We start from the raw sequence: 56,401 nt of genomic DNA, 5'->3' as shown, positions 1-56,401 counted from the left end.
GGAGCGGTGACGGCCGGGCCCGATGCTCCGACCCCGGGGCGCCGAGGGTGCGTCCCCGGCGGGGAACGCCACGGAGCGGACGCCGGGGACCGACCCCCCGGCGCCGCGGTGGCCCTCACGGCAGGGGACGGGAGCGGCAGATGTCCACCACGGGATCCGGGACCCGGCTGCCCGCGCACGCCCTCGCCGGGTGGTTCGTCGAGACCTGTGACTGCGAGACCCTCTGTCCCTGCTGGGTGGACGAGGATCCCGACGACGACCACTGCACGGGTCTGTTCGCCTGGGTGGTCGAGGACGGCCGCCTGCCCGGGGACGGGGGCCCCGTCGACGTCGCGGGCGCCCGCGTCGTCAGCATCTCCACCCACGACGGCCGGCGACGCGGCCCCGACGGCGGTCGCTACTCCGTGCTCTTCGTCGACGTCGACGACGTCCCGGCCCACGGAGCGGAGGCGTACGACGCCCTCGCACGGGCCTTCGGCGCGCCCGAGGGACCCCTGGCGGACCTGGCCGAGGTGATGGGAGCGGTGCTGTCCGTGTCGCCGGCGGCGATCCGGGTCGAGAGCGGCGAGGGCCGGGACGAGGCCGGTGGCTGGCGCATCCGCGTGCACGAGAAGCAGCAGGTCGACGGCGCCCGGCACCCCACCGAGGCCACGACGAGCGACATCCCGGCCTTCGAGGCGGACGGGGCGGACCTCGCGTTCGACCGACCGGACGGCGCGGGCGACGGGGTGGCCGCCGCGGCCGGCGGCGAGCCGCTCACCCTGAACCGCACGGCCCTGCACCGGGAGCTGGCCGCGGTCGGCTCCGTGACCGCGATGACCGCGACCCGCTTCCGCCTGAACCTCCCGGTGCTGCCCGGCGGCTACGCGGACGCCACCCGCCGCTCCGCGATGCGCGGCCGGTTCGCCTACCCCACCGCGTCCGTCCCCTCGGACGGGTGACCGTGGCAGCGACCCGCCTCGCGCCCGGCCGCCGGGGATGGCCGCCGGGGGTGGCGCGACCGGTGCTGCCGACCGTCGTGCTGGTGGTCGCCGGCGCCGCCTGGCTGGTGCTGTACCTGCTCGGCCAGGGGACCGGAGCCGGGGACCACGGCGGGCACCTGCACGCGGGCCGCGCCGCCGCGGGGACCGGGGCAGCGGCCCTGACGGGGTGGGCGCTCATGGTCGTGGCCATGATGCTGCCCCCGGCACTGCCCCTCCTGCGGGTCCTGCAGCGCCTGGTGGCCCGGCACCGCACCCGGCACCTGCTGGTCGCGTCCGCGGCCGGCGCCTTCCTCGCCGTGTGGGTGGTCGTCGGTGCGCTGCTGGTGGCCGGCGAGCTCGTGGTCCTGGCCGTGACTGGAGGAGCGTGGCGGCCCGCTCCCCAGGTGCTCGTCGGCGGTGTCCTGGTCCTCGCCGGCGCCTTCCAGCTCTCCCCGCTCAAGCGCCGGTGCCTCACCGCCTGCCGCAGCCCGCGCACCTTCGCCGTCGCCCACTGGCACGGCGAGCGCCGGCCGGCGGTCGAGGCCGCCACCATCGGCGTCGCCTACGGCGCGTCCTGCGTGGGGTGCTGCTGGGCGCTGATGGCCGTGTGCCTCGCGGGTGGGACGGCCCACCTCGCGACCATGGTCCCGTTGGCCGTCGTCATGGCCGCCGAGCGCACCACCCGCACGGGCCTCCGGCTCGTCCGCCCGATCGGCGTGGCCGCCGTCCTCCTCGGACTGGTGCTCCTCCTCGGCACCCCGTCCTGACCGTCCCGACCCCTGCCCCGATCGAGGTGCTGGTCATGGCTTCCCGCTCGTACGACGTCGTCGCCGTGTCGATGCCGATCGTCTACAACGTCGACGGCGACCACGACCCGAACGGGCTGCTGTACGCCCTCCAGGCCCACCGGCCGCTGCTGGACTGGGCCCGGGCGCGCTGGGAGGACGAGGACGAGTACCTCCCTCGCCTGCACCTGCGCACGCAGCGCACCCAGGTGCTCGTCGACGACCTGGGGCGCTACGAGGAGACCGTCCTCGGGCACCGGCACGACGACCGGCGGGTGGCCCGGACGCTCGACGAGGCGTACGACGAGACGCCCGGGGACGCGCTGGTCGACCGGGAGGTGCTGCAGGAGCTCCGGGTCTACCGGGGCCGGTCGCGCGCCGTCCACGACGGCGACGAGGGCCCGCGCCGGGGCGCCTCGCGGCGGGTGCAGAGCATCGAGCGGCACGTGCGGGAGCTCGTCGACCGCATCGTCACGCTGCTGGACCTGCTCACCGACGGGCAGGTCCGTGCCCTGCCGGTCGACCCGCAGACCGGCCGGCCCGACGTCGCCGACCTGCACAAGCGCTGGCGGGTCGCGCTCGAGAACGGCCGGCGGGGGATCGACGCGTGGTTCGAGCGGGTCGAGGCCGACCCGCTCCGCCGCTTCGACGCCGACCGCCTGTCGGCCGCCAGCGGCGTGCCGGCGGAGCGGGTCCGGCGACTGCTGCTCAACGACCACGCCGACGACGACTGGCAGCGGGCCCGCGCCGCCGCCGCGGACCGCGAGCTCCTCGACGAGCAGGCCCGGGTGCGGCGCTACACCCGGTTCAACCCGATGAGGCCGGTGCCGCTGGTCCGGCCGCTGGTCCTCCGCGCCCACGAGGGCGAGACCGTGCGGGTCCGGCTGCAGAACTCCGTCCGGGGGCGCCGGGTGGGCCTGCACCTGCAGGGGGACGGCATCTCCACCGGCCCCGCCCGAGGTGTCCGGCACGACGACGGCGCCGCGGTGGGGCTCAACGAGCCCAGCACGGTGCCCCCCGGCGGGCGCCGGACCTTCCTCTGGAACGCCGGGCGGGAGGGGGTCTGGTACTTCAACGACCTGGCCGACCTGCGCGGGACCCAGGCCGGCACCAACGCGCACGGCCTCTTCGGGGCCCTCGTGGTGGAGCCGCCGGGTGTCCGCTGGCACGACCCCGAGACGGGTGAGGACCTGACCCGGTCGTCGTACGGGGACGGGCTCGACGTGGACATCCGCGTCCCCGGGGAGCAGGCACTCGCGGCGGACGGGGAGTTCGTCGACCTGCGGACGACCCTGGTCAGCCACCGCGAGTTCACGATCTTCTTCCACGACGAGCCCGAGGTGCACAGCGCCTTCCACGTGGGCGACGTCGACCACACCGTGATGCCGATCTCCTACCGGGCCGAGCCGATGCCCAACCGGCTGCCCCACCGGATGCGCCGGCTGGCCGAGCAGCCGACCCCGGGCCGCCTCAGCGCCACGGGGGTCGACCTGCAGGCCGTCGGCGTCGAGTACGACGCGGAGCTCGGCGAGGTCTTCCGCACCGCCCGGCGCGACGGGGACTGGCTGGAGTTCGTCGCCGGGGAGGAGCAGCACCACAGCTCCTGGCTGTCCGGTGACCCGGCGATCCCGGTCGTCCGCGCCTACGCCGGCGACCCGGCGCGGGTGCGCCTCGTGCACGGCGGCGTCAAGGAGACCCACGTCTTCCACCTGCACGTGCACCAGTGGCGCGCCGTGGCCGCCGACACCGCCCGCCCCGGTGAGGCGGCCGGCTCGCAGCTGCTCGACGCCATCACCATCGGCCCGCAGACGGCCCTCACCATCGACCCGCTCTACGGGTCCGGCAGCCGGCAGCGCGCCGTCGGCGACATCATCTGGCACTGCCACCTGTACCCCCACTTCCACCACGGCATGTGGGGGCTGTGGCGCAGCTTCGACCAGCTCGTGGACGGCCGCCGGCTGCTGCCCGACGGCGCTCCGTGCGCCGGGCTGCAGCCGCTGCCCGGCCGCCTCCCCGGCGCCGAGCGGCTGGGCTTCCCCTGGTTCGTCGACGCCACCTACCCGCAGAAGGCGCCACCCCCGCCGGCGTGGGAGGACGAGCACGTGGTCGGCCGCCGGCGCCTGCTCTACGGCGTCCGGGCCAGCGCCGCGGAGTTCGCCGCCGGTGACCCCGGGTGCGCCGGCAAGCCGGGGTCCTTCTTCATCGACCTCGACACGCTGGCCGCGACGTGGAACCAGCGGGCCGGGCTGCCGGGGACGCGGCTGGTGCGCCACGACGTCGAGGTGCGGGAGGCGCCGGTGCGGTACAACCCGTACGGCTGGCACGACCCGCACGGGCACCACTACGTCCTCACCGGGGCGACCGTCGACGGCGTGCCGCAGGCGGTCCCCGCGCCGCCCGCCGACCCGGACGCCATCGAGCCCCTCTACACCCGCGCCAACCAGGGCGACGTCCTCGAGTCGCGGTTCACCAACCGGCTCAGGGGCCTGCCGGCGGACGCCTTCGACCACGCCCAGCTCCCCGTCGAGTGCGCGATGCACGTGCACCTGACCAAGTTCGACGTCCTGGCCGCCGACGGTTCCTCGACCGGCTGGAACTACCTCTCCGGGACCAGCTGCGAGGACCCCGTCCTCGGCCTGCCCGAGGCGGGACCCGTGCAGCTCCCGCCCAACGTGGGGTTCCACCGGTGGGTGGTCGACGAGGAGTTCGGCCCCTGCTTCTTCCACGACCACCTGCTGGCCAACTACCGGCAGAAGCACGGCCTGTTCGCCGCCCTCGTCGTCGAACCGCACGGGTCGCGCTGGCTCACCCCGCGCACCTGGGACCCGGCCGTGGCCGCTCCCACCGATGCCTGGACCGGGAGCCAGGCGGTCGTCGCGCCCGGCCCGGGTGGCCGCGAGTTCCCGGCCTTCCGGGAGGCCTGCCTGGCCGTGGCCGACTTCGTGCCGCTCTTCGACGGGCGCGGCCGTCCGCTCAACCCGCCCGGGGAACTGGGCGGGGACGACGACCCCGGTGCCATGGCGGTCAACTACCGCTGCGAGCCGCTCACCGAGCGCGGCGAGGACCCCTCCCGGTGGTTCAGCAGCCGCGGGCGGGGGGACGGAGCGGCCCGGCGCGGGGAGTGGGGGCGCGAGGACGGCGACCCCGCCACCCCGGTCATCGGCACCTACCCCGGGGAGCGGCTGCGACTGCGGCTCGTCCAGGGGTCGCACGAGGAGCAGCACAGCTTCGTGCTGCACGGCCTGCGCTGGCGCAGGGACTGGCTGGTGCCGGAGTCCACCCTCGTCGACCAGCAGACCATCGGGATCTCCGAGGCCTTCACCGTCGAGGTGCCGGCCCTCGGGGACCAGCGGTCCTACGGCCCGGGTGACCACCTGTGGCGCTTCGCCGCCATCGACGACACCTGGCTGGGCTGCTGGGGCCTGATCCGGGCCCTGCCCCCGACGGTGGGCCGGCTCGCCGACGTGCGGTCGCTGCACGGGGACCGCCAGGCACTCCTCCGGCAGCGAGCGGTGCCGCCCCGGCCGCACCGCCGGCCCGACGGGACGTACACCGGCCCGGTCCGCGACTACGTCGTCGTCGCCCGGCGGCGCGAGATCCGCTACGACGGCACGGCCCTCACCGACCCCTGGGGCCTCGTGTACCAGCGGGCCGACGGCTGGAGGGCGGTCGCCGACGGGCCGGGCGCCGCGCGCGGTGACCGGCGCGCGGTCGGGGTGCACGAGACGGGGGAGCCGCTGGTCCTGCGGGCCCACCCCGGCGAGTGGATCAGGGTGACCCTGGTCAACGAGGTCCTCCTCCCCGAGGACGAGGTGGACCCCTTCCTGCCCCGGTTCGGGCCCGAGCCCTGCCCGCCGCGGGTACCGCTCGACGAGCGGGTGCGGACCGTGAGCCCCCGCGTCTCCCTGCACCCCTGCCTGCTCGGCCACGACGTCGTCTCCGACGACGGGTCCCACGTCGGGTTCAACCGGGACAGCACGGTCGCGCCCCTGGCGGTCCGGGACGACCACGGGCACGAGATGGCGGCCGCTCCGGAGGAGGGGATCGTCGTCGACCGGGCCGACCACCGCCACGGTGCCGCGGGGCCCAACTGGCGCGAGTACTGGTGGTACGCCGACGACGGGCTGGCGCCGGCGGGGTCCATGGGACAGGTCTGCTACCTGCACGACACGGCCGACGTCCGCAACCACCCGCACCACGGGCTCGTCGGCGCGGTCGTCGTCGAGCCCCGCGGCCTCGTGCCCGTGCACCCGAGGACGGGGGCGGAACGGTGGTCCGGCACCCACGTGCTGCTGCGCAGGGGCGGGGAGACGGTCGCCAACGAGCAGGTCCTCTTCGTCCGGGACGGCATGCGGCACTTCGTCGCCGGCAACCCGCTGGTGCCCGTCCCCGACGTGGAGGTCGACGTCGAGGCGGAGGACTCGGGGCAGAAGGGGGTCGGCTACGGCAGCGCGGTCGTCCACCACCCGACCGGCATGGCCCGCCGCCGGCCGCCGACGCCGGTCTGGGTCGCCCGCGTGGGCGACACGCTCTGGCTCCGGCTGGTCGGCGCCGCCGACAAGCCGCGCAACCACACCTTCACCCTGCACGGGCTGGCCTGGCCGGCGGCGCCCTGGGTGCGCGACGGCCGCCCGGTCGACTGGCTCGGGTCCCTGTCCGGGCTGACCGCCGCCACCGTCCACGACATCGAGCTCACCGCGACCCGCCGCGGGGACCACGCCTACCGCACCGGGGTCCTGAAGTGGGCCCTCGAACAGGGCATCTGGGGCGTCCTGCGGGTCGAGCGGCCGGCGGTCCGGGGGTGGGCCGAGGCCGTCGGCACGGTCCGGGACCAGCTGGGCAGGCTCCTCGGGAGCGAGCCGGGGAGACGGCGCCCGTGAGCGACGGCGGGGGCGGCCCGGCCGAGGAGGTCGTCCCCGGCCTCCTCGTCCACCTCCTCGTCCCCGGTCCCGCCGTCGGACGTGCTCCGTACGCCGCTCCGCACGGTCCGAGGACCCTGGACGCAGCCCGTCCGAGCTGGTCGGATCGCGCACACGACCGGCGGTGTCCGTGAGGAGGCCGGAGATGCCGAGGTTCGTCGTGTTCTTCTCCTACACCGCGGAGACGTGGTCGCGGCTGATCGACCAGCCGGGGGACCGCACCGCGGCCGTGCGGGCCGCGGCGGAGGCCGCCGGCGGCCGGCTGGAGGCGCTGTACTGGATGCTCGGCGGGCACGACGGTCTCGTCGTCATCGAGGCGCCGGACGCCGAGACGGCCGCGGCGGTCGGCGTCACCTCGTTCAGCAGCGGCGCCCTGGCACACCTGGAGACCCACCAGCTGCTCGACCAGGACCAGCTGCTGACGGTCCTCGGCAGGGCGAGGGAGGTCCGCACGGCGTTCCGGCCGCCGGGTGCCTGACCGTCCCGCCGAGGGGTCGACGTGGCGGAGCTGCTGGTCTGCGGCGCGACCGGTCACCTGGGTGGCCGGATCGCCGCCCGGCTGGCCGCGCGAGGGGTGCCGTTCCGTGCGCTCGTCCGGGCCTCGAGCGACACCGCCGACCTGGTGGCGCACGGCGCCGACCTGGTGCGCGGGGACCTCACCGACCCCGCCGGCCTGCCGCCGGCGCTGGCCGGCGTGCGGACGGTCGTCACGACGGCCAACGCGGTGGGCCGCTGGCGCCCGGGCGCGAGGGACGTGTCCATCGCCCGGGTCGACCGCGACGGGCACGCCGCCCTCGTCCGGGCCGCCGAGGCCGCCGGGGTCGAGCGCTTCGTCTTCGTGTCGGCGCTGACCGGCGACGACGCCGCCGCGGACCTGGTGCCGCTGTTCGCGGCCAAGCGGGCGACCGAGGAACTGCTCCGGCGCTCGGCGCTGCGGCCGGTCGTCGTCCGCCCGGCCGCCTTCCAGGAGGTGTGGTTGTCCCCGGCCACCGGCATCCGCCCGGACAGGCGCCGGGCCGTCGTCCTGGGCCGCGGCCGCAACCCGGTGCCCTACGTCGCCCAGGACGACGTCGCCGAGGCGTGCGTGCGCCTGGCCACGATGGCCGACCCGCCGGGGTCGGTCGACCTCGGCGGTCCCGAGCCCCTGACCCGGCACGAGGTCGTCGACGCCTTCGAGCGGGCCGTCGGCGCCCGCTTCCGCCGGGTGGTCGTGCCCCGGCCGGTCCTCGCGGCCGGCGCCCGGGCGCTGCGGCGGCGCCTGCCGGAGCTCGCCACCGGCCTGGGCATCGCGGTGTCGATGGACGTGTCCTCCTTCCCGGGCCCGGAGGCGCTGCACGCGCTCGGCATCCGGCCGCGGCCCGCGTCGGAGCACATCACCGTCACCGCGTCCCGTGCCGCGGGCGGGTGACCGGACCGGGGTCGACCGGCGCGGGTGTCCCGGGTGGCCACCTCGCGACCTCGACACGGGCCTGCCCGGGTCATCGACGGCGGGGGAAGAGCAGGCCCAGTCCGGGCGGCGGGCGGAACGGTGCCCACGCGCCCTCGGCCATCCCCAGCCGGTCGGCCAGCAACCACAGGACCGCCGGGTTGCAGGCGAGGCCCAGGTGGCTGCCGCGCACCTCCACGTTCTCCCGCCGGGCGCGGACCTCGTACCGGCACGACGACCAGTGCACGATCCCGTCGGCCCGCGTGTAGACCGAGGTCGCGGGCACGCGCAGGGAGCCGCGCTGGGCCCAGGGCCGGGGCAGCGCTGCCGCCCCGGGGAGGAGGTGGGCGCCGGCGTCGGCGATCGCCGACGCCGTGCGGACCCAGGGCGCCGGTCGCGCGACCGGCGTACCGAGGGTGACCAGTCCGCGGACGCTGCCCGGCGCGGCTCTGGCCAGTTCCTGCGCGTAGAGCCCACCCAGACTCCAGCCGACCAGGCTGACCCGCCGTCCCGAGGTCCGGTGCAGCCGCTCGAGTCGTGCGCGCAGCGTGTCGACGACGCGGCCCGTCGGGCCCCGGTTGGTGCCCAGGCTCCAGCCGGAGACGTCGTGACCGAGGGCCCTCAGGGCGGTCCGCAGCACCGCGGTGGCGGGGTCGCCGGTCATCAGCCCCGGCAGCACCAACACCGGGTGGCCGTCCCCGCGGCGGGCAGCCGCGAGCAGCGGCCAGGCAGCAGCCAGGGCGGCGACGTCCAGACCCGCTCGAGGCGGCTCGGTGAGCAGGGCCGCCGGCGAGGGACGGCGCGGGACAGCGGGCACCGGGACAGCATCCACGGCGCGGCACGTGCGGGGTGGGACACCCTGCAGACGTGAGCGGCACGCACCTCGGGCTGTACCGCGGGGTCGTGGAGGAGGGCGCCGACCCGGCGGCGCGCGGCCGGGTCCTGGTGTCCGTGCCGGCCGTGCTCGGTGGAGCGCTCCGGCGGGCGGAGCGGAGCGTGGATCGTCCTGGCGCAGTCGAGCCTCTCGCCGCCGGGACGGCGGTGTGGGTCCAGTTCGAGGACGGGGACGCCGACCGCCCCGTGGTCGTCGGCTGCGTCCCCGGGCCGCCGGAGCCCTGACGCTGCGCCGTCCAGCCGCTCCGCCACCGGTGCGGCCCCGGCGGGCGGCTCAGCCGAGGCGGGCCGCCACCGCCGCGAGGCCGCCTCCGTACAGCGTGCCCGCCAGCAGGTCGTCCACGGCCCTCTCGTCCTCGGGCTCGCAGTCGTACGTGCTCCACCACTCGACGAAGCTCGCGCCGCCCTGGGTGACGGGGCTGACGCGGATGGTCGAGTAGTACCGGGTGAAGGGGAAGGGCCCCTCCAGCAGGTGGTACGTGTAGCTGCGGTCGAGATCGCTCAGGGCGACCAGCCGCTCCCGCACCAGCGAGCCGTCGGTGAGCGTCAGCTTCCGCTCGCAGCCGACCTGGTCGGCGGGCTTCCCGTCCAGGATCTCGCTCCTGGCGACGGCGTCGACGTAGTCCGGCGTGCGGTCGAAGTCGCGGAGGAAGCCCCAGACGGTGTCGGGGTCGGCACCGATGACGGAGCTGGTGTACGAGCGCGGCATCGTCTCCTCCTGGGGGTCGCGGCGCGGGAGCGGCAGGGCGGGGACCTCGTGCAGTCTGCTGCGCCGGCCGGCAGGACGTCGACCGTCCCGGCGGCGTCGAGCAGGCGTCGAGGCCGGCGGAGGCACCCTCGACCGGCACTCCGACGGCCCGGGAGGGGCGATGGCGGCGACACCGTGCGGCTCCCCGGCCGGCATCGTCTTCCGGCGGCTCGACGCGGACCCGGACCGCCGGCAGGCCGCACGGCTGCTGCCGCACTGCCGTCTCGACGACCACGACGCGACCTGCGTCTGGTTCGGCCTGTGCGACCTGACCGCGACGGAGGGCAGCGGCCTCGCCGGGGTGGCGGTGGTCCGCTCCCTCGGACGCACGACGGCCCGGGTGTGCGGGCTGGCCCTGTCGGCGGCCCACCGGGACCGCTCCCTCGGACCCCCGGCTGGTGTGCGAGGTCGCCGATGCCCTGCGGGCGGCGGGCGTCGAGGAGCTCACCTCAGCGCCGCCTCGCGACCGGCGGGTCGCCGCGCTGCTGACCCGGGCCGGTCTCGTCCCGGGGGAGCGGGGTCAGGGCTGCGCACCGGGGTGGTCGCAGCTGCCGCTGTGACGCCCGTCGATCGCTCGGCACGTCTCGGCGGCGCGTCGCAGCAGCAGGGCCGACCCCTGCTCCCGCGCCACGTCGGCCGCCCGCCGGAGCGCGGCGTGGGCCTCCTCGGGGCGCGGTGGTGTCAGCGCCACCAGGCACAGCGCCCGCAGGCGGTGCAGCTCGGACTCGTAGGAGCGCTCACCCGTGCGCGCGACCCGGGCCAGCGCGTCGTCGAGGAGGCGCAGGCCCTCGAGCGGCTCGCCGGCGCACAGGTGCGCCTCCGCCAGCAGGCCGAGGCCCCACCCGACCAGGTGCTGGGTGCCGCCGGCCTCGGTCCGCGCGAGGTGCTCCCGGAGGGCGGGGATCGCGGCCGCGGGGTCGTCCTCGACCGCGTGCACCCAGCTCAGCACCACGGCCGCGTACCCGGCCGGCCAGGGCAGGTGCCAGCGCTCCACGAGCTCCAACGTCTCGGTGGCCCACCTGCGCGCCGCCAGGGGATCGCGGCGCATGGCGGAGACGAGGGCGGCTCCGGTGAGGGTGAGGGCCTGCACGAAGGGGGACCCACCGCGCGAGTCCCGAACCGCCGTCGACAGCAGCCCGATCCCCGCGTCCGGCTCGTCGAGGGACGTGAGCACCGCGGCCAGCTGCAGCTGCAGGACGATCCTCGGCGGCAGGAACTCGCGGCCGTCCACCGGACCCGCCACGCGCAGGCCCTGCTCGAGGTGGTCCCTGGCGGCGGCCAGCCGGCCCTGGGACCACAGGGTCCGGCCCAGCGCCAGGTGGCTCACCACGAGGGCCGCCGGGTCGCCGTCGCTCCTGGCGATGTCCAGCATCACCTCGGCCAGGGCGGCGGCGGCCGAGTGGTCGGCGCGGGCGAAGGCCACCTCGTAGAGGCTGCGGCAGGCGGCGAGCAGGGCCGGCCTGTCCCCGAGCCCGTCGGCCAGCTCGCGTGCCCGGCTGAAGTGGGCCCGCGCGTGCTCGCAGCCGCTGCCGTGCAGTTGCACGAGCAGCCTGCCGAGACGCAGCCGGCCGGCCAGCTCGGAGGCGTCGCGGTCGCGGGTGGGCGCCGCGGCGGCCAGGAGGTCCAGGCTGCGGCGCAGCTGCCGCTCGGCCTCCTCGTGGGCGAAGGTGTCGAGGCTCAGCTCGGCCGCGGCGATGACGTGCGGGACCGCCCGCTCGGCGCCCACCACCGGTGCGGCCAGCCACCAGTGCTGGGCCAGCTGGAGGACGGAGTCCGCGTCGTCGCCGCGTCGGTCCAGCAGGGCCTGTCCCACACGGGCGTGCAGCCGGGCCCGGCGGGCGCGGCTGATCTCGCCGTAGACGGCCTCGCGGATGAGCGCGTGCGCGAAGCGGAAGCGGCCCACCGTCGCCGGGTCCTCGACGACGAGGCCGGCGGAGACGGTCAGCTCGACCGCGGCGAGCGCGTCGTCGTCGTCCAGCCCGGTCACGGCACGGACGACGTCGAGGTCGAACTGCTGGCCGACCACCGCCGCCACGAGCAGCACGGTGCGGATCTGGTCGGGCAGGCGGCCGAGCCGTCGGCGGAGGACGTCGCGCACGCCCGCGGGGACCTCCTGGGCGACCAGCGACGCCGCCTCGCCCGCCGTCCGCTCCGGCCGGCCGCTGCCGAGCAGGCGGAGGACCTCGAGGACGAAGAACGGGTTGCCGCCGGTGCGGTCGCGGACCAGCCGGACCAGCCCGTCGTCGGGGTCGGTGCCGAGGTGCGAGGCCATCACCCGGGCCACGTCGGCGACCGCCAGGCCGGTCAGCTCCAGCCGGTCCACCGGAGCCGTGCGGGCCAGCTCGCCGAGGGTGTCGGCGAGCGGTTCGCCGCCGTCGAGGGTCCGGTCCCGGTAGGTCACCAGCACGACGACGGGGGCCTCGGCCAGGGTCGTGGCGAGGTGCCCCAGCAGCCGCAGCGAGGCGACGTCGGCCCACTGCAGGTCGTCGAGGACCACCAGCAGCCGTCGCCCCCGGGCCAGCCGCAGGAGGGTCGCGGTGGCCGCCTGGCACAGGCGGAAGCGGGACGCCTCCGGGTCCACCACCGGTGCGGCGGCCCGCGCTTCCCCGTCCGCCGGTCTCGGCAGGATGCGGGCGAGCTCTGCGGTGTCGACGCCGGGCCCGCCCGCGGGTGGCCCCCCCGCCGCGTCGCCGAGCAGGGCGCGGAGCACCTGGGTCCAGGGCCAGAACGGCGGAGCCCCGGCGTCCGGGTCGCTCCGGCCCCAGGCCACCGTGACCCCGGATCCGCGGGCGCGCCGGGTCGCCTCCTCGGCCAGTCGCGTCTTGCCGATCCCGGGCTCGCCCGCCACCAGGACGACCCGCCCGCGTCCGGTCGCCGTCCCGGCCAGGGCACGGTCGACCACCTGCAGGTGCGCGTCGCGCCCCACCAGGCCCCCGGGGGCCGCGGAGCCCGCGACGGCGGCGGGAGGAGCGGGGGAGCGGGGCGGGACCGGCGCCGCGGAGGGAGCGGGTCCGGGTGCGACCGCCCGGTCGGCGGACGCCCCGGCCCAGTCCAGCGCCGTGGCCTGGCGGAGGACGTCCCGCTCCAGGTCCCGGAGTGCCTGGCCGGGGTCCAGGCCGAGCTCCTCGCGCAGCTGCGCGCGGAACTGCTGGTAGCTCTGCAGCGCCTCGGCCTGCCGTCCGCAGCGGTAGAGGGCGGTCATGCGCAGGCCCTGGAGGCGCTCCCGGAACGGGTGCTCGCCGGTCAGCCGCTCGAGCTCGGCGACGACGCGGGCGTGCCGGCCGAGGCGGAGGTCGGCACCGAGCCGGTCCTCCAGCGCGGTCAGCCGGAGGTCGTCCAACCGGGCCCGCTCGGCCTGCACGAACGGCGCGTCGGCGAGGTCGGCCAGGACCGGTCCGCGCCACAGCGCGAGGGCCTCCGCCAGCGTCTCCGCGGCGCGCGGCGCCTCGCCCTGCTGCAGGAGGTCGTGCCCCGTCCGCGCGAGGGCCTCGAAGCGGGCGGCGTCGAGGTCGTCGGGGTCCACCACGATGCGGTAGCCCGGCGCCTGGTTCACGACCACCGTCGCTGGGGCCCCGGGCGCCCGCTGCGGTTCGAGCAGCCGGCGCAGGTGGGAGACGTAGGCCTGCACCGACGCGAGGGCCTGCGGCGGCGACTGCGGGCCCCACAGCTCCTCGACCAGCCGGTCGAGCGAGACCACCGAGCCCGCCGAGAGCAGCAGGATCGCCAGGACGGCGCGCTGCTTCGGCCGCCCGAGAGCCAGCGGCCGGCCCGCGTCGCGGACCTGCAGCGGTCCGAGGATGTCGAACTGCACCGCCCACCCGCCTCTCCGGCCCCCGCCCGGCTCGCCGCCGGACCATCCTGCCCCGCGACGGTCGCACCTCCGGGCTTCGGCGACGCCGTTGCCCGGTGCTCCGTCAAGCGGATGCCCACGATCCGTCAAGGGCGTGGCCCGACGGTTCCCCCGGGACGCCGGGAACCGCACCGGCTCCCCGGATCCCGTCGCCACGGAGGCCCGCATGCGTCTCGCCGTCAAGGTCCTGCTGGGGTGGTTCGCCCTGTTCGGACTCGGGATCGGTCTCTGGCAGGCCGCCTTCCCGGCGTCCTTCCACGCCGACTTCCCCGGCTGGGGACACTCCTGGGTCAGCCCCGACGGTCCCTACAACGAGCACCTGGTCCGCGACGTCGGCCTGGGCAACCTCGCCGTCGGCACCGTCGCGCTCGTGGCCCTGCTCACCGGGGTGGTGTGGGTCGCCCGCGCCGTCGGCCTGGCCGTGGTCGTGCTGGACCTGCCGCACCAGCTCTACCACCAGGTGCACGTGTCGGTGCTCCCGACCACGACCGACCAGGTCCTCCAGTCGGCATCGCTGACCGCGACCAGCCTGGCCGCCGTCGCACTGCTGGTGCTGACCCTCCGCCTGCCTGCCGCGGTTCCACCGGCCGCACCGCGGGCCGACTCCCGCACACCCGTGCCGACCCGTTCCTAGGAGAGCGTCGTGGACGTCCCGCAGCTCCTCGCCGACGTCGGCGACTGGGCGTTCGACCGGCACGCCGACGTGCTCAGCTGGTACGTCCGGCCCCTGTTCCTCGTCCCGCTGGCCTGGTTCGCCCACCGGCGCAGTGGCTGGGGCATCGCGGGCACCCTCGTCGCCCTGGCCAGCAGCACCTCCTGGTTCCCGGCGCCCGCGCAGCCCGATCCGCGGGTCCTGGAGTTCCTCGACTTCGAGCGGGAGTGGCTCACCGGGCCCTGGGACCTGCGGGAGGTCGGCCAGTCGCTGCTCGCACCGCTCACCCTGGGCGCCTACTGCCTGGCCTTCTGGCGTCGGTCGGTGGGCTGGGGTCTGGTGCTGCTCGACCTCATGGCCGGCGGGAAGCTGCTGTGGGGCGTCGTCGTGGGGAACGGCACGGGATGGGCGATGACCGTGCCGGCGCTGGTCGGGCTGCTGGTCTGCGACGCCGCCGTCCTCTGGGGGGTGCGGCGGGCGCGGGCACGCCGGGCGCACCCCGCGGTGGAGCCCCCGGTCCCGCCCGTCCGGTCGTCGAGCTCCTCGGAACCGGCCGGGACGACGCCGTGACCCCCGTGAGGGCGCCCGCCCGGGAGCACCGGCTGGTCGGCGTCGTCCGCCAGCACCCGGTCGCGAGCTTCCTGGCCTGGTCCTTCCCCGTCGGGCAGGTGATCGCCTTCCAGCCCGTCGTCGCGCGCGCGTGGTACGACGTCGACCTGCCCACGGCTCCGTTCGTCGTCCTGGCCAACCTGGTCGGACTGCTGCTGCCCGCGGTCGTGGTCACCCGCGTCGTCGACGGGCGGGCGGGGGTGCGTGCCCTGTGGTGTCGCGCGGCCCGTGTGCGGGTGCCGCCGCGCTGGTACGGGCTGGCCCTGGTCGTGGTCCCGGTGGCGTCCGCGGCGACGGCCGTGGCCCTGCTCGGGCCGCCGGACTCCGGGCGGGTGCTCGCCGCGGCCGTGGTCGCCGGGCTGGTGCTCCAGCTGCTCCTGGGGTTCCTCACCACCAACTGGGCGGAGGAGGTCGCCTGGACCGGCTTCCTCCAGACCCGCCTGCAGCACCGGCACGGACCGGTGCGGGCCGCACTGGCGACCGGGCCGCTGTTCGCGCTGCAGCACGCCTCGCTGGCGGTGGGCAACGGCTGGCTCGGTGGGATCACCGTCCTGCTGTTCGTCACCGCGACCGCGGTCCCGTTCCGCTTCCTGCAGGGCTGGGTGGCCAACCGGACGGGCAGCCTGCTCGTCGTCGGTCTGGTCCACGCGGCGGGGAACGCGACGACCGACGGCAGCGGGTTCGGCGGTCCCGGCCTGCTGCCGCGGCTGTACGCCGGCGAGGCGGTGGGCCCGGTGCACCTGCTGGCCAGCGCGGCCCTGGGCCTGGTCGTCGTGGCCGCCACCCGTGGCCGGCTGGGTGACGTCCGCCCGCCCGCGCCCCCCACCCCCGGCTCCGCGACCGGTCGGGCCGTGGCCGCCCGGGCCGCGTCCCCCCGTGAGCGCCCGGAGCGCGACCGGACGTCGCGGTCCGCCGGCGGTGACCGGCTGCCCCCTGCACCGACCCCCACCCCACCGGAGGAGAAGAGCATGTCCAAGGAGCTGTCCGCCGAGGTCGACATCCGGGCGACGCCGGAACGGGTGTGGGAGGTGCTCACCGACCTCGCCGCCTACCCGGCGTGGAACCCGTTCATCGTGGCGGCGGAGGGGGTCGTCGCTCCGGGGCGCCGGCTCACCCTGAGGATGCAGCCGGTCGGAGGCCGGGCGATGACACTGCGGCCGCGGCTCGTCGAGGTCGCCGCCGGCCGCGCGCTGCGCTGGCGCGGCAGGCTGGTGGTGCCCGGGCTGGTGGACGCCGAGCACGGCTTCGTGCTGCGGCCGCAGGCCGGCGGCACCCGGCTGGTGCAGGAGGAGACCTTCCGGGGCGTCCTGGTGCCGCTCGTCGCCGCATCCCTGGACCGGGGTACCCGGCCCGCCTTCGTGGCGATGAACGAGGCGCTCAAGAGGCGGGCGGAGGAGCCCGCGCGCACGCGGGCCGGTACCGGGCAGGGCACGCCGTGAGGCGGCGTTCGGTCCTCCGGGCGGGCGCGTGCACGGCCGCGGCGGCCGTCGCGGGGAACGCCTTCGTCGGGCGGCCGGCGATGGCCTGGTTCCGGGGCCTCGCCACCCCGCGCTGGCAGTTGCCGTTGCCCGCGTTCCTCGGCGTGGGCGCGCTGTACTACGGGGTCGTCGGCTACGTGCTCGCGCGGAGCATCGACCGTCGTGACGCCCGGAGCACCGCGTGGAGCCTGGCGGTCCTCGTCGGCAACGAGGCCTGGAACGGGGTCTTCTTCGGTCGACGGAGCACTCGTGCCGGCTTCGTCGGGCTGTGCGGGTTCCTCGTCCCTCTCCTGGCGCTCCGGCGCTCGGTGGCCGACGACGTGCCCGCGCGCCGCGCCCTGGCCCCGTACACCGCCTACGTCCTGCTCTACGACCTGCCCTGGACCCACCGGCTGTGGCGGCTGAACCCGGCACCCGTGCGGAGGCGGACTGCCTCCACCGGGGACTGACGAGCCGGCGCCCTGGTCGCCGTGCCCGCGCTGGAGCGCCGACGGGACCCCCGGGTCGACCGACCGGATCGCACCGGCCGGTGGTGGCGGAGGCCGGGACGGGGACGCTCGACGTCGGGTGCCGGACGCCAGGACCGCCGGAGGTGGCCCCGGGTGCGTCGAGCGCTCAGCCGAGCGCCGGGACCGCGGTGGCCGGGTCGCCGTCGGCGGCGGCGGCCAGGGCCGGCACGACCTCGTCGAGCAGGTAGGGCAGCGACAGCGGGCTGCCGAAGCCGAGCGCGGCGGACACGTCGCCGGAGTAGCCGCCGAGCAGCACGGTGCGGTCCTGGGTCACCACGTCGAGGGCGGAGAACAGCGAGTCCGCGTCGGCGTCGGCCCGGTCGTACCCGTTCACCGCCAGCACGTCGGCCTCCAGCAGGTCCAGCCGCTCCAGGCTGACGTCGGTGCTGGCGTCGGGGACGGTGAAGCCGAGGTCGGTGAAGAACTGGGTGCGCAGGTCGTCCGCGCCGAGCAGGTAGTGGCCCGAGCCGACGCCCGTCAGGTCCACGGCGAGCGAGCGGCCGGCGAAGTCGGGGTTGCCCTCGACCGCCTGCGCGAACCGGCCCTCGACGTCGTCGACGAGCCGCTGCGCCTCCTCCTCGCGGCCGAGCGCCCGGCCGATGAGCAGGGTCTGCTCCTGCCACGGGGTGGCGCCGTCGGCGTACTCGTCGGTCTGCGCGAGCGTCGGCGCGATGCCCGACAGCTGGTCGTAGACCGCCTGGTCCATGAAGGAGTACACGCCCACGATCAGGTCGGGCTCCAGGGCGGCGACGGCCTCGACGTCGATCTCCGCACCCCCGACGGTGGGGATCTCCTCCGCCGGGAGCAGCTCCTGCGCCCAGGGGCGGGTGGGAGCGTCGTAGTCGCCCAGGAGCTCGCGCTCGCCGACCGGGGTCACGCCGAGGCCCAGCACGAAGTCCTGGTCGTTGAACCCGACGGTGACCACGCGCTGCGGTTCCGCGGGGATCTCGGTGGTGCCGAACCGGTTCTCGATGGACACCGGGAAGCCCTGCGCGGGGGACGTCTCGGCGGCCGCCGCGGACCCGTCGTCCGCCGAGCCGCCGCAGGCGGTCAGCACCGCGGTCAGGACCAGGACGGCGAGGGGGACGGCGGGACGGGGCGGGCGCGGCAGGGACGACCTCTTCGACATGCGGTGAGGTTAGCCTCACCTCACTCGCAGGAAGCCGGGGCCCGGCCGGGGATGCGGGGGTCCCCGGCCGGGCCTCGGTGCTCAGTCCGGCTGCGCCTGCAGACCGGCCGCCTCGATGCCGGCGACGGCGGCGGCCTCGTCGTTGTCGGAGGTGTCCCCGGAGACCCCGACGGCGCCGAGCAGCGTCCCGGACCCGTCCCGGACGAGCACCCCGCCCGGGACCGGGACCAGCGAGCCCCCGACCGCCGCGGTGGCGGCGGCGATAAAGTACGGCTGCTGCTCGGCCCGGGCCATGAGGGCCCGGGAGCCCAGGCCGAGCGCGATCGCGCCGTGGGCCTTGCCGAACGCGATCTCGAACCGCTTGGTGGACGAGCCGTCCTCGCGCTCAGCGGCGACGACGTGGCCGCCGGCGTCGAGGACGACGACGGTCAGCGGCTTGAGGTCCTTCTCGCGGGCGGCGGCCCGCGCTCCCTCGATGACGGTGCGGGCGGTCTGCAGGTCGATGGCCATGGCGGCTCCTCCGGGTCGGGGACGGGTGGCGGGTGTCGGGGGACGGACCGTGCTCAGGACGCCGGGCTCGGCGCGCCGTCCGCGACGACGGCGTCGCGGGTCTCGGCCTCCTCGCCGCCCCCGGTCGCCTTGGCCCGCTGCCGCCAGGTGGTCAGCGCCCGCTCGGTGTAGCCGTTCGGCTCCCGCCGCCCGGAGAAGACCAGGTCGAGAGCCGCCTGGAACGACGGGCTCCCGTCGAGGTCGGCGCACATCGGCTGGTAGCCCGGCTCGCCGGCGTTCTGCTCGTCGACCACCGCCGCCATCCGGGCGAAGGTCTCGCGCACCTGGCCCTCCTCGACGAGCCCGTGGTGCAGCCAGTTCGCGATCTGCTGGCTGGAGATCCGCAGCGTCGCGCGGTCCTCCATCAGGCCGACGCCCTCGAGGGTCGGGACGGTCGAGCAGCCGATGCCCAGCCCGACCCAGCGCACGACGTAGCCCAGGATCGACTGCGCGTTGGTCTCCAGCTCGTGGCGCTTGTCCTCCTCGGGCAGGCCGGCGCCGCCGTCCGGGAGCACGGGCGGCACGAGCAGGCCGCGCCGGTCGGCCAGCGGGCGTTTCGCCAGCTCCCGCTGCACGGCGAGCACGTCGGTCTCCAGGTAGTGCAGCGCGTGCAGCGTCGCCGCGGTCGGCGAGGGCACCCACGCGGTGTTCGCCCCGGCCCTCGGGTGCCCGCCCTTGGTGTCGAGCATCTCGCGCATGGCGGCGGGCTTGGCCCACATGCCCTTGCCGATCTGCGCCTGCCCGGCGAACCCGGCCCGCAGCGCCACGTCGACGTTGCGGTCCTCGTAGGTCGTGAGCCAGGTCTGCGAGCGCTGGGCGTCCTTGCGGACCACCGGGCCGGCCTCGAAGTCGGTGTGGATCTCGTCGCCGGTGCGGTCGAGGAAGCCGGTGTTGACGAAGATGACCCGGTCGGCCGCGCGGGCGATGCAGGCCTCCAGGTTGACCGACGTCCGCTTCTCCTCGTCCATGATGCCGATCTTGAGGGTGGTCGGCTCGAGGCCGAGCGCCTGCTCCACGGCGGCGAGCAGCTCCACCGACAGGGACACCTCGTCCGGCCCGTGCATCTTCGGCTTGACGATGTAGACGCTGCCGGTCCGGGTGTTGGTGAACCGGCCCTGGCCGCGCAGGTCGTACAGCGCGGCGGTCGCCGAGACGAGGGCGTCGAGGACCTCCTCGAGGAGCGGCTCGCCGTCGGCGGTGCGGACGGCGTCCAGGCGCATGTGGTGCCCGACGTTGCGCACCAGCAGCAGCGAGCGGCCGGGCAGGGTGAGCTCCCCGCCGTCGGCCCCGACGTAGGTGCGGTCGCCGTGGACCTCGCGGGTCACCGTCTTCCCGCCCTTGCCGAACGTCGCCGTCAGCTCGCCGGTGCGCAGCCCCAGCCAGGTGCGGTAGGCGCCGACCTTGTCCGGCCCGTCCACCGTGGCGACCGAGTCCTCCAGGTCGACGATGGTGCTCACCGCCGACTCCAGCACGGCGTCGGACACCCCGGCGTGGTGCTGGGTCCCCACCTGCGTCGACGGGTCGATCCGGAGCTCCAGGTGCAGGCCGTTGCGGCGCAGCAGCACCGCGGCCGGGCGGTCGCCGTCCCCGGGCCGGTGCCCGGCGAACTGCGCCGGGTCGGCCAGGCCGGTGCTCCCCGCGGACGTGTCGACGGCGAGCTCACCGGGAGAGGGCACCCGGTAGGCGACGACGTCGGCGTGGCTGCCCTCGGCGAGCGGGAAGAAGCGGTCGAGCAGGCGGTCGGCCTCGGCGATGACCTGCGCGCCGCGCCGCTCGTCGTAGCCCCGGGCCGGCTCGTGCTCGGTCGGGAGGGCGTCGGTGCCGTAGAGGGCGTCGAAGAGCGAGCCCCAGCGGGCGTTCGCGGCGTTCAGGGCGTACCGCGGCACCGTCGCCGGCACCACGAGCTGGGGGCCGGGCACCTCGGCGATCTCCCGGTCCACCCGCGTGACCGAGACCGTGGGCTCCTCCAGCGGCAGCAGGTAGCCGATCTCGGTGAGGAACGCCTCCAGCGCCGCGACGTCGCCGGCCCCGTGCTCGCGGTGCCAGCCGTCGATCTGCTGCTGCAGCTCGTCGCGGCGGGCCAGCAGCTGCCCGACCCGCCCCGCGAAGCGCTCGTCCAGCTCGGCGAGGGTCGACCAGAACCACGCCGGCTCCAGGTCCAGCCCGGCCAGCAGCTCGTCGGCCACGAAGTCGCGCAGTGCGGGGTCGACCTGCAGTCCACCGGTAGCGCTTGCGTCACTCACGATCTCCACCCTCGTCCCTGTCGTCTGCCGGGACACCCCGTCCCGCTGTCGGAGTCTCCTTCCCGGCACGGGACGCCGTTGCACCTCCCCCTGGACGCGGACTCCGGGGATGCGGCGTCCCCGGTCCGGTCGTGCGGCTCGGACACCGTCGGACGGTGCACCGCCGGCTCGACGAGGTCCGGCAGGATCGGCACGCCATCGACCTCGGGACCGGCCGACACCGGCGCGTCCTGCGCCAGACGGGAGCAGCCCACGTGAGCCGGGACGACGACTTCACCCTCCGGCCCCTCCACCACGTCCAGCTGGCGATCCCGCCCGGTGGGGAGGACGCCTGCCGCGCCTTCTGGGGCGGGGTGCTCGGCATGCGGGAGCTCGCCAAGCCGCCGGTGCTGGCGGCGCGCGGCGGGTGCTGGTTCCGCGGCGGTGCGCTGGAGGTGCACCTCGGTGTCGAGGAGCCGTTCGCGCCGGCGCGCAAGGCGCACCCCGGGCTGCTCGTCGACGGCCTGGTCGCGCTGGCCCGCCGGCTGGAGGACGCCGGGCACCCGGTCACCTGGGACGACGACTTCCCCGGCCACGACCGCTGCTACGCCGCCGACCCGTTCGGCAACCGCCTGGAGTTCCTCGAGCCCCGGGCGACGTAGCCGGCGAGCGGATCCGGCCCGTCCGAGGGGCCCACGACCTCGATCTCGGCGACGGCGGTGTCCCCGCCATCGGACACGACGCGCAGCACGGACAGGCCCCTGACCAGCTCCGGCGGACGGCTCACCCGGCCGATCCTCACAGGGCGGGCCGGCGTGCGATCGACGTCCACCGGTGGGACCGATGACTCCGGGACCCGGCCGGAGTCGACGTCGGGGAGCCCGTTCCCCAGCACCGGAGGTCCCCGTGGCGGATGCCACCCCCGCTCGCGGCGCTCTCTGGGCGGCCGCCCACGCCGAGCGCGCCGCCCTCGCCGACGACCTCGCCGGTCTCGACGACGCCCAGTGGGCGCGGCCCTCGCTGTGCGGCCGCTGGACGGTCGAGGAGGTCGTCGCCCACCTCACCGCGGCGGGGAGCACCGGCCCGGTGCGCTGGACCGCCAGCGTGCTGGGCGCACGGTTCGACTTCGACCTGCACAACGAGCGGCGCCTGGCCGAGCACCGCGGCGCGACGCCGGCCGAGACGCTCGAGCGGTTCCGCCGCGTCCTCACCAGCACCACCTCGGCGCCCGGGCCCACCGCCGCGTGGCTCGGCGAGGTCGTCGTGCACGCCCAGGACGTCCGCCGTCCCCTCGGGCTCCTCCGCACCCCGCCCGTGGACACGGTCACCGCGGTGGCCCGCTCGTACGCCCGCCGGGACTTCACCGTGACCAGCCGCAGCACGATCGCGGGCCTGCGACTGGAGGCCACCGACGGTCCCTTCACCACCGGCGCCGGCCCGCTCGTCAGCGGCACGACCGTCGCGCTGACCATGGCCATGGCGGGCCGCATCGCTTACTGCGACGACCTGACCGGCCCCGGCGTCCCCGTCCTGCGCGCCCGCTGCGCGCCCACCCCACCGTGACACCCCCGCCCGATCCGCCCCGGCGGCAGCCGTGCCTGCGCCCGCCACCGCGCGATGGGGCAGGCTGTCCCCACGGACCCGAACCCCGGGAGGGGACATGAGCATCGGACGTCTGGGAGCGCGGCTCCTGATCGGCGGGCTCCTCGCCGGCCACGGCACGCAGAAGCTCCTCGGCTGGTTCGGCGGGCCGGGCCGCGCCGGCACCGAGGGCATGATGGAGGCGCTCGAGATGCGGCCGGCGAAGGTGCACGCCACGCTCGCCGGGGCCACCGAGACCGCCGCCGGCGCCCTGCTGGCCGCCGGCCTGGCCACGCCGCTGGCGGCGTCCGCGGTCACCGGGGTGATGACCACCGCCATCCGCAAGGTGCACCTGCCCAACGGCCCGTGGAACGCCAACGGCGGGTGGGAGTACAACGCCGTCCTCATCGCCGCGGTGACGGCGCTGGCCGAGACCGGCCCCGGTGAGCTCTCCCTGGACCGCGCGCTGGGCATCGAGCGGCGCGGGCCGGCCTGGGCGCTCGCTGCGCTCGCCACCGGGCTGGCCACGTCTCTCCTCACCGTCGAGCTCGGGCGCCGCGGCCGCCCCGGCGTCACCGCAGCCCCGGCCGCCCCGCCGGAGGACACCGCCGGGGACCCCACCACCGCCGGCGCCTGACCGCGCGGCCGGTTGCCGACTCAGCCGCGGAGGACGGCGAGGAGCGCGTGCAGGTCGTCGACCTCCACCGTCGGGGCGGGACCGTCCTGGTCCACGTGGTGGCCGGGGCGGCGGAGGCGGACGACCGGGATCCCGGCCTCCAGCGCTCCGCGCACGTCCCGGGCCGAGCTCGCCACGTGCACGATCTCGCCCGCGGAGGCCCGGGCGCGGTGGTAGATCTCGGGGGCGGGCTTGTAGGCGCGCAGCCGCTCTGAGGTGAGCACCTCGGCCTCCCGGGCGAGCGCGGCGACGCGGGTGCGGGCGAAGACGTCGTCGTCGACGTTGGACAGGATGCCGGTGCGCCGGTGCCGGGCGACGGCCGGCAGCCCCGTGGCGACGTCGGGCCACAGCGGCCAGTCGCCCACGCTGCCCAGGAGGAGCCCGACGTCCTCGCCCGGGTCGCCCGCGAGCCCCAGTTCGGCGTAGGCGCCGGCGAGCGCGCGCCGGGAGTGTTCGGCGAAGGGGACCCACGTCGCCAGGTCGCGCTGGGAGGCCTTGTTGCGCCGGTCCCACACGTCGTGGACCCGGTCGCCCGTGACCGGCCAGCCGCGCCGTCGGGCGAGGCCGGCGAAGACCGCCGACCCGCCTGCGCGGGAGTCCACCAGCGCGCTGAACAGGTCGAAGGTGACGAGCGCGCTCCGGGGCAGGTGCAGGTCCACGGAGGCCTCCTCGACGGTGCCGGGCAGAGGTGCAGGCAGGCAGGGCAGGGGCAGCAGGGTCGGTGCCGGGTCACGGCCGGATGGCGGGAGCCCGTGTGCCCACCGCTCCGGCCGCGGGCGGGCTCCTCCTCCGTCTCAGCGCCGGGCGAGTGCGGCGAGCGCCGCCTCGATCCGCAACCGGGTGTCGTCGGACGCCCACCCGTCGACGACGGCCGCGTCGTCCCCGGCGCGCGCCTCGATCGCCGCGTCCGCCGGGCGGTGGAGAGCGACCTTGGCCAGCCGGTAGGCCTCCGGTGACCGCGCGGCCAGCTCGGCGGCCAGCGCGACCGCCCGCGGCAGGAGCTCGCCGGGCCCGGTCAGCTCGTCGACCACCCCCAGGGCCAGCGCCCGCTCGCGGTCGACGGAGTCCGCCCCGAGCAGCAGGCGGCCGGCCCGGGGGCCGAGCGCGTGCCGGACGATCTCCAGGGCGGCCGTCGGGAAGGGGACGCCCACCGCCAGCTCGGGCAAGCCGATCCGCCCGCCCGACATGAGCCGCAGGTCGCAGGCGAGGGCCAGGACGCAGCCGCCGGCCATCGCGTGCCCGTTGACCGCCGCGACCGTGGGCCGCGGGTGGTCGAACACGGCGCGGAACGTACGGGAGAGCGCCGCCAGGAGCTGCTCGGTGTAGGGCCGGCCGCCGTCCAGGACCCGGCGCAGGTCGACCCCGGCGGAGAACGACGAGCCGCTGCCGGTGACGACCAGCGCCCGGTCGGACGCGGTGACCGCCCCGGTGAGGGCGTCCAGCAGCTCCACGTCGAGGGCGCCGACCCGGCCGTGCTCGATGCGCAGGACGGCGACGTCGCCCCGGTCCTCGGTGACCAGCACCTGGCCATCATGCCCGCCCCTGGCCGTGGCCACCCCGGACCCGGACCACGCACCGTGGAACCCGGTCCGTGGTGCGGCTCGTTCCCCGGGTGTCACCGCCGGCCGGCAGGGGCCGCCCGCACCGGCCGCCCGACGCAAGCCCACGGAACGGAGCCCCGTGCCTGTCCAGCAGCACGCCGCCGGGACCCTCGACGTCCGCGACGGGCACAGCGCCCTCGTCCGCGAGGCCGCCCTGGTGCACGCGCGGGCCCGCGCCGCCGAGCACCTGGTCCGGGAGGACCCGGTGGCCGCCGCGCGGGCGCTGCGCGGCCTGACCCGGTCCAGCGGCGCGGTCTTCGACGCGCTGCGCGCGACCGGGTCCCCGCGGGTCGCCGGGGGCACCGGCTCCGTCGCGCCGGCCGACCTGCTGGGTGGCTTCCGCGCCTCCGGGGGCTCGGTCCGCTTCGCCGCCTCCGGCCCGGAGCAGCAGCTCGCACCGGAGGGCGCGGCGGCGGTCCGCTGCGTGCTGGGGGAGGTGGTGGCGGCCGCGCGGGGGTCCGGGACGCTGTCGGTGTCGCTCACCTGGTCGCCGACCCACCTCGACCTGCTCGTGGGGCTGACACCGCCGCCCGCCGTGCCGGGTGGCCGGCGGGCACCCGTCACCGCGGACGACCTGGTGCGCTCGCCCGAGGCGGTGCGGCACGCCGGCGGGACCGTGCGGCTGGAGCTGCCGGCCGCCGGCGGGTCCGTCGTCGTGGTGTCGCTGCCGGTACCCGTCGAGGAGGGCCCGGACACGGGGGACTGACCCGCAGCCGGGCCGAGGCAGGGCCGGCAGCACCGCCCGCAGCACCGCCCGCAGGTCCTGCCCGTCACCCCGCTGAGGGCGGTCGCAGGACGATGTGGCAGGTGACACCCGCTCCCGGTGGACGGACCGGCAGGGGTGAGCTGGGACACGGCGCGCCTAGGCTCCCTCGACGGCGGTCCTCGGGCGGGACCGGCGGATCCCACGGGAGGGAGTCATGGACGACGTCGACCTCGAGGTGTCGCGGGAACTGGAGCGGCGGCTGGCCGTCATCGACGACGAGCAGCGCCGGGACCCGCACCCGCCGTTCCCCCGGAGCGACCTGCTCGTCCTGGTCGCGATCGTCGTCGTGTCGGTGGTCGTCGGCCTCATCGCGGGACTGGGCTGATGGCCGCGCACGAGGACGTGAGCCGCGAGGCGACCTTCGGGTCGCTGCCGGTCACGCGCGACGAGCGGGTCTGGAACTTCGCCGACTTCACCTGGGTCAACGTCGGCCTGGCCATCGCCACCTGGGCCTTCCTGGTGGGCGGGGCCACGGCCTCCCTGGTCGGCTTCGCCGACGGCCTGCTGGCCATGGTGATCGGCAACGCGATCGGTGTGGTGATCATGCTGCTGGCCAGCGTCGTGGCCAGCCAGCGCTACGGCGTCGAGCAGTACACCGTGCTGCGCAGCGTCTTCGGCTTCGGCGGGGTGGCGCTGATCGTCTTCACCGTCATCCTGTTCACCGAGATGGGCTGGTCGTCCCTGCTCAGCGTGATGTTCGGGCGGGCGGTCAGCCAGGTCTCCAACGAGGCCCTCGGCACCTCGATCGACCCGAGCGGCCTGGCGGTCACCGCCTTCGCCCTCGTCGCCATCGTGGCCGCCTGGGTCATCCTGGCCAAGGGCCCGCTGACGATCCGGTTCTTCAACCGGATCGTGGCCCCCGGACTGGCGGTCCTCACCGTCGGCATGCTGGTGCTGGTCTTCACCGAGACCAGCTGGAGCCAGCTCGTGGACGCCGCCCCGCTGGCGCCGTTCGAGGACGAGGGCCTGAACTTCGCCCTCGCCGTGGAGTTCAACCTCGGCGTCGGCTTCTCCTGGTGGCCGGTGATGGGCAGCCTCGCCCGGCTGACGACGACGCCCCGCGCGGCGATGTGGCCGGCCTTCATCGGGCTGTTCGGCGCGACGATCCTGGCCCAGGCGGTCGGCATGGCCGCCGCGCTGACCCTGGGTGACTCCGACCCGACGGTCTGGATGGTGCCCCTGGGTGGCGCGTGGCTCGGCGCGCTGGCGCTGGTCTTCGTGGCCTTCGCCAACCTGACCAGCCTGGCCTCGATCGTGTACTCCACCTGCCTGGCCCTGCGGCAGGCCGGCGGCCACCTCCTCACCCGCGTGCCGTGGCCGTGGCTGTGCGCCGGCTTCTTCGTGCTGCCGGGGGTCCTCGCCTTCTTCCCGGGGCTGCTCTACGACCAGTTCCTGCTCTTCGTGACCTGGACCGGGGCGTTCCTCGCGGCGATCTGCGGCACGGTCATCGCCGACTACTTCGTGCTGCGGCGGCAGCGCATCGACCTGCGGGGGCTCTACGGCCACGCGGCGGCGAGCCCGTACCACTTCACCGGCGGCTTCAACGTCGCGGCGCTGCTGTCCACGGGTCTCGGGGCGCTCACCTACGTGCTGCTCTACAACCCCCAGACGCTCGAGACGCGGCCGGCGTTCGACCTGCTCACCGCCTCGGTGCCGGCCGTCGTCGTGGCCGCCGTCGCGCACCTGCTGCTGACGGCGCTGCTGGTCCGCCGCGCCGGCCGGGGCGGTTACGACGCGCCGCCGGCCCCCGTGGCCGAGCGGTCCGGCGAGCGGAACGGCTGATGCCACGCACCGCACGCGCCGCCGTCCACGCCGGGACCGGTGACCGGCTGGAGATCCGCCCGGTCACCGTCGCCGACCCCGGCCCCGGCGAGGTGCTGGTCCGGCTGGGCGCCTCCGGCGTCTGCGGCTCGGACCGCCACGTCCTGGACGGCGAGTGGCACCTGCCCTCGCCGACGGTGATGGGGCACGAGGGTGCCGGCGTCGTGGAGGCGGTCGGACCGGGGGTGCAGGACGTCGCGGTCGGCGACCACGTCGTCCTGTCCTGGTACTACCCCTGCCGGCGCTGCCGGGCCTGTGCGCAGGGCAAGGCGTGGGCGTGCACCGGCACCCGGTCCGGCGAGTGCCTGCTGCCCGACGGCAGCACGCGGCTGACCGGCGAGGACGGCGGCACCGTCTACCCCTACCTCGCGCTGGGCACCATGGCCGAGTACGCGGTGGTGGCCGAGTCCGCCGCCGTGCGCATCCCGGCGGAGGTGCCCTTCGACGTCGCCAGCCTCATCGGGTGCTCGATCACCACGGGCGTCGGCGCGGTGGTCAACAACGCGCGGGTGCCGGCCGGCGCGTCGGCCGTGGTGCTGGGCTGCGGCGGCGTCGGCCTGGCGGTGGTCATGGGCCTGGCCCTCGTCGGGGCCGACCCGGTCGTCGCGGTCGACACCAGCGAGGAGAAGCTGGCGGCGGCCCGCTCCTTCGGCGCCACCTCCACCGTCCGGGCCGGCGCCGAGGACGTGCCGGCCCGCGTGCGGGAGCTGACCGACGGCGGCGCCGACTTCGCCTTCGAGGTCATCGGTCGCACCGAGACGATCGAGCAGGTGCCCGGGCTGCTGGCCACCGCCGGCACCGGGGTCCTCGTCGGGCTCCCTGCCGAGGGCCAGAAGGTGGCCATCGACGTCCTCGAGCTCGCCGAGTCGGGCAAGACCCTCGTCGGCTCCAACTACGGCGGCGCGGTCCCGAGCATCGACTTCCCCCGCCTGGCCCGGCTCTACCTCGACGGCAGGCTCCCGCTCGACGGCCTGGTCTCCCACCGGGTCCGGCTCGACGAGGTCAACGAGGCCTTCGACGCCATGCGGGCCGGGGAGCGCACCCGCAGCGTCGTCGTGTTCGACTGAGCGCATGACCCGTCAGGTCACGGTCGCCGCCCTCCAGCTGGTCGCCCGCCGCGGCGACAAGCGGGCCAACCTCGGGGCGATCGAGGAGCTCGGCGCCGAGGCGGCCGCCCGGGGTGCCGCCGTCGTCGTCGCGCCGGAGATGGCGGTCACCGGCTACTGCTGGCCGGACGAGGACGAGGTCCGCGACCTCGCCGAGCCGCTGGACGGCCCGTCGGTCCAGCGGCTCACCGCCCTGGCCCGGGCGACCGGCGCCTGGTTCGTCGTCGGCCTGCCCGAGGTGGACCGGGACCTCGGCACCCTGCACAACAGCTGCGTGCTGGTCGGGCCGGACGGGCTGTCGGGCGCCTACCGCAAGATCCACCCCTTCCTGGCCGATCCGTTCTGGGCGGTCGACGGCAACGAGGTGCCACCGGTGTGGACGACGCCGGCCGGCCGCGTCAGCCCGATGATCTGCGCCGACCTGGACTACCCCGAGGTGGCGCGGTACGCCGCGCTCGCGGGGGCCGACTGGGCCGCGGTGCCGACCGCGTGGGTGGACGAGCCGGGGCCCAGTGCCAGCTGGCGGCTGCGCGCCTGGGAGAACGCGCTGCCCGTGGTGGCGGCGGACATGGCCGGTGCCGAGCTGGGCGTGCAGTTCAGCGGCGGCAGTGCGGTGCTCGACCAGACCGGGCAGGTGCTGGCCTCCCGGGACGCCGGTGCGGGCGTCGTGCTGGCCACCCTGGACCTCGACGCCACCGCCCGCGCCCGCGCCACCGTGCTGGCCGGCCGCCGTCCGCAGGAGTACCGCCCGCTGGCGCTGAGCAAGCGCTGGCCGCGCCGGTCGGTGGACGGGCTGTTCGGGGAGCCCCCGGCGGAGGACCGCGTCGGCGTCGCCGTCCTGTCCGCGGCGGAGGGCGACCCGCCGCTGCCACCGGCCGGCGTGGGGCTGGCCGTGCTGCCGGCCTTCCTCCTGTGCGGGGGGCCGCCCGCGGACCCGTCGGCCGCCGCCGGCGCCGCGCGCGCCTGGCCCGCGGCACTCGACCGGCTGCGCGGCCTCGCGGGGCAGGCCCGGTGCGAGGTCGTGACCTCCCTCGTCGAGCCCGGGGCGGGGGAGGCCCTGCACCACACCGTGGTCGCGGTCTCCGCCGACGGCGGCGTCGCCGCGCACCGCGCCACCCACCTCGGGCGGCACGCCGCCTGGGCCACGCCCGGACCCGGCCCCACCCGGCCGCTGCGCCGGTCGTGGGGACGCCTCGGGCTGCTGGCCGGCGAGGAGCTCGAGCCCCCCGAGCCCTCGCGCGCCCTGGCGCTGCAGGAGGCCGACGTGCTCGCCGTGCCGGCGGCGGTCCGGTGGCCGTGGCCGGTGGACTTCCCGGGGTCCGACGTGCCCCTCGGCGCGGCCCTGCAGGCCCCGGACCCGTGCTTCGCGCACCCCGCACGGCTGCGGGCCGGCGACTCGCACGTCTGGATCGCGATGGCGGACGCGCCGGGTGCCACGCCCGGCGGGGTGTTCGCCCCCGATCACGTGCGCGTGCCGCGTGTCGAGGTGCTGGCCGACCGGCCCGGCTGGGCCGCGCTCACCTGCACCACCCGCGGCCCCGACGAGCTGGGCCGGGTCTGCGAGGAGAAGCCGCAGCTGGTGCGCCGCCGGGCCGACCTCCTGGCAGGTCGCCTGCTGGCGCCCACCTGAGGACGGGTGGTCCGCACGAGGGCGGGACCGGGTGTCCGCAGGAGGACGTCCGCAGGACACGAGGAGTGAGGGAGACGATGGAACAGCAGTACGAGGTGCTCGACCCGCGCACGGGCGAGACCGTCCGCAGCGTCCCGACGGCGACCGACGAGGAGGTCGCGCAGGCGGTCGAGGCGGCGGCCACCGCGCACCGGGACTGGTCGCGCCGCCCGCCGGCCGAGCGGGCGGCGGTGGTGCGCCGGGTGGGTGAGCTGCACCGCGAGCGCGCCGACGAGCTGGCGGCGGTCATCGAGCGGGAGATGGGCAAGCCGCACGCCGACGGCGTCGGCGAGGTGGAGTTCTCTGCCGACATCTACGCCTACTACGCCGACCACGCCGAGGAGTTCCTGGCCGACGAGCCGATCGAGGTGACCTCGGGGGAGGGGACGGCGCTGATCCGGCGGGCCTCGGTGGGCACGGTGCTGGGGATCATGCCGTGGAACTACCCCTACTACCAGGTCGCCCGCTTCGCCGCGCCGAACCTGGTCACCGGCAACACGGTGCTGCTCAAGCACGCCCCGCAGTGCCCGGAGTCCGCCGCCGCGATCGCGGAGATCTTCCGCGAGGCCGGCGCGCCGGAGGGGGTGTACGTCAACGTCTACGCCAGCAACGAGCAGGTGGAGACGATCATCGCCGCGCCCACCGTCCGCGGGGTGTCGCTGACCGGGTCGGAGCGGGCCGGTGCCGCGGTGGCCGCCACCGCCGGGCGGCACCTGAAGAAGGTGGTGCTGGAGCTCGGCGGCTCCGACCCGTTCATCGTGCTGAGCACCGACGACGTGGCCGCCACGGCCGAGGCCGCCGTCGCCGCCCGGATGGAGAACACCGGCCAGGCGTGCAACGCGGGCAAGCGGGTCATCGTCGTCGACGAGCTCTACGACGACTTCCTCGCCGCCTTCCGGGAGAGGCTGCTCGCGGCGGGGCCCGAGGCGCCGCTGTCCTCACCGCGCGCGGCGGCGAACCTCGCCGACCAGGTCGACCGGGCGGTCGCCCAGGGCGCGCGGCTGGAGACCGCCGGCGAGCGGTCCGGCGCCTTCTTCCCGGCCGGGGTGCTCACCGAGGTGCGCCCGGACAACGACGTGTACCGGGAGGAGCTGTTCGGCCCGGTCGCGCAGGTCCACCGGGCGCGCGACGAGCAGCACGCGGTCGAACTGGCCAACGACACCCCCTACGGGCTGGGGTCCTACGTGTTCACCACCGACCCCGAGCAGGCGATGCGGGTCGCCGACGCCCTCGACACCGGCATGGTGTTCGTCAACGGCGTGGGCGCCGAGGGTCCCGAGCTGCCCTTCGGCGGCACCAAGCGCTCCGGGTTCGGCCGCGAGCTGGGCCGCCTGGGCATGGACGAGTTCGTCAACAGGAAGCTCATCCGCACCGTCGCCTGACACCCGGCCCGGCGCGCCGTCCGCACCGGCGGCGCGCCGGGCCCGGCGTCCGACGCCCTCGGGCTGCTGGCTGGCTGGGCGGTCGCCGCCGATGCGGACGCGGCGGTGACCGGCCGGGCCTGAGGGCGCCGGGCCGCGTGACACGATGCGGCCATGGCGTCGCTCCCGGGTCCGGCCGGGACCGGTGGCACGGCGTTCGTCCTCGGCGGCGGGGGAGTGCTCGGCGCGGCCGAGGTCGGCATGCTGCAGGCCCTCCTCGAGCGCGGCGTCCGCCCCGACCTGGTGGTGGGCACGTCGGTGGGCGCAATCAACGGTGCCGTCGTCGCCGCCGACCCGGGGCCGGCCGCGGTCGACCGGCTGCGCGGCGTGTGGGAGGAGCTGGCCAGCCAGCGCGTGTTCGCCGGCTCGGTGCTCGCCCGGGTGGGCACCCTCGTGCGCACCCGCACGCACCTGCACCCGCGCGAGCCGCTGCGCGAGCTGCTCGAGACCCAGCTGCCGGTGCGGACCTTCGCCGAGCTGCGGGTCCCCTTCCAGTGCGTCGCGGCCAGCATCGAGCGGGCCGCCGAGCACTGGTTCACCGAGGGCCCGCTCGTCGACGCGGTGCTCGCCTCCTGCGCGGTGCCCGGCCTGCTGCCGCCGGTGCGGCTCGGCGGCGAGCACTACCTCGACGGGGGGCTGGTGCACAGCATCCCGGTGGGCCGGGCGGTCGCCCTCGGCGCGCGCACCGTCTACGTGCTGCACGTCGGGCGCATCGACCGCCCGCTGCGGCCGCCGGCCCGGCCGTGGGAGGTCGCCACCGTCGCCTTCGAGATCGCCCGGCGGCACCGGTACGCCGCCGACCTGGCCACGCTGCCGGAGGGGGTCACGGTGCACGTGCTGCCCGCGGGCGACCCGGCACCCCCGGGCGCCGGCAACCTGCGCTACCGCGACTTCTCCGGGGTGCCGGGCCGCATCGAGCGTGCGCGCGCCGCCGCGGGGGAGCTGCTCGACCGGCTCCCGGACGGGGGGACCTGAGGTGCTGCCACCCCGCCGCGTCCGGAGGATCGCCGGCCCGCTGCTGATCGGCGCGCTGGTGCTCGCCGTCGCCCTGCTGCCCGTGCTCGTCGTCGTCGCGCTGGTCGCCTCGCTGTTCCTCCCCGGCAGGCTGCGCGCCCTGCGGCTGCTCGGCTTCGGCCTGGTGTACCTGGCCCTGGAGGTGGCCGGGCTCGCGGCCGCGGCGGTGCTCTGGCTGGCCAGCGGCCTCGGCCGGCGGCTGGGGACCCCGGCGTTCCGAGCGGCCCACTACACGGTGCTGCGGCTGCTGCTCGACGTCCTGATGCGGGCCGCGCAGCGGCTGTTCGCGCTGCGGCTGGTCACCGACGGCGAGTCGTGGTCGCCGCTGGACGACGGCGTGCCCGGCTCGACCAACGCCATGGTGGTGCTGTCCCGCCACGCGGGGCCGGGCGACTCGTTCCTGCTGGTGCAGACGCTGATGAACCGCGACCACCTGCGCCAGCCGCGGATCGTGCTCAAGGACCTGCTGCAGGCCGACCCCCTGATCGACGTCTACCTCAACCGGCTGCCGAGCACCTTCGTCTCCTCCGGGCCGGGCGCCGGCGAGCGCGCGGAGGCCGCGATCGCCGAGCTGGCCCGCGACCTCGGCGAGGAGGACGCGCTGCTGATCTTCCCGGAGGGCGCGAACGTGACCCCGGGGCGCCGCGTCAGGGCCCTGCAGCGGCTGCGCGACCGGGGGCTGCTGGCGGCGGCGCGCCGGGCCGAGGCGATGCGCCACCTGCTGCCCCCGCGCCCGGGCGGGGTGGCCGCGGCGCTGCGGGCGGCTCCGCACGCCGACGTCGTCCTCGTCGCGCACACCGGCCTCGAGCACCTGAGCACGGTCCGCGACGTCTGGCGAGGCCTGCCCGTGGACAAGACGCTGCACCTGCGCTGGTGGTTCGTCCCGGCGGCGGAGGTGCCGCGGGAGGAGGCCGAGCTGACCGACTGGCTCTACCGCTGGTGGGCCACCATCGACGACTGGATCACCACGACGTCGGACGACACGCGGTCGTAACCTATTGACCATCGATAATTAGTCATCGAGGATCGATGCCGTGATGACGGCACGCCGGGCAGTGCTCCCGCTCCGGGTCCTCCTCGTCCTGCTCTTCGGGCTGCTGGTCGTGCTCGAGACCGTGTCGCTGCCCGGCCAGTTCGCGCACCTGGCCGAGCAGCGTCCCGACCTCGCCCACCTGCGGTGGCCGCTGACCGCGGTGACGGTGTTCTGGGTGGTCTGCGCGCAGGTGGTGGTCGTGGCCACCGGGAAGCTGCTGACGCTGTTTGAGCAGGACCGCGTCTTCAGCGACGGTGCCTCGCGCTGGGTGGACCTGGTGCTGTGGGCGATCGGTGCCGCCTGGGCCGTGCTGGTGGTCGTCGCCGCCGCCGTGGTGCCCACCGCCGACGACCCGGCCCTGCCGCTGCTGCTCCTGCTGGCGGTCGCCGGGGTCGGTGCGCTCGGGCTGCTGGTCGTGGTGGTGCGGGCGCTGCTGCGGCAGGCCACGACGCTGCGGACCGACCTGGACGCGGTCATCTGATGCCCATCGTGGTGCGCATCGACGTGGAGCTGGCCCGCCGCAAGATGAGCGTGGGCGAGTTCGCCGAGCGGGTCGGCCTGACGGCGGCCAACGTGGCCGTGCTCAAGAACGGCCGCGCCAAGGCCGTCCGGTTCAGCACGCTGGAGGCCATGTGCCGGGTGCTCGGCTGCCAGCCCGGCGACCTGCTCGAGTGGGTCCCCGACGAGCAGGAGGTCCCGCACGCCGCGCAGGAGGCGGCCCGGTGAGCCAGGGCACGGTCCGCGAGGAGGTCGACGTCCTGGTCGTCGGCGCCGGGCTGGCCGGGCTGCACACCGCCACCCGGCTGGCCGACGCCGGCCACGCCGTGCTGCTGGCCGAGCGCCGGCCCGCGCTGACCGGCGCCGTGCGCACCACCGGCATCCTCGTCCGCAAGACCCTCGACGACTTCGCCCTGCCGCCGGGGTGCCTCGGGCCGCCGATCCGGCGGGTCGTGCTCTACCCGCCGGGCCTGCGCCGCCCGGTGACCCTGGTCAGCGACCGCGACGAGTACCGGGTCGGCGACATGGGCCCGCTCTACGCCGCCGCGGCGCGCACCGCGCAGGCCGCGGGTGTGCGGCTGGCGCTGGGCACCCGCTACGCCGGCCGGGCGGACGGGGTGTCCCTGCTGGTGGGGCCGGGTGGGCCGGCCCGGGTGCGGGCCCGCTCCGTCGTCGGCGCCGACGGTGCCCGCTCGCGCGTGGCCCGCGACCTGGGCCTCGACCGCAACCGGCACCTGCTCGTCGGCGCCGAGGAGGTCTTCGCCGTCCCCGACCGCGGGCTCCCGCCGGCCTTCCACTGCGTGCTCGACCCCTCGCTGGCCCCCGGCTACCTGGCCTGGGTGGTCGACGACGGCCGGCACGCGCACGTCGGCGTGGCCGGCTACGCCGAGCGCTTCCCCGGCGGGCTGCGCCGCACGCTGGCGCGCTTCGCCGCCACCGCCCCCGGGCTGGCCGGCGTCCCGCGCCCCGCGGAGGTGGAGCGGCGCGGTGGTCCCATCCCGGTCGGCGGCCTGCTGCGCCGGATCGGCTGCGCCGACGGGCTGCTCGTCGGCGACGCGGCCGGCGCGGTCTCCCCGCTGACCGCCGGCGGCCTCGACCCGTGCCTGCGGCTGTCCGACCTGGCCGCCGAGGTCCTCGACGAGGCGCTGCGGACCGGCCGGCCCGGGGCGCTCGCCGCCTACGACGGCGCCGCGCTGCGCGCCGCCTTCCGCGGGCGGCTGGCGCTGCGCCGCGGCCTGGCCCAGGTGCGCACGCCCGCCGTCGCCGCGGCGGCGTTCGCGCTGCTGCGCACGCCGCCCGGGCGGGCCGCGGCCCGCCGCGTGCTCTTCGGCGACCGGTCCTTCCCCGGCGCCCGGCCCGCACCCGCCGCGGCCCGCCCCGCGCCGGCGGGCGCCCGGCTCAGCTGAGCGCGTCGCGCAGCAGGCCGGCCGACTCCAGGTACCACTGGTGGGTGTCGGCGGCCCGCCGGCTGGCGCCCCCGGCCCACCAGTAGCGGGCGAAGGCGGCGTGGCCGTTGGCGGCGGCGGTGGTGACGACGTCGTAGCACCACTCGTGGTTGGCCCGCACCGCGGCCGCCAGCCGGTCCCGGTCGCCGTCCTCGAGCCCGTAGGCGTCGGCGAACAGCCGCAGCCGGCGCAGCGCCCGCCCGCGCCGCGCGTCGTCGATGTGGCGGTCGGGGCGCAGCGGCGCCCACAGCCGGACGGCGCAGGCGACGTCCCACACCCGGCTGCCCGGGCTGGCGAGGTCGAAGTCGATGAGCGCGACCGCCCGCCCGCCGCGGAAGACGACGTTGTCGAGGTTGACGTCGTTGTGGCTGACCAGTTCCCCGGCGAAGTCCGGGGGCGGGGACGCCGGCCAGGGGTGCGGCCTGGGGTCGAGGCCGGCAACCGCGCGGTGGTAGTCGCGCAGCAGGTGCGCCACGCTCACCAGCGCCTCGTCGGTGAGCGCCCAGGACGGGTGGGGGGGCGTGACAGCGGTGCCGGGGACGTAGGAGAGGACCTCGCGCCCGTGGTCGTCGATCCCGAGGAACCGCGGCGCCCCGGGGAACCCGACCCGCTCGAGGTGCTCGAGCAGCGCGTGGGTGGCCGGGCTGGAGGGCCGCAGCGGCCGGCGGACGGTGTCGCCGACCCGCACCACCCGCCCGTGGTTGGTGGTGCCCCCCTGGAGCTGGACCTCGCGCTCGTCGTCGCCGCGCATCGGCCCCCTCCCCGACCCCGTCCGGTCCCTCACCCCTCGAGGACGGCGTGTGCCAGCGCCGTGTGGGTCACGATGCCACCGACCAGGCCGCTGCGGAGGGCGGCGCGGACGGCGGGCGCCTTGGCCGTGCCGTAGGGGACGACGAGCACCTCCGGGATCTGCCGCAGCTGCTCGGCGCCGATGCCGATCATGCGCGCGGACAGCCCGGTCGGGACCGGCTCGCCGTCGGCGGACAGGAAGACGCCGGAGACGTCGGCGACCACCCCGAGCCGGTGCAGGGCCGCGCGGTCGTCCTCGGACACGGCGTCGTACAGCGTCGACTGCCCGGGCGCCCACAGGCCGACGCCGGCGACCGCCCGGGTCACGTGCGGGAGCTGGGCGAAGGCGCGGGCGACCTCCGGCTGCCGGCGCAGCGCGGCCGCGGTCGCGGCGTCGGGGACGGTGAAGGGCGCGTAGAACACGTACGCCGTGCCGCCGGAGGCCCGGGCCACCCCGCGGACGACGTCGACCGAGGTGTCCGGGCCGCCGGGCACCGACAGCACCCCGGTCAGCTGCACCACCGGCGTACCGGGCAGCGGCGGCAGCGCCTCGGCCATCGCGCTCACCGCCCGCGCCCAGGCCAGCCCGAGCACGTCGTCGGGGGTGACCACCTCGGCCAGCAGCCCGGCGGCGGCCCGGCCCAGGTGACCGCGCAGCGACGCGTCGTCGTCGTCCGGGGTGTCGACGACGACGGCGTGCTGGAGGCCGTAGCGGTCGCGCAGCCGGACGGAGAGGTCGACGTCGATGCCGCCCTCGTGGCGGATCTCGATGCGGACCAGGCCGCTGCGGCGCGCGGCGTCGAGCAGCCGGGCCACCTTGAACCGGCTCAGGCCGAACTCGTCGGCGATCTCGACCTTGGAGCGGCCGTCGAGGTAGTAGCGGCGCGCGATCGAGGCGCTCAGCACGATCCCGGCCGGTCCCACCCGTTCCTCGGCCATCGGCCCTCCTGCCCCCGCCCCTGCTGTTGCTCATCTGAGCGTGGCGCGGCTCACTCTGGCACAACGCCTTGACGCACGGTCGGGTGCCGGAGAGACTCACGCCACACACATCTGAGTGGCATCCCGCTCAAACGAGCGACGGCGTGTCACCGGGATGGGGGGACCGCCGGTGTCCGGACACGTGCGACCTGCTCCCGCCGCCGTCGCGGCCGTGGTGGTGGCGCTGGGGCTGAGCGGGTGTGCCGGGTGGGGCGGCGGTCCCACCGGCGGCGGGCCCGACACGATCAACGTGCTGATGGTCAACAACCCGCAGATGGAGGACCTCCAGCAGCTCACCGCGGAGCACTTCACCGCCGAGACCGGCATCACGGTCAACTACACGGTGCTGCCGGAGAACGACGTCCGCGACAAGATCAGCCAGGAGTTCTCCAGCCAGGCCGGGCAGTACGACGTCGCCACGCTGAGCAACTTCGAGATCCCCATCTACGCGCGCAGTGAGTGGATCGCCCCGCTCGACGACTACGTCGAGGCCGACGCGGAGTTCGACCAGGACGACGTCCTCGCGCCGCTGACGGCGTCGCTGTCCGGGGACGACGGCCGGCTCTACGGCGAGCCGTTCTACGGCGAGTCCTCCTTCCTCATGTACCGCACCGACGTGCTGGAGGCCGCCGGCATCGAGATGCCGGAGAACCCGACCTGGCAGGAGGTCGCCGAGATCGCGGCCGCGGTCGACGGCGCCGAGCCCGGGATGGCCGGGATCTGCCTGCGCGGCCAGCCCGGGTGGGGGCAGGTCTTCGCGCCGCTGACCACGGTGGTCAACACCTTCGGCGGCACCTGGTTCACCGAGGACTGGGAGCCGCAGGTCGACAGTCAGGAGTTCCGGGACGCGGTGCAGTTCTACGTCGACCTGGTGCGCGAGCACGGCGAGACCGGCGCGCCCCAGGCCGGGTTCACCGAGTGCCTGAACAACGTGGTCCAGGGCAACGCCGCGATGTGGTACGACGCCACCTCGGCGGCCGGCTCGCTGGAGGCCGAGGGCTCACCGGTGAAGGGCCTCATGGGGTACGTGCCCGCGCCGGTGGTCGAGACCGACAGCTCGGGGTGGCTCTACGCCTGGTCCTGGGCGATCCAGCAGGCGAGCACCAAGAAGGACGCCGCGTGGGAGTTCGTCTCCTGGGCGTCGAGCCGGGAGTACGAGGAGCTCGTCGGCGCCGAGCTCGGCTGGTCGCGGGTGCCCGCCGGCAAGCGGGCCTCGACCTACGGCAACCCCGACTACCTGGCCGAGGCATCGGCCTTCGCCGAGCCGACCCTGGCCGCCATCGAGGCCGCCGACCCGAACGACCCCGGCGTGCAGCCGCGGCCGGCGCCCGGCATCCAGTTCCTCGGCATCCCCGAGTTCCCGGACCTGGCCACCCAGGTGTCGCAGGACGTGAGCTCGGCGATCGCCGGCCAGATGACCGTCGACGAGGCGCTCGCCCGGGGCCAGGACCTGGCCGAGGACGTCGCGGAGCGCTACCGCGAGCGCGAGTCGGGATGAGCGGCGGCGGACCCACCACCCGGACCGGCAGGACCGCGGGTGCCGGACCGGCCCGCGAGGGGGAGGAGCGGCCATGAGCACGACCATCGAGCGCAGGCGCGACGACGTCGGGACACCGCCGCCGCCACCGCCGCCCTCCGGGGCGCTGCGGCGCACGTCGGACTGGGCCCGCCGCGCGCCCCTGCTGCCGGCGCTGATCTTCACGATCGTGGTGACGCAGCTGCCCTTCGTCGTCACACTGGTCGTGTCGTTCATGGACTGGAACGCCTACTACCCCGACGAGCGCGGGTTCACCGGCTTCAGCAACTACGCCAGCGTGCTCACCGACGTGAACATGCGCGAGGCGATCCTCACCACCGTCGTGCTCACCGTGGTCGTCGTCCTGGTCAGCCTGCTGCTGGGCCTGGGCATCGCGCTGCTGCTCGACCGGCGGTTCCGCGGCCGCGGCGTGGTGCGCACGATGATGATCACGCCGTTCCTCGTCGTCCCGGTGGCCGCGGCGCTGCTGTGGAAGCACGCGCTGTTCAACCCCGAGTACGGCCTGCTCAACGGCACGCTCACCGCGATCTGGCGGCTGTTCGGGTCGGACGACGCGCCGCAGCCGGACTGGATCACCGCCGCGCCGCTGGTCTCGGTCGAGATCGCCCTCATCTGGCAGTGGACGCCGTTCATGATGCTGATCCTGCTGGCCGGGCTGCAGAGCCGGCCCCTGGACGTCATCGAGGCCGCGCGGATCGACGGCGCGAGCAGCTGGCAGGTCTTCCGCTACATGACCTTCCCGCACCTGCGCCGCTACCTGGAGCTGGGCGCGCTGCTGGGGTCGATCTACATCGTCCAGAACTTCGACGCGGTCTTCACGATCACGTCCGGCGGGCTGGGCACCGCCAACCTCCCGTACGTCATCTACCAGACCTTCTACCAGGCGCACGACTACGGCCGGGCGTCGGCGGCGGGCGTCGTGGTGGTCATCGGGACGATCGTCATCGCCACGCTCGCGCTGCGGACGGTCTCGACGCTGTTCCAGGAGGAGAACGCGCGATGAGCTCGGTCACCGACGTCGCCCCGGTCGCCGCCACCCGCACCCCCGGCGGCGAGCCGCGCCGGCCGCGCAAGCCCCGCGGCGGTGCCCTGCTGGCCCTCCTCGCCTGGCTGATCGGGTTCCTGTTCGTCCTGCCGGTCCTCTGGATGGTCCTCACGTCGTTCCACAGCGAGGAGGACGCCGCGACCAACCCGCCGTCGGTGCTCGCCCCGCTCACGCTGGAGGGCTACCGGTCCTTCTTCGGCATCGGCACCGGCGCCAACCCCTGGCCCTCGCTGCTCAACTCGCTGACCGCCAGCGTGGTGTCCACGGCGATCGTGCTGCTGTTGGCCATCCCGGCGGCCTACGCGCTGTCGATCCGGCCGGTGCGCAAGTGGACCGACGTGCTGTTCTTCTTCCTGTCCACCCGGATGCTGCCGGTGGTGGCCGGCCTGCTGCCCATCTACCTGTTCGCGCAGTTCAGCGGGCTGCTGGACAACATCTGGCTGCTCATCGTCCTCTACACCGCGATGAACCTGCCGATCGCGGTGTGGATGATGCGCTCCTTCCTCGCCGAGGTGCCGGTGGAGATCCTCGAGGCCGCGTCGATGGACGGCGCGGGGCTGCTGCTCACCCTCCGCCGGGTGGTGGCGCCGATCGTGCTGCCGGGCATCGCGGCCACCTCGCTGATCTGCTTCATCTTCAGCTGGAACGAGCTGCTGCTCGCCCGCACCCTCACCGGCACCGTCGCGCAGACGGCGCCGGTGTACCTGACCGGCTTCGTCACCAGCCAGGGCCTGTTCCTCGCCCAGGTGTGCGCCGCCGCCTTCGTGGTGTCGCTGCCAGTGCTCGTCGCCGGGTTCGCCGCCCAGGACAAGCTGGTGCAGGGCCTGTCGCTGGGGGCGGTGAAGTGAGGGCCGGGACGTGAGAGCCGCGGTCCTGCGCGGTCCCGGCGACGTCGTCGTCGAGGAGCGCCCGGTCCCCGAGCCGGGGCCGGGGGAGGTGCTCGTCCGCGTCACCGCGGTCGGGGTGTGCGGCTCCGACACCCACTACTACGACCACGGGCGGATCGGCCGCTACGTCGTCGAGTCCCCGCTCGTGCTCGGCCACGAGGCCGCCGGGGAGGTGGTCGCGCTCGGCCCGGGCGTGGCCGCGCCGGCCGTCGGGCAGCGGGTGTCGGTCGAGCCCGGCGTGCCCGACCTGACCTGCGCGCAGTGCCTGGCCGGCCGCTACAACCTCTGCCCGGCCATGCGGTTCTTCGCCACCCCGCCGGTCGACGGCGCGCTCGCCGAGTACGTCGTCGTGCACGCCGCCTTCGCCCACCCGGTGCCCGACGGTCTGGGCGACGACGCCGCCGCGCTGCTCGAGCCGCTGTCGGTGGGCATCTGGGCGTGCCGCCGCGGCGGGGTCACCGCGGGCTCGCGGGTGCTGGTGGTCGGTGCCGGCCCCATCGGCCTGGTCAGCGTGCAGGCGGCGCTGGCCTTCGGCGCCACCGAGGTGGTCGTGTCCGACGTCAACCCCGCCAGGCTGGCGCTGGCCCGCGAGCTGGGCGCCACCGCGGTCGTCGACGCCCGCACCGAGCGCCTCGCCGACTCCGACCGCCCGCCCGGCGTGCTGCTGGAGTGCTCCGGGGTGCCCGCCGCGATCGCCGAGGGCATCTGCGCGCTGGACCGGGCCGGCCGCGCGGTGCTCGTCGGCATGGGCGGCGACGAGGTGCCGCTGCCGCTGTCGGTGGTGCAGGAGCGCGAGCTCGAGGTCACCGGCACCTTCCGCTACGCCGGCACCTGGCCGACGGCGATCGCGCTGGTCGCCGCCGGACGGGTCGACCTCGACCGCCTGGTCACCGGCAGCTACGACCTCGAGGGCACCGAGGACGCCCTCACCGCCGGCCGCCGCGACCCCGGCTCGGTCAAGGTCGTCGTCCGCCCCGGCCCCTGACCCCGGACCGCCAGCACGAGGAGAGACCCATGGCCTCGGTCACCTACGACGCCGCCAGCCGCATCTACCCCGGCGCCGAGCGTCCCGCCGTCGACTCGCTGGACCTGGAGATCGCCGACGGCGAGTTCCTCGTGCTGGTGGGCCCGTCCGGATGCGGCAAGTCCACGTCGCTGCGGATGCTGGCCGGCCTGGAGGACGTCGACCGCGGCGCCATCCGCATCGGCGACCGCGACGTGACGCACCTGAAGTCCAAGGACCGCGACATCGCGATGGTGTTCCAGAGCTACGCGCTCTACCCGCACATGACGGTGGCGGACAACATGGGCTTCGCGCTCGAGATCGCCGGCCGCAGCCGCGAGGAGATCTCCCGGCGGGTGGCCGAGGCGGCCCGGATCCTCGACCTCGAGGAGTTCCTCGACCGCCGGCCCAAGGCGCTCTCCGGCGGGCAGCGGCAGCGGGTGGCGATGGGCCGGGCCATCGTGCGCGACCCGCAGGTGTTCCTCATGGACGAGCCGCTGTCCAACCTCGACGCCAAGCTGCGCGTGCAGACCCGCACCCAGATCGCCGCCCTGCAGCGCCGCCTGGGGACGACGACGGTCTACGTCACCCACGACCAGGTCGAGGCCATGACGATGGGCGACCGGGTGGCGGTGCTGCGGGCCGGCGTGCTCGAGCAGTGCGACACCCCGCTGCGGCTCTACCAGGAGCCGGTGAACGTGTTCGTCGCCGGGTTCATCGGCTCGCCGGGGATGAACCTCGCGGAGTTCGCGCTCGACGACGGGCACGCCGTCCTCGGGCAGGCCCGCATCCCGGTGCCGACCGCGGCGCTGGGTGCGCTGTCGGCGGAGGGCGCGCGCACCGTGGTGGCCGGCTTCCGCCCGGAGTCGCTGGAGCTGGTCGGCGCGGGCGAGCCCGGCGCCTTCCCGGTCGACGTCACCGTGGTCGAGGAGCTCGGCTCCGACGCGTTCCTGCACGGGTCGCTGCCCGACCTGCCGCCGGACTCCGGCACGCTCAGCGACAGCGTCATCGCCCGTGTCGACCCCACCCGGCCGCCGGCCAAGGGCGAGCGGGTGCACCTGCGCATCCAGCCGGGCCGGGAGCACCTGTTCTCCCCGTCCTCCGGACGCCGCCTGCCCGCCGCCTGACGCCGCGCCCACCCCCTCCGCCCGCACCCTGGAGTACGCCGTGCCACCGCTCGCCGCCGCCACGCTGCCCGCCCTCGCCGGCTCGCTGCCGGTGCCGACCTACGACCGCTCCCGGGTGCGCCCGGGGATCGTGCACCTCGGGGTGGGGTCGTTCCACCGCTCCCACCAGGCCCTCTACCTCGACCGGCTGCTCGCGGCCGGGCAGGGGGAGGAGTGGGGCATCTGCGGGGTCGGCGTGCTGCCCACCGACCGCGCGATGGCCGAGGTGATGGCGGCCCAGGACTGCCTGTACACCCTCGTCGTCCGCCACCCCGACGGGACCGCCGAGGCGCGCGTGGTCGGCTCGATCGTGGAGTACCTGCTGGCGCCCGACGACCCCGACGCGGTGGTCGAGAAGATGGCGGCCGAGACCACCCGGATCGTCTCGCTGACGGTCACCGAGGGCGGCTACGCGCTCGACCCGGTCACCGGGCGGTTCGACCCGGCCGACCCCGGCGTCGCCCACGACCTGGTGCCCGGGGCGACGCCGTCGACGTGGTTCGGCCTGCTCGCCGAGGCGCTGGTCCGCCGCCGCGACCGCGGCCTGGCGCCGTTCACCGTGGTGTCGTGCGACAACGTGCAGCACAACGGCGACGTCACCCGGCGCAGCTTCGCCGCCTACGCGGCCCTGCGCGACCCGGAGCTCGGCGCCTGGGTGGAGCGGGAGGTGGCCTTCCCCAACTCGATGGTCGACCGGATCACCCCCGCGACCACCGACGACGACCGCGCCGACGTCGTCCAGCGCTTCGGGATCGAGGACGGCTGGCCGGTGGTGTGCGAGCCGTTCGTGCAGTGGGTGCTCGAGGACCGCTTCCCGCTCGGCCGGCCCCCGCTGGAGCAGGCCGGCGTCCAGCTGGTGACCGACGTCGAGCCCTACGAGCGGATGAAGCTGCGGCTGCTCAACGCCGGCCACCAGGCGCTGGCCTACCTGGGCACCCTCGCCGGGTACCGGCTGGTGCACGAGGCGGCGCAGGACCCGCTGTTCCAGCGGCTGCTGCTGGGCTACATGGAGCAGGAGGCCACCCCGACGCTGCTGCCGGTGCCCGGCATCGACCTCGACGCCTACCGCCGGGAGCTCGTCGAGCGGTTCGCCAACCCCGCGATCCGCGACACCCTGGCCCGGCTGGCCTTCGACGGGTCCGAGCGGCTGCCCAAGTGGCTGCTGCCGGTGGTGCGGGAGAACCTGGCCCGCGGCGGCGAGGTCGCCCGCTCGGCCGCGGTGGTCGCCGGCTGGGCCCGCTACTCCGAGGGCGTCGACGAGCAGGGCGCCCCGATCCCGGTCGCCGACCGCCGCAGCGCGCGGCTGGCGGCCAACGCCCGCCGCCAGCGCGAGGACCCGCTGGCCTTCCTCGCCGACCGCGAGCTGTTCGGCGACCTGGTCGACGACCCGCGGTTCACCACGCCCTACCTGGCGGCCCTGGCGTCGCTGTACGAGCGCGGCGCGCGGGCGACCGTCGAGGACGTCGTCACCGGCACCGCGCCCGCGGCCGCCGGCGGGCGGTGAGGCTCAGCCGGCGTCGAACAGCACGACCGCGTCGGGCTGCGCGGGAAAGGGGTTGGCCCACTCCGAGGCCGCGCCGGTGATCGGCTGGGCGTCGGTGACCACTACGTGCGGCGTGCCGGGGTAGACGGCGAGCACGCGGGTGGGTGAGGTCAGCGTCTCGGTGTGCTCGAGCAGCTCGCCGCGGCGCAGCAGGCGCGTCGTCCGCCGGCCGCGCAGCTGCGCGCCGACCTCGGCCACCCACTCCGCGCCGTCGGAGGTGAAGGTGATCGAGCGCACCCGGCGGCCCGGGGGAGCGGGCGCGCAGCCGGCGAACTCGGCGAGCGCCTCGTAGAGCCGCTCGGCCTGCTCGTCGTCGCTCGCCCGGGGGAGGAAGAAGGCCACCACGCCGGTGATCCTGCCCCCGGCCACCGACGGTCCCGCGCCCGGAGCAGCTCGGACCGGCTCAGAGCACGGTGGAGCCGTACATCTCGCCCAGCGGGTCGGCGATCAGCTCGACGCGGGCGCCGTCGGGGTCGCGGAAGTACACCGAGACGCCGCTGTGCACCTCGTGCGGGACGCCGGCGTCGGCGAGCCGGGCCACCAGCTCCTCCCACCGCTGTGGCTCGACGCTGATCGCCACGTGGTGCAGCCCGCCGAGCACCTCGGCGTAGGGGCCGACGTCGAGGCCGGGGAAGTCGAAGAAGGCCAGCAGGTTGCCGTGGCCGATGTCGAAGAAGAAGTGCGAGGAACCGGGGTAGTCGCGGTTCTCGATCAGCTCGGTGAGGGGGAAGCCGAGCACGTCCTGGTAGAAGCGCACGGTCGCCTCGACGTCGCTGCTGATCAGCGCGGTGTGGTGCAGGCCGCGGGCGGTCGAGGCCGGCCGCTCCCCGGCGGGCCGCAGGTGGGCGGCGCGGATGCGGGCCCGCTCGGCCTCGCGCGCGGTGGGGTCGGGTGCGGTCGCGGTCATCGCGGGGTCTCCTCGGTCGGGCCGGTGTCGTGCGGGCGATTGCGGGCGATCGTCGCAGGACGCCGGCCCGGCCGAGGAGGCGTGCGCGTCAGCGGGCGTGCGCCGCCACGGGTGCGTCCTCGTTGGCCGCGACGAACGACCGGATCACCGGGTAGATCTCGGCCTCCCAGCGGGCGCCGGCGAACACGCCGTAGTGCCCCGCGCCCTGCTGCAGGTGGTGGTGGTGCCGGTCGGCCGGGATGCCGGTGCACAGCGCGTGCGCCGCCTCGGTCTGCCCAGGGGAGCACAGGTCGTCCTGGGCGCCCTCGACGGTGAGCAGCGCGGTGTCGGTGATCGCGGCGGGGTCCACCGGCTGCCCCCGCCAGGTGAAGACGCCGCGGGGCAGGTCGTGCTCCATGAAGACGCGCTGCAGCGTCTCCAGGTAGAACTCGGCCGGCACGTCCATGACCGCGCCGTACTCCTCGTAGAAGGCGCGGGTGGTGGCCGCGGCCGCCTCGTCGCCGGCCACCATCGAGCGGTACATCTGCAGGTGCGCGCGCACGTGCCGGCGCGGGTTCATCGACATGAACGCCGTCAGCTGGGTGACGCCGGGGTAGACGCGGCGGCCGGCGCCGGGGTGGCGGGCCGGCACGGTGGTGGTGAGCAGCCGCTCGTAGCGCGAGATCGGGTGGCGGCCGGCGCCGGCGTTCACCCGGTTGGGGTTGACCCGGGTGTCGATCGGCCCGGCGATCAGCGTCAGGCTGCGCGGCTGCGCGGGGTCGCCCGCGGCCGCCATGACCGCGACGGCGGCGAGCACCAGCGGCGCGGGCTGGCACACGGCCAGCACGTGGGTGTCGCGGCCCAGGTGCCGCATGGCGGCGAGCACGTGGTCGACGTACTCGTCGAGGCCGAACCGGCCGGCCTCCAGCGGCACGTCCCGGGCGTTGTGCCAGTCGACGACGTACACGTCGTGGTCGGCGAGCAGGGTCCGCACCGTCGGGCGCAGCAGCGTGGCGAAGTGCCCCGAGATCGGCCCGACGACGAGCACCTGCGGCTGGCCGGCCACGTCGGGCTTGCCGAAGTGCAGCACGTCGGCGAACGGCGTCGAGAGCACCGGCTCCACGACCACCTCGGCGCTGCGCCCGTCGACGTCGACGGCGTCGATGCCCCACTCCGGCCGGACGTGCGTCGGGCGCGCGTCCGCCAGCACCCGGCAGGCGGCCCGCAGCCGGCGGGGCCCGGGCAGCCCGGCCAGCGGCGCCGGGAGCGCCTCCAGCGCCCGCGCGGTGAGCGCCGACGTCGTCCGGGCCGGTGCGGTCAGCCGCTGCTGCCACTCGTAGGCGGTGTAGAGCACGGGTGCGTCCCCCTCGGGTCCAGGTGTGGTGCCGACCACACCCGGCCGACGGTAGGCGACGGGAGCCCGATCGGCGCGCTCATCCGGCCAGGTCGGCGTACGTCGTCCGCAGGTCGCGCTTGAGGATCTTGCCGCTGGCGTTCTTCGGCAGCGCGTCGGCCAGCGCCACGTGGCGGGGCGCCTTGAACCCGGCCAGCCGCTCGCGGCAGAAGGCGACCAGCTCCTCGGGCCGCACCGGCTGCCCCTCGCGGGGGACCACCACGGCGGCCACGGCCTCGATCCAGCGCGGGTGCGGGACGCCGAAGACGGCGACCTCCGCGACGGCGGGGTGCTGGTAGAGGACCTCCTCCACCTCCCGGCTGGCCACGTTCTCCCCGCCGGTCTTGATGACGTCCTTCTTGCGGTCGACGACCGTGACGTAGCCGTCCTCGTCGGCCACGCCGAGGTCGCCGCTGTGGAACCAGCCGTTGCGGAAGGCCTCCGCCGTCTTCTCCGGGTCGTTCCAGTAGCCGGCCGTGGCGTGCGGGCTGCGGTGCACGATCTCGCCCTCCACGCCGGGACCCACCGGCCGGTCCTCGTCGTCGACGATGCGGGTCTCGCTGTTGACCACCGCCGTGCCGGCCGACCCGGGCCGGCGCAGCTGGTCCTCGGGGGAGAGGACCAGCGCCAGCGCGGACATCTCCGTCTGGCCGTAGAAGTTGAACAGCGCCATCCCGGGCAGCCGGCGGGACAGCTCCTCGACCACGGCCACCGGCATGATCGACGCGCCGTAGTAGCCCTTGACGAGCGAGGACAGGTCGCGGCGGTCGAAGTCGGGGGAGCGCAGCAGCCCGATCCACACCGTCGGCGGGCAGAACAGGCTGGTGATGCGCTCGCGCTCGACGGTCTCCAGCACGGTGGCCGGGTCGGGCCCGGGCAGCACCACGTTGGTCCCGCCCAGGTAGAGGTTGGGGTTGAGGAAGCAGTGCTGCGCGGCGACGTGGAACAGCGGCAGGGCGTGCAGGGCGACGTCGTCGGCGGTGTAGCGCCCGTCGACGACGCAGCTCACGTACTGGCTCACCAGGCTGCGGCTGGTCATCATCACGCCCTTGGGCCGCGACTCGGTGCCGCTGGTGTACATCAGCTGCAGCACGTCGTCGTCGGCCACCGGCACCTGCGGGGGCGAGGCGTCCGCGTGCGCCGTCCAGGTCTCGTAGGCCTCCCATCCCTCCGGCGGCGCGCCGTTCCCACCGCCGTCCCCACCGCCGAGGACGCCGCGCACCCGGACGTCGCCGTCGCGGCCGGACAGCCGCAGCGCCTCCTGCGCCACCGGCAGCAGCGCGGCCTCCACGACCACCCCGATCGTGCCGGAGTGCTCCAGGACGTAGGCGACCTCGCCGGCCTGCAGCATGAAGTTCACCGGCACGGCGATGGCGCCCAGCCGGGCCAGCGCGAAGGTGAGCACCACGTAGCCGTCGTCGTTGTGCGACAGCAGCGCCACCCGGTCGCCCTTCTGCACACCCCGCTCGGCCAGCGCGTGGGCGGTGCGGTTGACGACGGCGTCGAGCTCGGCGTAGGTCCAGGACCGCTCGCCGAACCGCAGCGCGGTCTTCCCCGGCGTGCGGGCCGCCGAGCGGTGCAGCAGGTCGCCGAGGGCGTGCCCGCGGGCGGTCGCGATCGTCGCGGTGAGCTGGTCGTCGAACACGGGGGGCTCCTTCGCCGCCGTCGGTCCCGGGGGAGTGCGGGTGTAGCAGCCGCGGACACCCGCCGTCGAGCAGCCGCCCGGTCCTGACACGACCGGGGGCCGCGGACAATGTGGAGCGCACCCGTAGGAGCGGCGCCGGGGGTGTGCTGCGGACACGTCCGCGGCGTCATGCAAGACAGACCGGCCGGTCTCGTATCACCGAGTGGTCACAGTCGCGTCGTCGGTGCCCGTCAGGCCTTGACCTGCCGCCTATCGTTCCGCCGCATGTGCTGCACATCACCTCCGGTCGCGCCGTGCTGACCGTCGACTCGCTGCAGGTCACCTACGGGGGTGCCGTCGAGGCCGTCCGTGGCGTGTCCATGGAGGTGCCCGACGGCGCGGTCGTGGCGGTCCTGGGCAGCAACGGCGCCGGCAAGAGCACGCTGCTGCGCACCATCTCGGGCACCCTGCGGCTGCACCGCGGCCGCGTCGACGCCGGCACCGTGCGCCTCGGCGACGTCGACCTCACCCGCCGTGACCCCGGCCAGATCGTGCGCGCCGGCGTCGTCCAGGTGCCGGAGGGCCGGCGGATCTTCGGCCGGCTCACCGTGGAGGAGAACCTGCGCGCCGGCGGCATGGGCAACCGCGACCGCGGCGCCAAGGCGCAGGCCGTCGCCCGGGTGCACGACCTGTTCCCGGTGCTGCGCGAGCGGTCCGCCCAGCGCGCCGGTCTGCTGTCGGGCGGTGAGCAGCAGATGCTGGCCATCGGTCGCGCGCTGATGGCCAGCCCCCGGCTGCTGCTGCTCGACGAGCCCTCCCTGGGCCTGGCGCCGCGGATCATCGGCCAGATCGGCGAGGTGATCGCCGAGATCAACCGGCAGGGCACCTCGGTGCTGCTGGTCGAGCAGAACGCCACCATGGCCCTCGGCGTGGCCGACCGCGCCTACGTCCTCGACGTCGGGAAGGTGTCGCTGTCCGGCGACGCCCGCGAGCTGGCGCAGACCGACGAGGTGCAACGGCTCTACCTCGGCCACACCGGCGACGCCCCCGAGGAGCGCACCGACCGCGCGCCGCTGCGCACCCTGTCGCGGTGGTCGGCGTGAGCGCGCCGGCGGCCGAGACCCGCACCGACGTCCCCCCGGTCGAGGTCGAGCACGTCAGCGTCGCCTTCGGCGCCATCAAGGCGCTCAGCGACGTCTCCTTCACCGTGCAGCCCGGCAGCATCCACGCCGTCATCGGGCCGAACGGCGCCGGCAAGTCGACGCTGTTCAACGTCCTCTCCGGCGTCTACAAGGCCACCGAGGGCGAGGTCCGCTTCGGCGACGCCCGGCTCAGCACCATGCGCCCCTTCCAGATCGCCGGTGTCGGCGTGGCCCGCGCCTTCCAGAACATCGCGCTGTCGGGCGCCCAGACCGTCGCCGAGAACCTCATGCTCGGCCGCCACCACCTCACGAAGGCGGGCTTCCTCTCCTCCGGGCTGCGGCTGCCGCGGGCCACCCGCGAGGGCAAGGTGCACGGCGAGCGCATCCGCGAGATCGCCGAGTTCCTCGACCTGGGCCCGAAGCTGCACACCCCGGTCGGCGTGCTGTCCTACGGCGACCAGAAGCGGGTCGAGGTGGCCCGGGCGCTCTGCATCGAGCCGCGGCTGCTGCTGCTCGACGAGCCGGTGGCCGGCATGAACGCGCAGGAGACCGTGCGGATGGCCGACGCGATCCGGGAGATCCGCTCGGCGCTGGGGATCTCGATCATCCTCGTCGAGCACGACATGGGGATGGTCATGTCGCTGGCCGACCGGGTCACCGTCCTGGACTTCGGCCGCCGCATCGCCGACGGCACCCCGGCGCAGGTGCAGTCCGACCCCGAGGTCATCCGCGCCTACCTGGGCTCGGGCACCGACATCGACCCGGCCGAGGCCGCCGCCGCCCACGACGCCACCGCCCACGACGCCACCGCACACGACACCGCCGCCCACGGCGGCAGCGGGCACGGCCCCGCAGCGCAGGGGAGCACGGCGTACGGGAGCACCGCGCACGGCACCGCAGACCACGACACCGACGTCCCGGGGAGCCGGCCGTGACCCAGTTCCTGTCCCTGCTTCTCAACGGCATCTCGCTGGGCGCGATCTACGCGCTCATCGCCCTGGGCTTCGTGATCATCTTCAAGGCCAGCGAGGTCGTCAGCTTCACCCACGGCTCGCTGCTGCTGCTCGGCGCCTACACGATCGCCCGGCTGTCGGACACCATCGGCTTCCTCCCGGCGGTGCTGGTCGGCGTCCTGGTGACCGCGGTCGCCGCGCTGCTCGTCGAGCGGTTCATCATCAACCGGCTCCGCGGCGCCCCGGTGATCAGCCTGGCCATCGTCACCATCGGCGTCGACATCATCCTGCTCACCGAGCTCATCCGGCAGATCGGCCCGGACATCCTCAACGTCCCGCACCCGTGGGGCGGCGACTCCGTCCGCATCGGCGGGGTGGGCATCAGCGAGAACCGGCTCATCGCCATGGGCGTCGCCGCCGTCCTGATCATCGCGTTCTTCGTGGCCTTCAAGTACTCCAGCTGGGGCGTGGCCATGCGCGCCTCGGCCGAGGACGGCGAGGCGGCGGCGCTCATGGGCATCCGCCAGGGCCGCGTGTCCGCGCTGGCCTGGGTGGTCGCCGGTCTGCTGGCCGCCGTGGCCGCGCTGTTCCTCGTCGGCGCCCCGACCCCGGGCGTCAGCGCGGCCGCCTACACCGTCGCGCTGCGCGCCTTCCCGGCCGCGATCCTCGGCGGCCTGGACTCCACCGGCGGCGCGCTGGTCGGCGGGCTGCTCATCGGCATCACCGAGGCGATGGCGGCCGGCTACCAGGAGCAGCTGTCGTTCCTGGGCCGCGGGTTCGGCGAGGTCGCGCCCTACGTCGTGATGATCATCGTGCTGCTGGTCCGTCCCTCCGGCCTGTTCGGGACCAAGGAGCTGACACGTGTCTGACACCCTCTCCGCGCCCGCCGGTGCCGGCCGCACGTCGGCGCCCCCCGCCGGGGCGGCACCCCGCCGGTCCCCGCTGCGGCTGCTCAAGCCGCTGCTGCTGCTGGCCGCGCTCGTCGTGCTGCTGGCGCTGCCGCTGTACGTCGAGGAGTTCTGGCTGCGCACCGGCTTCGCCGTCGCCGGCGCGATCGTCGGCGCCATCGGGCTGAACCTGCTGGTGGGCACCACCGGGCAGCTGTCGCTGGCGCACGCCTTCTTCCTCGCCGTCGGCGCGGTCAGCTACACCTTCATCTCCGGGGAGTCCGGCGGCCTGGGCACCCGGGCGGCGCTGCGCGGCCTGGAGCTGCCGCCGATCGTCGGCATGGTCGTCGGCGTGCTGCTCGCCGGCCTGGCCGGGCTGGTCTTCAGCCCGATCGCGGCCCGGCTGCGCGGCATCTACCTCGGCGTCGCCTCGCTGGGTCTGGTGTTCATCGGCGTCCACGTGCTCAACACCTGGACGCCGGTGACCGGCGGGTTCAACGGCCGCTCGGTGCCGGAGTTCTCGCTGTTCGGCTTCAGCTTCGGCAACGACGACCCGCAGCTGTTCGTCCTCGGTGTCCCGTTCCGCGAGGCCGAGCGGCTGTGGTACCTGGGCATCGTCCTGGCCCTGGTCGCCTACGTCTTCGCCCGCAACCTGCTGCGCAGCCGGCCCGGCCGGGCGCTGCAGACGCTGCGCGACAGCGAGGTGGCCGCCTCGGTCATGGGCGTCAACGTGCAGGCCTACAAGGCGCGGGTGTTCCTGGTCAGCTCCATGTACGCGGGCCTGTCCGGGGTCATGTACGCGCTGTCGATCGGCAGCATCGCGCCGGAGTCCTTCGGCCTCACCGTGTCGATCCTCTACCTGGCGATGATCGTGCTCGGCGGGCTCGGCTCGGTGGCCGGCGCGGCGCTGGGCGCGGCCTTCGTCACCGCCCTGCCGCTGGTGTTCCAGCAGTTCGCCGACGTGCTGCCGCTGGTGAGCGCGCCCGGCGAGGGTGGCGTCGCGGCCGGCATCGCGGCCCGGTACCTGTTCGGCCTGGCGATCATCCTCGTCGTCCTCTTCGAGCCCGGCGGCCTAGCCGGGTTCGCCAACCGCTTCCGCAGCCGAGGCCACCGGCCCGGCCGCGGATCCCCGAGCGCCGGTCCGGCCTCGGCGTCGAGCACCACCGTCCCCGACCCGTCCGATCCACCAGCCCAAGGGAGCAGCACCAGATGAGAGCAGGAAAGCGTTCACGGGGGGCCGCCGTCCTGGCCGCTGCCGCCGTCGTGGTGGTCAGCGGCTGCAGCACCAAGGCACCGGAGAGCGGCGGCGGCGGTGGTGGCGGCGGCGGAGGCGGCGAGGGGGAGGTCACGACCGACGTCGGCATCGAGGGCACCACCATCCGGCTCGGTGTGCTCACCGACCTGACCGGCGTGTTCGCCGCGCTGGGCACCGACATCACCAACGGCAACACGCTCTTCTGGCAGGACAACCAGGTCTGCGACACCTACGACGTCGAGCTCGACGTCCAGGACACCACCTACGTGCCGCAGACCGGCGTGCAGCTGTACTCGGGCATGGAGCCCAACATCCTGGCGATGCAGCAGACGATCGGCTCGCCGATCAACACCGCGCTCGCGCCGGAGTACGAGAACGACCAGATCGTCAACTTCCCGTCGGCCTGGGCGCGCACGCTCACCGAGATCCCCCACACCGGCGTGCTCGGCGCCACCTACGACGTCGAGCTGGCCAACGGCTACCAGTACCTGTTCGACCAGGGCCTGCTCCAGGACGGCGCCACCGTCGGGCACATCTACTTCGAGGGCGAGTACGGCGAGAACGGCCTGGCCGGCAGCGAGGCCGTGGCCGAGGCCCGCGACCTGACCGTCATCCCGGCGCAGATCAAGTCCACCGACCAGGACATGTCCGCCCAGATCACCCAGTTCGCCGCCGAGGGCGTCGACGCGATCGTGCTGACCGTCGCGCCCACCCAGACCGCCTCGGCGGCCGCGGTGGCGCAGGCCCAGAACCTCGACGTCCCGATCCTGGGCAGCAACCCGGTGTTCGCGCCGGGCCTGCTGCAGGGGCCGTCGGCGCAGTGGCTCAAGGACCACCTGTACGTGTCCTCGCCGATCACCGCGTGGGACGCCCAGCCCGAGCTGCTGCAGCAGTACCAGGCGGCCTACCCGAACACCACGCCGAGCCTCGGCGCGATCTTCGGGTACGCGATGGGCGACGTGATGAAGCAGACCCTCGACGCGGCGTGCGAGAGCGGCGACCTCACCCGCGAGGGCGTCACCGCGGCGTTCGGCGAGCTGCAGGACATCGACACCGGCGGCCTGATCGTGCCGATCGAGGGCTTCGAGACCGGGGTGTCGCCGAGCACGCAGAGCTTCATCCTGCGGCCGGCCGACGTCCCCGGCGGTGCCGAGGTCGTGCAGGACGCGTTCGAGGGCGAGCTGGCCACCGAGCTCGCGGGGTAAGGACCCCCGTGCCCCCGTCCCTCGCTGAGGCTCGGGCCGGGTCCCTGCACGGGGGCCGTTGAAACACGTTCCCAGCGGCGCCCCCTCCTCCGGGAGGGGGCGCCGTCGTGCTGTCCGGGCCGCTCAGGCCAGGACGGGCAGCTCCGGGCACGAGGGGTGCGCCGCGTCGTGGTGCACCTCGGTGCGGCACGGCCGGCCGGCGGTCGCGGTGGCGAGGGGCGCCCCGGTGCCGGGGTTGCGGGCGAAGCGCGGGAACGCGCCGCCGGCGACCTGCACCCGCAGCCGGGGGCCGGCCCGGAACCGGTAGGCGGTGGGAAGGGCTCGACGTCGACGGGGAGCACGCCGTCCTCGCCCACGGTGACGTCGGCGGCCGGCACGGCGCGGCCGTAGGGCAGCCGGACGAGGACGACGGGCAGCGGGCCGTCGGCGGCGGCGGGGCGCTAGTGGTCGCCGAGCAGCGCCACCCCGTCGGGCATCGGCACGGCGACGTCCCGATCGACGGTGTAGGCCGTCGCGCGCAGCGGCAGCCCCGGCGCCGCGTCGGCCACCAGACCGCCCAGCCGCACCAGCACGCTCACGCGGCGGCGCCCCCGCCGGGGAGGAGCAGCACCTTGCCCGTCGTCCGGCGGCCCTCGAGGTCCTCGTGCGCCCGGCGGGCCTGCGCCAGCGGCAGGCGCGCGCCGATGCGCACGTCGAGGCGGCCGGCGGCGACCAGGTCGAGCACCGCGCCGGCCCGCTCGCGCAGCAGCTCCGGCGTGCGGGTGTAGGTGGCCAGCGTCGGGCGCTGCACGTACACCGAGCCGTGCGCGGCCAGCTGCTGCAGCTCCAACGGCTCGGGCTGCCCGCTGGAGGCGCCGTACAGGACCATCCGGCCGGTGGGCCGCAGCGCCCGCAGCCCCGCGGTGAAGGTGGTCCGGCCGACGCCGTCGTACACCGCGGCCGCGCCCTCGCCGCCGGAGAGCTCGCGCACCCGCTCGGCGAACCCGTCGTAGCCGACGACGACCTCGTCGGCACCGGCGCCCCGGGCCAGCTCCGCCTTCTCCTCGGTCGACGTCGTCGCCAGCACGTGCCCGCCGCGCAGCCGCACCAGCTGGGTGAGCAGCAGCCCGACGCCGCCGGCGGCGCTGTGCACCACCACCCAGTCGCCCTCGGCCACCGGGTGGGAGTCGGCGGCCAGGTAGTGGGCGGTGCAGCCCTGCAGCACCACCGCGGCGGCCAGCTCCGAGCTCACGCCGTCGGGCACCGGCACCAGCGCGCCCCGCCGGGCGGCCACCCGCCCGGCGTAGCTGCCCGGCACGCTGACCCAGGCCACCCGCTCCCCGGTGTCCACGACGCGTCCGGCGCCCTCGGCGCCGACCACCGCGGGCGGGGACGCCGTGTAGGGCGGGCGGCCCTCGCGCTCGTACACGTCGCGGAAGTTCACGCCCACCGCCTCGACGTCGACCAGCACCTCGCCGTCGCGGGGCTCGGGGTCGGGCACGTCCTGGACGGTGAGCACCTCCGGTCCGCCGGTGCGCTCGTAGACCACTGCCTGCACGTCGCCTCCTCGGGTCGGCCCTCGGGCCGGGCCGTCGTCCCGTGCCTACCACCGGGCCGCCGAGCCTGGTACTCGACGTCGGTGAGTGCCAGGCTCGCGCCGTGCAGCGGGCCTTCGGCGTCGACGTCCCCGAGACGGTCCCCGAGATGTGCCGGCCGGCGGCCAGCGCCGTGCTCGTCTACGACGCGCAGGTCGGCATCCTGGCCCACGTCCGGGACCGCGAGGCGCTGACCGGGCGGATCGCGGACGTGCTGCGCGCCGCCCGGGCGGCGGGCGTGCCGGTCCTCTACGTGCGGCACGTGTCGCTGCCGCCCTCGCACATGGGGGTGGCGGCGCTGCGCACCGCGATGGCCTGGCAGCGGCGGGACCGCGCCGACGCCGTCACCGCCGCCTTCCCGCCCGACGCCGACCACACGCAGATCTCCGACGACCTCGCGCCGGCCGACGGCGAGCCGGTGTTCGACAAGCTCGGCATGTCGGCGCTGGTGGGGACGCCGCTGGAGGCCGTGCTGCGCGACCGCGGGGTGACCACGCTGGTCCTGGTCGGCGCGGTGCTGGAGATCGGCATCGAGCCCACCGCCCGGCACGCCGCCGACCTCGGCTTCCTGCCGGTGGTGGTCGAGGACGCCTGCGGAGTGGTCGACGAGGACGCCGCCCGCCGCTCGCTGGCCAGTCTCGACTACAGCCTGCTGTCCCACCGCTGCACCGCCGCCGAGGTCGTCGCCGCGTTCGGCGGGTGACCCGCCGCCGGCCGGTCCTGCGCCGGCGTCCGCGGGGTGTGCCCGTGCGGTCGACCGCGGCGCCGGCGGTCCGCGGTGCGTGCACACGGCGCGCACACGGCGGTCACGAGCCGGCGGCGGCCGGCGACGGCACGCCTCGCTCCCGGGGCCTGGTGCGGCGGGCGGCCCGCACCGCAGGATGGGCTCCCGCACTCCCACGCCCGGCCAGGAGGACCCCGATGAGCCCGCAGTTGCCGCCCTCGGCGTCGGTCGTCGTGATCGGCGGGGGAGTGGTGGGCCTGGCGACGGCGTACGAGCTGGCGCGTGCCGGCGTGCGCGACGTCGTCCTGCTCGAGCGCGACTCCCTCGGCTCGGGTTCCACCTGCCGCGCCGCCGGCGGGGTGCGCGCGATGTTCTCCGACCCGGTCAACGTCACCCTCGGCGCCCGCAGCCTGGAGACCTTCCGCGACTTCCCGGCCCGCTTCGGCC

General features: G+C 75.7%; 54 protein-coding genes (1 of these 54 running past the window's edge). 37 read left to right on the top strand and 17 right to left on the bottom strand.

The window, feature by feature from the left end; translation table 11 throughout:
- The first annotated feature begins 140 nt into the window (after positions 1 to 140).
- From BMZ33_RS03170 to BMZ33_RS03150, 5 genes are all read left to right on the top strand, one after another.
- Positions 141 to 941 carry a DUF1326 domain-containing protein gene (locus BMZ33_RS03170; RefSeq protein WP_091107620.1) on the top strand — a complete coding sequence of 267 codons (801 nt, stop codon included), beginning with the start codon at positions 141 to 143 and terminating at the stop codon, positions 939 to 941.
- Positions 942 to 991: 50 nt separating this feature from the next.
- Positions 992 to 1,729, top strand: a complete 738-nt coding sequence (locus tag BMZ33_RS03165; RefSeq protein ID WP_091107618.1) for a DUF2182 domain-containing protein — start codon at positions 992 to 994, stop codon at positions 1,727 to 1,729.
- Between the two features lie 35 nt (positions 1,730 to 1,764).
- Positions 1,765 to 6,627: a multicopper oxidase domain-containing protein gene (locus BMZ33_RS24380; RefSeq protein WP_091107616.1), complete on the top strand. Its 4,863-nt coding sequence runs from the start codon at positions 1,765 to 1,767 to the stop codon at positions 6,625 to 6,627.
- 184 nt (positions 6,628 to 6,811) lie between these two features.
- Positions 6,812 to 7,144 (top strand): GYD domain-containing protein, encoded by a 333-nt coding sequence (locus BMZ33_RS03155; protein ID WP_091107614.1) that lies wholly within the window; start codon positions 6,812 to 6,814, stop codon positions 7,142 to 7,144.
- Positions 7,145 to 7,165: 21 nt separating this feature from the next.
- Entirely contained in the window at positions 7,166 to 8,074 is a 909-nt protein-coding gene (locus BMZ33_RS03150) for an SDR family oxidoreductase (RefSeq protein WP_091107612.1), read from the top strand.
- Between the two features lie 70 nt (positions 8,075 to 8,144).
- On the opposite strand, the gene BMZ33_RS03145 is transcribed toward BMZ33_RS03150, so the two are convergent.
- The gene (locus BMZ33_RS03145) at positions 8,145 to 8,909 is read right to left on the bottom strand and encodes an esterase/lipase family protein (RefSeq protein WP_091107610.1); all 765 of its coding nucleotides are present in this window, start codon (positions 8,907 to 8,909) and stop codon (positions 8,145 to 8,147) included.
- Positions 8,910 to 8,959: 50 nt separating this feature from the next.
- On the opposite strand from BMZ33_RS03145, the gene BMZ33_RS03140 reads away from it, so the two are divergent.
- Positions 8,960 to 9,211: a phage baseplate assembly protein V gene (locus BMZ33_RS03140; protein WP_091107609.1), complete on the top strand. Its 252-nt coding sequence runs from the start codon at positions 8,960 to 8,962 to the stop codon at positions 9,209 to 9,211.
- Positions 9,212 to 9,260: 49 nt separating this feature from the next.
- Here the strand turns inward: BMZ33_RS03140 and BMZ33_RS03135 are convergent, their stop codons facing one another.
- Complete coding sequence (locus tag BMZ33_RS03135) at positions 9,261 to 9,695, bottom strand: SRPBCC family protein (protein ID WP_169063820.1); 435 nt, start codon at positions 9,693 to 9,695, stop codon at positions 9,261 to 9,263.
- A gap of 559 nt (positions 9,696 to 10,254) precedes the next feature.
- Positions 10,255 to 13,545 carry an ATP-binding protein gene (locus BMZ33_RS03130; RefSeq protein ID WP_169063819.1) on the bottom strand — a complete coding sequence of 1,097 codons (3,291 nt, stop codon included), beginning with the start codon at positions 13,543 to 13,545 and terminating at the stop codon, positions 10,255 to 10,257.
- Between the two features lie 205 nt (positions 13,546 to 13,750).
- Here BMZ33_RS03130 and BMZ33_RS23015 point away from each other — a divergent pair, with 205 nt between their 5' ends.
- From BMZ33_RS23015 to BMZ33_RS23000, 4 genes are read left to right on the top strand one after another with little or no spacing between them, the layout of a single operon-like run.
- On the top strand, positions 13,751 to 14,218 hold the full coding sequence (locus BMZ33_RS23015) for a hypothetical protein (protein ID WP_169063818.1): 468 nt from the start codon (positions 13,751 to 13,753) through the stop codon (positions 14,216 to 14,218).
- A 9-nt stretch (positions 14,219 to 14,227) separates the two neighbouring features.
- The gene (locus tag BMZ33_RS23010) at positions 14,228 to 14,806 is read left to right on the top strand and encodes a hypothetical protein (RefSeq protein ID WP_169063817.1); all 579 of its coding nucleotides are present in this window, start codon (positions 14,228 to 14,230) and stop codon (positions 14,804 to 14,806) included.
- Complete coding sequence (locus tag BMZ33_RS23005) at positions 14,803 to 16,284, top strand: SRPBCC family protein (protein ID WP_169063816.1); 1,482 nt, start codon at positions 14,803 to 14,805, stop codon at positions 16,282 to 16,284. The genes BMZ33_RS23010 and BMZ33_RS23005 overlap by 4 nt, the downstream gene beginning before the upstream one ends.
- Entirely contained in the window at positions 16,281 to 16,772 is a 492-nt protein-coding gene (locus BMZ33_RS23000; protein WP_169063815.1) for a tryptophan-rich sensory protein, read from the top strand. Before BMZ33_RS23005 ends, BMZ33_RS23000 begins: the two co-directional genes overlap by 4 nt.
- A 166-nt stretch (positions 16,773 to 16,938) precedes the next feature.
- On the opposite strand, the gene BMZ33_RS03115 is transcribed toward BMZ33_RS23000, so the two are convergent.
- From BMZ33_RS03115 to BMZ33_RS03105, 3 genes are all read right to left on the bottom strand, one after another.
- Positions 16,939 to 17,961 carry an ABC transporter substrate-binding protein gene (locus tag BMZ33_RS03115; RefSeq protein WP_091107601.1) on the bottom strand — a complete coding sequence of 341 codons (1,023 nt, stop codon included), beginning with the start codon at positions 17,959 to 17,961 and terminating at the stop codon, positions 16,939 to 16,941.
- Positions 17,962 to 18,042: 81 nt separating this feature from the next.
- Positions 18,043 to 18,471: a GlcG/HbpS family heme-binding protein gene (locus tag BMZ33_RS03110; protein ID WP_091107599.1), complete on the bottom strand. Its 429-nt coding sequence runs from the start codon at positions 18,469 to 18,471 to the stop codon at positions 18,043 to 18,045.
- Positions 18,472 to 18,524: 53 nt separating this feature from the next.
- Positions 18,525 to 20,753 carry a malate synthase G gene (locus BMZ33_RS03105; protein WP_091107953.1) on the bottom strand — a complete coding sequence of 743 codons (2,229 nt, stop codon included), beginning with the start codon at positions 20,751 to 20,753 and terminating at the stop codon, positions 18,525 to 18,527.
- A 254-nt stretch (positions 20,754 to 21,007) separates the two neighbouring features.
- Here BMZ33_RS03105 and BMZ33_RS03100 point away from each other — a divergent pair, with 254 nt between their 5' ends.
- From BMZ33_RS03100 to BMZ33_RS03085, 3 genes are all read left to right on the top strand, one after another.
- On the top strand, positions 21,008 to 21,394 hold the full coding sequence (locus BMZ33_RS03100; RefSeq protein WP_091107951.1) for a VOC family protein: 387 nt from the start codon (positions 21,008 to 21,010) through the stop codon (positions 21,392 to 21,394).
- 244 nt (positions 21,395 to 21,638) lie between these two features.
- Positions 21,639 to 22,295 (top strand): maleylpyruvate isomerase family mycothiol-dependent enzyme, encoded by a 657-nt coding sequence (locus tag BMZ33_RS03090; RefSeq protein ID WP_169063814.1) that lies wholly within the window; start codon positions 21,639 to 21,641, stop codon positions 22,293 to 22,295.
- Positions 22,296 to 22,392: 97 nt separating this feature from the next.
- The gene (locus tag BMZ33_RS03085; protein ID WP_091107595.1) at positions 22,393 to 22,950 is read left to right on the top strand and encodes a DoxX family protein; all 558 of its coding nucleotides are present in this window, start codon (positions 22,393 to 22,395) and stop codon (positions 22,948 to 22,950) included.
- A gap of 20 nt (positions 22,951 to 22,970) precedes the next feature.
- Here the strand turns inward: BMZ33_RS03085 and BMZ33_RS03080 are convergent, their stop codons facing one another.
- The gene (locus BMZ33_RS03080) at positions 22,971 to 23,648 is read right to left on the bottom strand and encodes an HAD family hydrolase (protein ID WP_169063813.1); all 678 of its coding nucleotides are present in this window, start codon (positions 23,646 to 23,648) and stop codon (positions 22,971 to 22,973) included.
- Between the two features lie 135 nt (positions 23,649 to 23,783).
- Positions 23,784 to 24,512 (bottom strand): enoyl-CoA hydratase/isomerase family protein, encoded by a 729-nt coding sequence (locus BMZ33_RS03075; RefSeq protein WP_091107593.1) that lies wholly within the window; start codon positions 24,510 to 24,512, stop codon positions 23,784 to 23,786.
- 157 nt (positions 24,513 to 24,669) lie between these two features.
- Between BMZ33_RS03075 and BMZ33_RS03070 the strand changes: the two genes are divergently transcribed.
- The 11 genes from BMZ33_RS03070 (at position 24,670) to BMZ33_RS03025 (ending at position 35,324) form a co-directional block, all read left to right on the top strand.
- Entirely contained in the window at positions 24,670 to 25,296 is a 627-nt protein-coding gene (locus tag BMZ33_RS03070; protein WP_091107592.1) for a hypothetical protein, read from the top strand.
- Positions 25,297 to 25,510: 214 nt separating this feature from the next.
- The gene (locus BMZ33_RS22995; RefSeq protein WP_169063812.1) at positions 25,511 to 25,681 is read left to right on the top strand and encodes a hypothetical protein; all 171 of its coding nucleotides are present in this window, start codon (positions 25,511 to 25,513) and stop codon (positions 25,679 to 25,681) included.
- On the top strand, positions 25,681 to 27,138 hold the full coding sequence (locus tag BMZ33_RS03065) for a purine-cytosine permease family protein (protein WP_091107590.1): 1,458 nt from the start codon (positions 25,681 to 25,683) through the stop codon (positions 27,136 to 27,138). The genes BMZ33_RS22995 and BMZ33_RS03065 overlap by 1 nt, the downstream gene beginning before the upstream one ends.
- Entirely contained in the window at positions 27,138 to 28,244 is a 1,107-nt protein-coding gene (locus tag BMZ33_RS03060; protein ID WP_091107588.1) for an alcohol dehydrogenase catalytic domain-containing protein, read from the top strand. The genes BMZ33_RS03065 and BMZ33_RS03060 overlap by 1 nt, the downstream gene beginning before the upstream one ends.
- Before the next feature lie 4 nt (positions 28,245 to 28,248).
- Positions 28,249 to 29,913: a nitrilase-related carbon-nitrogen hydrolase gene (locus BMZ33_RS03055; protein WP_091107586.1), complete on the top strand. Its 1,665-nt coding sequence runs from the start codon at positions 28,249 to 28,251 to the stop codon at positions 29,911 to 29,913.
- Positions 29,914 to 29,990: 77 nt separating this feature from the next.
- The gene (locus BMZ33_RS03050; RefSeq protein WP_091107584.1) at positions 29,991 to 31,334 is read left to right on the top strand and encodes an NAD-dependent succinate-semialdehyde dehydrogenase; all 1,344 of its coding nucleotides are present in this window, start codon (positions 29,991 to 29,993) and stop codon (positions 31,332 to 31,334) included.
- Positions 31,335 to 31,487: 153 nt separating this feature from the next.
- Entirely contained in the window at positions 31,488 to 32,348 is an 861-nt protein-coding gene (locus tag BMZ33_RS03045) for a patatin-like phospholipase family protein (RefSeq protein ID WP_091107582.1), read from the top strand.
- A gap of 1 nt (position 32,349) precedes the next feature.
- The gene (locus BMZ33_RS03040) at positions 32,350 to 33,381 is read left to right on the top strand and encodes a 1-acyl-sn-glycerol-3-phosphate acyltransferase (RefSeq protein WP_091107580.1); all 1,032 of its coding nucleotides are present in this window, start codon (positions 32,350 to 32,352) and stop codon (positions 33,379 to 33,381) included.
- Between the two features lie 43 nt (positions 33,382 to 33,424).
- Entirely contained in the window at positions 33,425 to 33,901 is a 477-nt protein-coding gene (locus BMZ33_RS03035; RefSeq protein WP_169063811.1) for a DUF2975 domain-containing protein, read from the top strand.
- Positions 33,901 to 34,146, top strand: a complete 246-nt coding sequence (locus BMZ33_RS03030; RefSeq protein ID WP_091107576.1) for a helix-turn-helix domain-containing protein — start codon at positions 33,901 to 33,903, stop codon at positions 34,144 to 34,146. The genes BMZ33_RS03035 and BMZ33_RS03030 overlap by 1 nt, the downstream gene beginning before the upstream one ends.
- A complete protein-coding gene (locus tag BMZ33_RS03025; protein ID WP_091107574.1) occupies positions 34,143 to 35,324 on the top strand; it encodes an FAD-dependent oxidoreductase in 1,182 nt (393 codons plus the stop codon). Before BMZ33_RS03030 ends, BMZ33_RS03025 begins: the two co-directional genes overlap by 4 nt.
- Here the strand turns inward: BMZ33_RS03025 and BMZ33_RS03020 are convergent.
- Positions 35,317 to 36,114: a phosphotransferase gene (locus tag BMZ33_RS03020; protein ID WP_091107572.1), complete on the bottom strand. Its 798-nt coding sequence runs from the start codon at positions 36,112 to 36,114 to the stop codon at positions 35,317 to 35,319. The genes BMZ33_RS03025 and BMZ33_RS03020 overlap by 8 nt on opposite strands.
- A 29-nt stretch (positions 36,115 to 36,143) precedes the next feature.
- Positions 36,144 to 37,091, bottom strand: a complete 948-nt coding sequence (locus BMZ33_RS03015; protein WP_091107570.1) for a sugar-binding transcriptional regulator — start codon at positions 37,089 to 37,091, stop codon at positions 36,144 to 36,146.
- 169 nt (positions 37,092 to 37,260) lie between these two features.
- Between BMZ33_RS03015 and BMZ33_RS03010 the strand changes: the two genes are divergently transcribed.
- The 6 genes from BMZ33_RS03010 (at position 37,261) to BMZ33_RS02985 (ending at position 44,272) form a co-directional block, all read left to right on the top strand.
- Positions 37,261 to 38,628 (top strand): ABC transporter substrate-binding protein, encoded by a 1,368-nt coding sequence (locus BMZ33_RS03010; RefSeq protein ID WP_169063810.1) that lies wholly within the window; start codon positions 37,261 to 37,263, stop codon positions 38,626 to 38,628.
- A gap of 73 nt (positions 38,629 to 38,701) precedes the next feature.
- Positions 38,702 to 39,670: a carbohydrate ABC transporter permease gene (locus tag BMZ33_RS03005; RefSeq protein WP_091107565.1), complete on the top strand. Its 969-nt coding sequence runs from the start codon at positions 38,702 to 38,704 to the stop codon at positions 39,668 to 39,670.
- Positions 39,667 to 40,560, top strand: coding sequence for a carbohydrate ABC transporter permease (locus tag BMZ33_RS03000; RefSeq protein WP_091107563.1), 894 nt, complete (start codon positions 39,667 to 39,669; stop codon positions 40,558 to 40,560). The genes BMZ33_RS03005 and BMZ33_RS03000 overlap by 4 nt, the downstream gene beginning before the upstream one ends.
- 10 nt (positions 40,561 to 40,570) lie before the next feature.
- Positions 40,571 to 41,584, top strand: a complete 1,014-nt coding sequence (locus tag BMZ33_RS02995; RefSeq protein ID WP_091107561.1) for an NAD(P)-dependent alcohol dehydrogenase — start codon at positions 40,571 to 40,573, stop codon at positions 41,582 to 41,584.
- Positions 41,585 to 41,613: 29 nt separating this feature from the next.
- Positions 41,614 to 42,729, top strand: a complete 1,116-nt coding sequence (locus tag BMZ33_RS02990; RefSeq protein ID WP_091107559.1) for an ABC transporter ATP-binding protein — start codon at positions 41,614 to 41,616, stop codon at positions 42,727 to 42,729.
- A 40-nt stretch (positions 42,730 to 42,769) separates the two neighbouring features.
- Positions 42,770 to 44,272, top strand: a complete 1,503-nt coding sequence (locus tag BMZ33_RS02985; RefSeq protein ID WP_091107557.1) for a mannitol dehydrogenase family protein — start codon at positions 42,770 to 42,772, stop codon at positions 44,270 to 44,272.
- Between the two features lie 3 nt (positions 44,273 to 44,275).
- Here the strand turns inward: BMZ33_RS02985 and BMZ33_RS02980 are convergent, their stop codons facing one another.
- The 4 genes from BMZ33_RS02980 to BMZ33_RS02965 form a co-directional block, all read right to left on the bottom strand.
- Entirely contained in the window at positions 44,276 to 44,680 is a 405-nt protein-coding gene (locus BMZ33_RS02980) for a hypothetical protein (RefSeq protein WP_091107555.1), read from the bottom strand.
- Positions 44,681 to 44,714: 34 nt separating this feature from the next.
- Positions 44,715 to 45,218: a VOC family protein gene (locus BMZ33_RS02975; protein WP_091107553.1), complete on the bottom strand. Its 504-nt coding sequence runs from the start codon at positions 45,216 to 45,218 to the stop codon at positions 44,715 to 44,717.
- Between the two features lie 88 nt (positions 45,219 to 45,306).
- Positions 45,307 to 46,551 (bottom strand): polyhydroxyalkanoate depolymerase, encoded by a 1,245-nt coding sequence (gene phaZ / locus BMZ33_RS02970; RefSeq protein WP_091107551.1) that lies wholly within the window; start codon positions 46,549 to 46,551, stop codon positions 45,307 to 45,309.
- 79 nt (positions 46,552 to 46,630) lie between these two features.
- Positions 46,631 to 48,235, bottom strand: coding sequence for an acyl-CoA synthetase (locus BMZ33_RS02965; protein ID WP_091107549.1), 1,605 nt, complete (start codon positions 48,233 to 48,235; stop codon positions 46,631 to 46,633).
- A 266-nt stretch (positions 48,236 to 48,501) separates the two neighbouring features.
- Here BMZ33_RS02965 and BMZ33_RS02960 point away from each other — a divergent pair, with 266 nt between their 5' ends.
- The 5 genes from BMZ33_RS02960 to BMZ33_RS02940 are packed head-to-tail and all read left to right on the top strand — an operon-like array spanning position 48,502 to position 53,656.
- A complete protein-coding gene (locus BMZ33_RS02960) occupies positions 48,502 to 49,317 on the top strand; it encodes an ABC transporter ATP-binding protein (protein ID WP_169063809.1) in 816 nt (271 codons plus the stop codon).
- Positions 49,314 to 50,291 (top strand): ABC transporter ATP-binding protein, encoded by a 978-nt coding sequence (locus tag BMZ33_RS02955; RefSeq protein WP_091107945.1) that lies wholly within the window; start codon positions 49,314 to 49,316, stop codon positions 50,289 to 50,291. Before BMZ33_RS02960 ends, BMZ33_RS02955 begins: the two co-directional genes overlap by 4 nt.
- Positions 50,288 to 51,178: a branched-chain amino acid ABC transporter permease gene (locus tag BMZ33_RS02950; RefSeq protein WP_091107546.1), complete on the top strand. Its 891-nt coding sequence runs from the start codon at positions 50,288 to 50,290 to the stop codon at positions 51,176 to 51,178. Before BMZ33_RS02955 ends, BMZ33_RS02950 begins: the two co-directional genes overlap by 4 nt.
- On the top strand, positions 51,171 to 52,409 hold the full coding sequence (locus BMZ33_RS02945; RefSeq protein WP_091107545.1) for a branched-chain amino acid ABC transporter permease: 1,239 nt from the start codon (positions 51,171 to 51,173) through the stop codon (positions 52,407 to 52,409). The genes BMZ33_RS02950 and BMZ33_RS02945 overlap by 8 nt, the downstream gene beginning before the upstream one ends.
- Complete coding sequence (locus tag BMZ33_RS02940) at positions 52,406 to 53,656, top strand: ABC transporter substrate-binding protein (RefSeq protein ID WP_091107542.1); 1,251 nt, start codon at positions 52,406 to 52,408, stop codon at positions 53,654 to 53,656. The genes BMZ33_RS02945 and BMZ33_RS02940 overlap by 4 nt, the downstream gene beginning before the upstream one ends.
- Positions 53,657 to 53,779: 123 nt before the next feature.
- Here BMZ33_RS02940 and BMZ33_RS22990 read toward each other — a convergent pair whose 3' ends face one another.
- From BMZ33_RS22990 to BMZ33_RS02935, 3 genes are all read right to left on the bottom strand, one after another.
- Entirely contained in the window at positions 53,780 to 53,932 is a 153-nt protein-coding gene (locus tag BMZ33_RS22990; RefSeq protein ID WP_244524227.1) for a hypothetical protein, read from the bottom strand.
- 164 nt (positions 53,933 to 54,096) lie between these two features.
- Positions 54,097 to 54,234, bottom strand: a complete 138-nt coding sequence (locus tag BMZ33_RS22985) for a hypothetical protein (protein ID WP_169063808.1) — start codon at positions 54,232 to 54,234, stop codon at positions 54,097 to 54,099.
- Positions 54,231 to 55,193, bottom strand: a complete 963-nt coding sequence (locus BMZ33_RS02935) for a quinone oxidoreductase family protein (protein ID WP_091107540.1) — start codon at positions 55,191 to 55,193, stop codon at positions 54,231 to 54,233. Before BMZ33_RS02935 ends, BMZ33_RS22985 begins: the two co-directional genes overlap by 4 nt.
- 101 nt (positions 55,194 to 55,294) lie before the next feature.
- Here BMZ33_RS02935 and BMZ33_RS02930 point away from each other — a divergent pair, with 101 nt between their 5' ends.
- Both BMZ33_RS02930 and BMZ33_RS02925 read left to right on the top strand, forming a co-directional pair.
- On the top strand, positions 55,295 to 55,933 hold the full coding sequence (locus BMZ33_RS02930; protein WP_091107538.1) for a cysteine hydrolase family protein: 639 nt from the start codon (positions 55,295 to 55,297) through the stop codon (positions 55,931 to 55,933).
- Between the two features lie 218 nt (positions 55,934 to 56,151).
- A protein-coding gene (locus BMZ33_RS02925) for an NAD(P)/FAD-dependent oxidoreductase (RefSeq protein ID WP_091107537.1) crosses the window boundary here: on the top strand, positions 56,152 to 56,401 show its beginning. Its footprint extends 908 nt past the window's final position; only the first 250 of its 1,158 coding nucleotides appear in the window; the start codon lies at positions 56,152 to 56,154; the stop codon falls past the right edge of the window.

This window comes from Geodermatophilus dictyosporus (genome assembly GCF_900115505.1).
GTDB classification, from domain to species: Bacteria; Actinomycetota; Actinomycetes; order Mycobacteriales; family Geodermatophilaceae; genus Geodermatophilus; species Geodermatophilus dictyosporus.
Note: the sequence above shows the minus strand (reverse complement) of the source record. Positions and strands in the feature narration are given on the sequence as shown.

What these genes read in the sequence shown, in the direction of transcription:
- BMZ33_RS03170 (WP_091107620.1), top strand. Translation starts at nt 141, where the DNA reads ATGTCCACCACGGGATCCGGGACCCGGCTGCCCGCGCACGCCCTCGCC.
- BMZ33_RS24380 (WP_091107616.1), top strand. Translation starts at nt 1,765, where the DNA reads ATGGCTTCCCGCTCGTACGACGTCGTCGCCGTGTCGATGCCGATCGTC.
- BMZ33_RS03155 (WP_091107614.1), top strand. Translation starts at nt 6,812, where the DNA reads ATGCCGAGGTTCGTCGTGTTCTTCTCCTACACCGCGGAGACGTGGTCG.
- BMZ33_RS03135 (WP_169063820.1), bottom strand. Translation starts at nt 9,695, where the DNA reads ATGCCGCGCTCGTACACCAGCTCCGTCATCGGTGCCGACCCCGACACC.
- BMZ33_RS23015 (WP_169063818.1), top strand. Translation starts at nt 13,751, where the DNA reads ATGCGTCTCGCCGTCAAGGTCCTGCTGGGGTGGTTCGCCCTGTTCGGA.
- BMZ33_RS03115 (WP_091107601.1), bottom strand. Translation starts at nt 17,961, where the DNA reads ATGTCGAAGAGGTCGTCCCTGCCGCGCCCGCCCCGTCCCGCCGTCCCC.
- BMZ33_RS03110 (WP_091107599.1), bottom strand. Translation starts at nt 18,471, where the DNA reads ATGGCCATCGACCTGCAGACCGCCCGCACCGTCATCGAGGGAGCGCGG.
- BMZ33_RS03085 (WP_091107595.1), top strand. Translation starts at nt 22,393, where the DNA reads ATGAGCATCGGACGTCTGGGAGCGCGGCTCCTGATCGGCGGGCTCCTC.
- BMZ33_RS22995 (WP_169063812.1), top strand. Translation starts at nt 25,511, where the DNA reads ATGGACGACGTCGACCTCGAGGTGTCGCGGGAACTGGAGCGGCGGCTG.
- BMZ33_RS03065 (WP_091107590.1), top strand. Translation starts at nt 25,681, where the DNA reads ATGGCCGCGCACGAGGACGTGAGCCGCGAGGCGACCTTCGGGTCGCTG.
- BMZ33_RS03060 (WP_091107588.1), top strand. Translation starts at nt 27,138, where the DNA reads ATGCCACGCACCGCACGCGCCGCCGTCCACGCCGGGACCGGTGACCGG.
- BMZ33_RS03055 (WP_091107586.1), top strand. Translation starts at nt 28,249, where the DNA reads ATGACCCGTCAGGTCACGGTCGCCGCCCTCCAGCTGGTCGCCCGCCGC.
- BMZ33_RS03050 (WP_091107584.1), top strand. Translation starts at nt 29,991, where the DNA reads ATGGAACAGCAGTACGAGGTGCTCGACCCGCGCACGGGCGAGACCGTC.
- BMZ33_RS03045 (WP_091107582.1), top strand. Translation starts at nt 31,488, where the DNA reads ATGGCGTCGCTCCCGGGTCCGGCCGGGACCGGTGGCACGGCGTTCGTC.
- BMZ33_RS03035 (WP_169063811.1), top strand. Translation starts at nt 33,425, where the DNA reads ATGACGGCACGCCGGGCAGTGCTCCCGCTCCGGGTCCTCCTCGTCCTG.
- BMZ33_RS03030 (WP_091107576.1), top strand. Translation starts at nt 33,901, where the DNA reads ATGCCCATCGTGGTGCGCATCGACGTGGAGCTGGCCCGCCGCAAGATG.
- BMZ33_RS03020 (WP_091107572.1), bottom strand. Translation starts at nt 36,114, where the DNA reads ATGCGCGGCGACGACGAGCGCGAGGTCCAGCTCCAGGGGGGCACCACC.
- BMZ33_RS03015 (WP_091107570.1), bottom strand. Translation starts at nt 37,091, where the DNA reads ATGGCCGAGGAACGGGTGGGACCGGCCGGGATCGTGCTGAGCGCCTCG.
- BMZ33_RS03005 (WP_091107565.1), top strand. Translation starts at nt 38,702, where the DNA reads ATGAGCACGACCATCGAGCGCAGGCGCGACGACGTCGGGACACCGCCG.
- BMZ33_RS03000 (WP_091107563.1), top strand. Translation starts at nt 39,667, where the DNA reads ATGAGCTCGGTCACCGACGTCGCCCCGGTCGCCGCCACCCGCACCCCC.
- BMZ33_RS02990 (WP_091107559.1), top strand. Translation starts at nt 41,614, where the DNA reads ATGGCCTCGGTCACCTACGACGCCGCCAGCCGCATCTACCCCGGCGCC.
- BMZ33_RS02975 (WP_091107553.1), bottom strand. Translation starts at nt 45,218, where the DNA reads ATGACCGCGACCGCACCCGACCCCACCGCGCGCGAGGCCGAGCGGGCC.
- BMZ33_RS02940 (WP_091107542.1), top strand. Translation starts at nt 52,406, where the DNA reads ATGAGAGCAGGAAAGCGTTCACGGGGGGCCGCCGTCCTGGCCGCTGCC.